This window comes from Roseofilum sp., assembly GCF_982964205.1.
On record NZ_CEZBFX010000006.1, the window covers coordinates 1 to 56,606 of the forward strand.

Annotated in this window: 58 protein-coding genes and 3 pseudogenes; 24 read left to right on the top strand and 37 right to left on the bottom strand. The window is 45.6% G+C overall.

Annotated elements, in window-relative coordinates; all coding sequences use genetic code 11:
- Positions 1-125: 125 nt before the first annotated feature.
- Complete coding sequence (locus AC3A14_RS02880) at positions 126-1,154, bottom strand: cysteine hydrolase family protein (RefSeq protein ID WP_318700288.1); 1,029 nt, start codon at positions 1,152-1,154, stop codon at positions 126-128.
- Between the two features lie 111 nt (positions 1,155-1,265).
- Between AC3A14_RS02880 and AC3A14_RS02885 the strand changes: the two genes are divergently transcribed.
- The 3 genes from AC3A14_RS02885 (at position 1,266) to AC3A14_RS02895 (ending at position 3,685) form a co-directional block, all read left to right on the top strand.
- Positions 1,266-2,210, top strand: a complete 945-nt coding sequence (locus AC3A14_RS02885) for a hypothetical protein (protein ID WP_318736257.1) — start codon at positions 1,266-1,268, stop codon at positions 2,208-2,210.
- Positions 2,211-2,384: 174 nt separating this feature from the next.
- Positions 2,385-2,963 (top strand): Uma2 family endonuclease, encoded by a 579-nt coding sequence (locus tag AC3A14_RS02890; RefSeq protein ID WP_318736259.1) that lies wholly within the window; start codon positions 2,385-2,387, stop codon positions 2,961-2,963.
- 95 nt (positions 2,964-3,058) lie between these two features.
- Positions 3,059-3,685, top strand: a complete 627-nt coding sequence (locus AC3A14_RS02895; protein ID WP_318700285.1) for a hypothetical protein — start codon at positions 3,059-3,061, stop codon at positions 3,683-3,685.
- Between the two features lie 419 nt (positions 3,686-4,104).
- Here the strand turns inward: AC3A14_RS02895 and AC3A14_RS02900 are convergent, their stop codons facing one another.
- Both AC3A14_RS02900 and ntcA read right to left on the bottom strand, forming a co-directional pair.
- Positions 4,105-5,634, bottom strand: coding sequence for a DUF3084 domain-containing protein (locus AC3A14_RS02900; RefSeq protein WP_318731539.1), 1,530 nt, complete (start codon positions 5,632-5,634; stop codon positions 4,105-4,107).
- 94 nt (positions 5,635-5,728) lie between these two features.
- Positions 5,729-6,400 (bottom strand): global nitrogen regulator NtcA, encoded by a 672-nt coding sequence (ntcA, locus tag AC3A14_RS02905; RefSeq protein ID WP_271938669.1) that lies wholly within the window; start codon positions 6,398-6,400, stop codon positions 5,729-5,731.
- 339 nt (positions 6,401-6,739) lie between these two features.
- Here ntcA and fabI point away from each other — a divergent pair, with 339 nt between their 5' ends.
- The 5 genes from fabI to petG all read left to right on the top strand — a co-directional run bounded on the left by fabI (position 6,740) and on the right by petG (position 10,092).
- Positions 6,740-7,516 (top strand): enoyl-ACP reductase FabI, encoded by a 777-nt coding sequence (gene fabI / locus AC3A14_RS02910; protein WP_318700283.1) that lies wholly within the window; start codon positions 6,740-6,742, stop codon positions 7,514-7,516.
- A gap of 263 nt (positions 7,517-7,779) precedes the next feature.
- Entirely contained in the window at positions 7,780-8,391 is a 612-nt protein-coding gene (gene hisB, locus AC3A14_RS02915) for an imidazoleglycerol-phosphate dehydratase HisB (protein WP_318700282.1), read from the top strand.
- A 102-nt stretch (positions 8,392-8,493) separates the two neighbouring features.
- Positions 8,494-8,757: a hypothetical protein gene (locus tag AC3A14_RS02920; RefSeq protein WP_271938660.1), complete on the top strand. Its 264-nt coding sequence runs from the start codon at positions 8,494-8,496 to the stop codon at positions 8,755-8,757.
- An 8-nt stretch (positions 8,758-8,765) separates the two neighbouring features.
- Positions 8,766-9,929 carry a murein transglycosylase A gene (gene mltA / locus AC3A14_RS02925; RefSeq protein ID WP_487778906.1) on the top strand — a complete coding sequence of 388 codons (1,164 nt, stop codon included), beginning with the start codon at positions 8,766-8,768 and terminating at the stop codon, positions 9,927-9,929.
- Positions 9,930-9,981: 52 nt separating this feature from the next.
- On the top strand, positions 9,982-10,092 hold the full coding sequence (petG, locus tag AC3A14_RS02930) for a cytochrome b6-f complex subunit V (RefSeq protein WP_271938657.1): 111 nt from the start codon (positions 9,982-9,984) through the stop codon (positions 10,090-10,092).
- Positions 10,093-10,199: 107 nt separating this feature from the next.
- Here the strand turns inward: petG and AC3A14_RS02935 are convergent, their stop codons facing one another.
- The 3 genes from AC3A14_RS02935 to AC3A14_RS02945 all read right to left on the bottom strand — a co-directional run bounded on the left by AC3A14_RS02935 (position 10,200) and on the right by AC3A14_RS02945 (position 13,192).
- Positions 10,200-10,562, bottom strand: coding sequence for a SpoIIAA family protein (locus AC3A14_RS02935; RefSeq protein ID WP_318701998.1), 363 nt, complete (start codon positions 10,560-10,562; stop codon positions 10,200-10,202).
- 235 nt (positions 10,563-10,797) lie between these two features.
- On the bottom strand, positions 10,798-12,348 hold the full coding sequence (locus AC3A14_RS02940) for an NAD(P)H-quinone oxidoreductase subunit N (RefSeq protein WP_318731541.1): 1,551 nt from the start codon (positions 12,346-12,348) through the stop codon (positions 10,798-10,800).
- Between the two features lie 388 nt (positions 12,349-12,736).
- Complete coding sequence (locus AC3A14_RS02945) at positions 12,737-13,192, bottom strand: regulatory protein RecX (RefSeq protein WP_318701992.1); 456 nt, start codon at positions 13,190-13,192, stop codon at positions 12,737-12,739.
- Between the two features lie 122 nt (positions 13,193-13,314).
- Here AC3A14_RS02945 and AC3A14_RS02950 point away from each other — a divergent pair, with 122 nt between their 5' ends.
- Positions 13,315-13,935 (top strand): hypothetical protein, encoded by a 621-nt coding sequence (locus tag AC3A14_RS02950; protein ID WP_318731542.1) that lies wholly within the window; start codon positions 13,315-13,317, stop codon positions 13,933-13,935.
- A gap of 102 nt (positions 13,936-14,037) precedes the next feature.
- Positions 14,038-14,376, top strand: a complete 339-nt coding sequence (locus AC3A14_RS02955; RefSeq protein WP_318701994.1) for a P-II family nitrogen regulator — start codon at positions 14,038-14,040, stop codon at positions 14,374-14,376.
- Between the two features lie 217 nt (positions 14,377-14,593).
- Here the strand turns inward: AC3A14_RS02955 and rdgB are convergent, their stop codons facing one another.
- From rdgB to AC3A14_RS03050, 19 genes and pseudogenes are all read right to left on the bottom strand, one after another.
- On the bottom strand, positions 14,594-15,169 hold the full coding sequence (gene rdgB, locus AC3A14_RS02960) for an RdgB/HAM1 family non-canonical purine NTP pyrophosphatase (protein ID WP_318701995.1): 576 nt from the start codon (positions 15,167-15,169) through the stop codon (positions 14,594-14,596).
- Between the two features lie 66 nt (positions 15,170-15,235).
- Positions 15,236-15,997 (bottom strand): Uma2 family endonuclease, encoded by a 762-nt coding sequence (locus AC3A14_RS02965; protein WP_318731543.1) that lies wholly within the window; start codon positions 15,995-15,997, stop codon positions 15,236-15,238.
- 123 nt (positions 15,998-16,120) lie between these two features.
- On the bottom strand, positions 16,121-17,572 hold the full coding sequence (locus AC3A14_RS02970; RefSeq protein ID WP_318701997.1) for a phosphoglucomutase/phosphomannomutase family protein: 1,452 nt from the start codon (positions 17,570-17,572) through the stop codon (positions 16,121-16,123).
- A gap of 246 nt (positions 17,573-17,818) precedes the next feature.
- Complete coding sequence (locus AC3A14_RS02975; RefSeq protein ID WP_318731544.1) at positions 17,819-18,280, bottom strand: hypothetical protein; 462 nt, start codon at positions 18,278-18,280, stop codon at positions 17,819-17,821.
- 260 nt (positions 18,281-18,540) lie between these two features.
- Positions 18,541-18,747: pseudogene (locus AC3A14_RS02980) on the bottom strand (hypothetical protein); the annotation flags it as partial.
- Between the two features lie 821 nt (positions 18,748-19,568).
- Positions 19,569-22,178 (bottom strand): CHASE2 domain-containing protein, encoded by a 2,610-nt coding sequence (locus AC3A14_RS02985; protein WP_318731546.1) that lies wholly within the window; start codon positions 22,176-22,178, stop codon positions 19,569-19,571.
- Between the two features lie 117 nt (positions 22,179-22,295).
- Complete coding sequence (locus AC3A14_RS02990) at positions 22,296-23,357, bottom strand: ABC transporter ATP-binding protein (RefSeq protein ID WP_318731547.1); 1,062 nt, start codon at positions 23,355-23,357, stop codon at positions 22,296-22,298.
- A 308-nt stretch (positions 23,358-23,665) separates the two neighbouring features.
- Positions 23,666-24,931 (bottom strand): RNA polymerase sigma factor SigC, encoded by a 1,266-nt coding sequence (gene sigC, locus AC3A14_RS02995; RefSeq protein WP_318698306.1) that lies wholly within the window; start codon positions 24,929-24,931, stop codon positions 23,666-23,668.
- Positions 24,932-25,524: 593 nt separating this feature from the next.
- The gene (locus tag AC3A14_RS03000) at positions 25,525-26,475 is read right to left on the bottom strand and encodes an NAD(P)H-dependent glycerol-3-phosphate dehydrogenase (protein ID WP_318731548.1); all 951 of its coding nucleotides are present in this window, start codon (positions 26,473-26,475) and stop codon (positions 25,525-25,527) included.
- 87 nt (positions 26,476-26,562) lie between these two features.
- Positions 26,563-26,679, bottom strand: a pseudogene (locus tag AC3A14_RS03005) (Uma2 family endonuclease); the annotation flags it as partial.
- Positions 26,680-26,767: 88 nt separating this feature from the next.
- Entirely contained in the window at positions 26,768-27,526 is a 759-nt protein-coding gene (locus tag AC3A14_RS03010) for a class I SAM-dependent methyltransferase (protein WP_318731549.1), read from the bottom strand.
- A complete protein-coding gene (gene grrM, locus AC3A14_RS03015; RefSeq protein ID WP_318731550.1) occupies positions 27,519-28,673 on the bottom strand; it encodes a cyclophane-forming radical SAM/SPASM peptide maturase GrrM/OscB in 1,155 nt (384 codons plus the stop codon). The genes AC3A14_RS03010 and grrM overlap by 8 nt, the downstream gene beginning before the upstream one ends.
- A gap of 86 nt (positions 28,674-28,759) precedes the next feature.
- Positions 28,760-29,151, bottom strand: a pseudogene (locus AC3A14_RS03020) (PIN domain-containing protein).
- Positions 29,148-29,411: a hypothetical protein gene (locus AC3A14_RS03025; protein WP_318731552.1), complete on the bottom strand. Its 264-nt coding sequence runs from the start codon at positions 29,409-29,411 to the stop codon at positions 29,148-29,150. The pseudogene AC3A14_RS03020 and the gene AC3A14_RS03025 overlap by 4 nt, the downstream one beginning before the upstream one ends.
- A 312-nt stretch (positions 29,412-29,723) precedes the next feature.
- Entirely contained in the window at positions 29,724-30,146 is a 423-nt protein-coding gene (gene grrA / locus AC3A14_RS03030) for a GrrA/OscA1 family cyclophane-containing rSAM-modified RiPP (RefSeq protein ID WP_318731553.1), read from the bottom strand.
- 60 nt (positions 30,147-30,206) lie between these two features.
- The gene (locus tag AC3A14_RS03035; protein ID WP_318731554.1) at positions 30,207-30,962 is read right to left on the bottom strand and encodes a DUF554 domain-containing protein; all 756 of its coding nucleotides are present in this window, start codon (positions 30,960-30,962) and stop codon (positions 30,207-30,209) included.
- Positions 30,963-31,042: 80 nt separating this feature from the next.
- Positions 31,043-32,677 carry a trypsin-like peptidase domain-containing protein gene (locus AC3A14_RS03040; protein ID WP_318731555.1) on the bottom strand — a complete coding sequence of 545 codons (1,635 nt, stop codon included), beginning with the start codon at positions 32,675-32,677 and terminating at the stop codon, positions 31,043-31,045.
- A gap of 98 nt (positions 32,678-32,775) precedes the next feature.
- Positions 32,776-33,240 (bottom strand): hypothetical protein, encoded by a 465-nt coding sequence (locus AC3A14_RS03045; RefSeq protein ID WP_318731556.1) that lies wholly within the window; start codon positions 33,238-33,240, stop codon positions 32,776-32,778.
- Between the two features lie 123 nt (positions 33,241-33,363).
- On the bottom strand, positions 33,364-34,107 hold the full coding sequence (locus tag AC3A14_RS03050) for a hypothetical protein (RefSeq protein ID WP_318731557.1): 744 nt from the start codon (positions 34,105-34,107) through the stop codon (positions 33,364-33,366).
- Positions 34,108-34,365: 258 nt separating this feature from the next.
- Here AC3A14_RS03050 and AC3A14_RS03055 point away from each other — a divergent pair, with 258 nt between their 5' ends.
- The gene (locus AC3A14_RS03055) at positions 34,366-34,536 is read left to right on the top strand and encodes a hypothetical protein (RefSeq protein ID WP_318731558.1); all 171 of its coding nucleotides are present in this window, start codon (positions 34,366-34,368) and stop codon (positions 34,534-34,536) included.
- Here AC3A14_RS03055 and AC3A14_RS03060 read toward each other — a convergent pair.
- Entirely contained in the window at positions 34,524-35,519 is a 996-nt protein-coding gene (locus AC3A14_RS03060) for a carbohydrate kinase family protein (protein WP_318731559.1), read from the bottom strand. The two genes, AC3A14_RS03055 and AC3A14_RS03060, sit on opposite strands and share 13 nt — an antisense overlap.
- Before the next feature lie 268 nt (positions 35,520-35,787).
- On the opposite strand from AC3A14_RS03060, the gene pedR reads away from it, so the two are divergent.
- The 8 genes from pedR (at position 35,788) to AC3A14_RS03100 (ending at position 41,538) form a co-directional block, all read left to right on the top strand.
- Entirely contained in the window at positions 35,788-36,066 is a 279-nt protein-coding gene (gene pedR / locus AC3A14_RS03065) for a photosynthetic electron transport-dependent transcriptional regulator PedR (RefSeq protein WP_271940846.1), read from the top strand.
- A 15-nt stretch (positions 36,067-36,081) separates the two neighbouring features.
- Positions 36,082-36,387, top strand: a complete 306-nt coding sequence (locus AC3A14_RS03070; protein ID WP_318731560.1) for a hypothetical protein — start codon at positions 36,082-36,084, stop codon at positions 36,385-36,387.
- Positions 36,387-37,661, top strand: coding sequence for a histidine--tRNA ligase (hisS, locus tag AC3A14_RS03075; protein ID WP_318731561.1), 1,275 nt, complete (start codon positions 36,387-36,389; stop codon positions 37,659-37,661). The genes AC3A14_RS03070 and hisS overlap by 1 nt, the downstream gene beginning before the upstream one ends.
- Positions 37,662-37,790: 129 nt before the next feature.
- Complete coding sequence (locus AC3A14_RS03080) at positions 37,791-37,982, top strand: hypothetical protein (RefSeq protein ID WP_318719609.1); 192 nt, start codon at positions 37,791-37,793, stop codon at positions 37,980-37,982.
- A 104-nt stretch (positions 37,983-38,086) separates the two neighbouring features.
- On the top strand, positions 38,087-38,302 hold the full coding sequence (locus AC3A14_RS03085) for a hypothetical protein (protein WP_318719608.1): 216 nt from the start codon (positions 38,087-38,089) through the stop codon (positions 38,300-38,302).
- Between the two features lie 53 nt (positions 38,303-38,355).
- Positions 38,356-39,765, top strand: coding sequence for a hypothetical protein (locus AC3A14_RS03090; RefSeq protein WP_318731562.1), 1,410 nt, complete (start codon positions 38,356-38,358; stop codon positions 39,763-39,765).
- Positions 39,766-39,789: 24 nt separating this feature from the next.
- Complete coding sequence (locus AC3A14_RS03095) at positions 39,790-40,596, top strand: hypothetical protein (protein ID WP_318731563.1); 807 nt, start codon at positions 39,790-39,792, stop codon at positions 40,594-40,596.
- Positions 40,597-40,749: 153 nt separating this feature from the next.
- Positions 40,750-41,538 (top strand): radical SAM protein, encoded by a 789-nt coding sequence (locus tag AC3A14_RS03100; RefSeq protein ID WP_318731564.1) that lies wholly within the window; start codon positions 40,750-40,752, stop codon positions 41,536-41,538.
- A 169-nt stretch (positions 41,539-41,707) separates the two neighbouring features.
- Here the strand turns inward: AC3A14_RS03100 and AC3A14_RS03105 are convergent, their stop codons facing one another.
- The 3 genes from AC3A14_RS03105 to AC3A14_RS03115 are packed head-to-tail and all read right to left on the bottom strand — an operon-like array spanning position 41,708 to position 42,826.
- Positions 41,708-42,163, bottom strand: a complete 456-nt coding sequence (locus tag AC3A14_RS03105) for a lasso peptide biosynthesis B2 protein (RefSeq protein ID WP_318731565.1) — start codon at positions 42,161-42,163, stop codon at positions 41,708-41,710.
- 23 nt (positions 42,164-42,186) lie between these two features.
- On the bottom strand, positions 42,187-42,543 hold the full coding sequence (locus AC3A14_RS03110; RefSeq protein WP_318731566.1) for a HepT-like ribonuclease domain-containing protein: 357 nt from the start codon (positions 42,541-42,543) through the stop codon (positions 42,187-42,189).
- Positions 42,533-42,826 carry a nucleotidyltransferase family protein gene (locus tag AC3A14_RS03115; protein WP_318731567.1) on the bottom strand — a complete coding sequence of 98 codons (294 nt, stop codon included), beginning with the start codon at positions 42,824-42,826 and terminating at the stop codon, positions 42,533-42,535. The genes AC3A14_RS03110 and AC3A14_RS03115 overlap by 11 nt, the downstream gene beginning before the upstream one ends.
- A 150-nt stretch (positions 42,827-42,976) precedes the next feature.
- Here AC3A14_RS03115 and AC3A14_RS03120 point away from each other — a divergent pair, with 150 nt between their 5' ends.
- The 3 genes from AC3A14_RS03120 to AC3A14_RS03130 are packed head-to-tail and all read left to right on the top strand — an operon-like array spanning position 42,977 to position 46,861.
- Positions 42,977-46,186, top strand: coding sequence for an efflux RND transporter permease subunit (locus AC3A14_RS03120; protein ID WP_318731568.1), 3,210 nt, complete (start codon positions 42,977-42,979; stop codon positions 46,184-46,186).
- Positions 46,187-46,237: 51 nt separating this feature from the next.
- Complete coding sequence (locus AC3A14_RS03125) at positions 46,238-46,489, top strand: DUF433 domain-containing protein (protein ID WP_318731569.1); 252 nt, start codon at positions 46,238-46,240, stop codon at positions 46,487-46,489.
- A 3-nt stretch (positions 46,490-46,492) separates the two neighbouring features.
- Positions 46,493-46,861 (top strand): DUF5615 family PIN-like protein, encoded by a 369-nt coding sequence (locus tag AC3A14_RS03130; protein WP_318731570.1) that lies wholly within the window; start codon positions 46,493-46,495, stop codon positions 46,859-46,861.
- A 50-nt stretch (positions 46,862-46,911) separates the two neighbouring features.
- Here the strand turns inward: AC3A14_RS03130 and ureE are convergent, their stop codons facing one another.
- The 3 genes from ureE to AC3A14_RS03145 all read right to left on the bottom strand — a co-directional run bounded on the left by ureE (position 46,912) and on the right by AC3A14_RS03145 (position 49,082).
- On the bottom strand, positions 46,912-47,355 hold the full coding sequence (gene ureE / locus AC3A14_RS03135) for an urease accessory protein UreE (protein WP_318731571.1): 444 nt from the start codon (positions 47,353-47,355) through the stop codon (positions 46,912-46,914).
- A 30-nt stretch (positions 47,356-47,385) separates the two neighbouring features.
- Entirely contained in the window at positions 47,386-48,471 is a 1,086-nt protein-coding gene (locus AC3A14_RS03140) for a glycosyl transferase (RefSeq protein WP_318731572.1), read from the bottom strand.
- A 122-nt stretch (positions 48,472-48,593) separates the two neighbouring features.
- Positions 48,594-49,082 carry a universal stress protein gene (locus AC3A14_RS03145; protein ID WP_318731573.1) on the bottom strand — a complete coding sequence of 163 codons (489 nt, stop codon included), beginning with the start codon at positions 49,080-49,082 and terminating at the stop codon, positions 48,594-48,596.
- 139 nt (positions 49,083-49,221) lie between these two features.
- Here AC3A14_RS03145 and AC3A14_RS03150 point away from each other — a divergent pair, with 139 nt between their 5' ends.
- Positions 49,222-50,220: a GUN4 domain-containing protein gene (locus tag AC3A14_RS03150; protein ID WP_318731574.1), complete on the top strand. Its 999-nt coding sequence runs from the start codon at positions 49,222-49,224 to the stop codon at positions 50,218-50,220.
- 10 nt (positions 50,221-50,230) lie between these two features.
- Positions 50,231-50,884, top strand: coding sequence for a Uma2 family endonuclease (locus AC3A14_RS03155; RefSeq protein WP_413039093.1), 654 nt, complete (start codon positions 50,231-50,233; stop codon positions 50,882-50,884).
- Between the two features lie 85 nt (positions 50,885-50,969).
- Here AC3A14_RS03155 and rsgA read toward each other — a convergent pair whose 3' ends face one another.
- The 5 genes from rsgA to grpE form a co-directional block, all read right to left on the bottom strand.
- The gene (gene rsgA, locus AC3A14_RS03160) at positions 50,970-51,995 is read right to left on the bottom strand and encodes a small ribosomal subunit biogenesis GTPase RsgA (RefSeq protein WP_318731576.1); all 1,026 of its coding nucleotides are present in this window, start codon (positions 51,993-51,995) and stop codon (positions 50,970-50,972) included.
- Positions 51,992-52,279: a sulfurtransferase TusA family protein gene (locus tag AC3A14_RS03165; protein WP_318723131.1), complete on the bottom strand. Its 288-nt coding sequence runs from the start codon at positions 52,277-52,279 to the stop codon at positions 51,992-51,994. The genes rsgA and AC3A14_RS03165 overlap by 4 nt, the downstream gene beginning before the upstream one ends.
- A complete protein-coding gene (dnaJ, locus tag AC3A14_RS03170) occupies positions 52,276-53,406 on the bottom strand; it encodes a molecular chaperone DnaJ (RefSeq protein WP_318723133.1) in 1,131 nt (376 codons plus the stop codon). The genes AC3A14_RS03165 and dnaJ overlap by 4 nt, the downstream gene beginning before the upstream one ends.
- A gap of 127 nt (positions 53,407-53,533) precedes the next feature.
- Positions 53,534-55,495, bottom strand: a complete 1,962-nt coding sequence (dnaK, locus tag AC3A14_RS03175; RefSeq protein ID WP_318731577.1) for a molecular chaperone DnaK — start codon at positions 55,493-55,495, stop codon at positions 53,534-53,536.
- Positions 55,496-55,630: 135 nt separating this feature from the next.
- Positions 55,631-56,440: a nucleotide exchange factor GrpE gene (gene grpE, locus AC3A14_RS03180; RefSeq protein ID WP_318731578.1), complete on the bottom strand. Its 810-nt coding sequence runs from the start codon at positions 56,438-56,440 to the stop codon at positions 55,631-55,633.
- Positions 56,441-56,606: the final 166 nt, after the last annotated feature.

Below are 56,606 nucleotides of genomic sequence, written 5' to 3' on the forward strand. Positions count from 1 at the left end.
TCATTGGTGGCCAGTGTGACTTTCTCTTTCCCATACTATCCGGATTTGGTATCATTGGTAATCTGTAAACTATTCTTTGCTTAAAAGTCCCTATGCCCCCATTCCCTGATTCTCCCATGTCCTGCTCACCACTGAGGCCAACTTTCCACCGGTTGAGTAGACATCACCCGATGCATTCCCGCAGCCGCAAATCGTGCAAATGTAGCATTAGCTTGTTCTGTAAAATCGACGGCTCCAGGGACAACCACGGGGGAGGTACAATCTTCCAAAAGATAGACGTTTTGCGCCCATTGGGGATCGTGAGCTAGGATTTCCGTCAGTAAGTCAGAAACTGTCCAAGCGACACAATGACTTTTCGCTTGACCGGCAATAATCAGGCGATCGAAACTGAAGAGGGTATTGAGAAAGGACTCATTTTTAGAAGAGATCGCCTCCCCATTTACTCCTGTTAACACCTCCGCACGCAACACTGAATAATTCTCGGTTAAGGGATGATTGCCCTTTAAATCGAACAAGGTTTGGCTATGGCGCACCAAATTATGGAAAAAAATCGCCTCTTCCACTGAAGAAACCAAGGCATGACCAATGCCTCCTAACATGGAATGATAGGGCCAAACCGTCAGTGGATATTTGCCCTCATCGCTGAGAGTTTGCACATAATGCAAGGCATAGGCTTGTAGAGCTTCTCGATCGCCGCCCATAATAGACTGAGCTACAGCCGGATTCGCTTTCCAATGCCCTTCCCGAACTGCTTCTAAGGTAATGTTAGTTACCGCAGGGGTAGGATGCTCTCCAGCTTCATCGATCCAAAAGAGAGGATGGAAGATTTGCATCGCCGTGTGAGTATCGAGAGTAGGAGCGATCGCCGTCAGAGTTCCCAAGTTGCGATAAATAAACTCACACAAACGTTGGTTATCTTCCACCGCACCCTTTCCTGATGCACCACCAACAAATAACTCAAACTCTGGTAAACAAAAGGTATTTTGCACATCGATCGCCAAGAGACAAACCCGCAGGCGATCGTCAGACGCTGGCAAAATACCCTGCTCTTGCGCCCAATGTCTCGCCCGATCTGCCCGTTCCTGATAAGGGACTCGCCAAACTTCAGAGACTTTATCAGGGTTAAAAAAAGTAGGAATAGGATATTCAACCACGCTCAAAACTCCCAGAACTTAACACCAACTTGATTAAAATTTGGCACTGATCCCCAAATCCTCTTAAAATTCAGCTACACCCTCAAGAGATCTCTAGACCAGAATCCTCATATGACTGATTTCAGTTTAACCGGACTGCTCAGACTTGAACATTTCCCAAACCCGATCGCTTTTATTCCCTTACAACTGGGTATGATTAGCCTGGTGACTAGTTTGGGATTTGCGCTTTCTGCACTGATGTACTTTAAAGCCTATCGCATCGGTCGAGTACCGGTACTGATTAAACCTCAAGGTCGTTCCCAAAAACCGATTGATTTTTTCTGGTATCCGTATAAAGGCACGCCGAAATACAGTCAAGCCTATCAACAAGTGTATTGGGGATCGTTTTGTTTAGTTTCTTCCTTAATGTTACTGGTAGCAGCCGTTTCTCCTACAGCCTATGTGGGAGTGGCGATCCTGGTAATGATTGGGTGTATCGCTACTTTTATTAGCTTTGTACTGTTAAGTTCCGATTTAGCAGAAGTCGTGCTTTGGTCTACTGCCTTAGTCGCTCTACCCTTAGTCTTTATCCTCGTACAGTCTATAACCGGGCCCTCCGGTTTAGCCACATTAGCAGCTTTTATTTCCGGTGGATTAATCAGTATTCCTTTTTCCACCGCAGTCATGAAACGAGTGCGATCGCATCCTCGATTTTGGTGCAGCAGTTGCAAACGACCTTTGCAAACCCTGCACCCTCAAGATTTATTTGCCTATTTAACCGGATCGGAAAAACTAGCTCAAAAACAGGATCGGGTGATGTTTGAAGGTCTGGAATGCCCCTGCTGTAGCGATCCCACGGTTTATTCTGGCATTCATATTCGCGCCTATATCAAACCCCATCAACCCTCTTTACCGCTGCTTCCTCCAGCTCCCTCTACCGATCCGGGATGGAAAGTTTTGCTCAATCGGCTTCAGTACCAAGTGCAAGCTTGGGTGCGATCGCAACTCCCTCCCCCTACTTCTGCTCCCGTCAAGGGGAGAGCGATCGCACCCTCCTCTCGGAAGATAAATTCCTAACGTCAGTTGGGCTAAAGCTATCGCCTCAAAAGACTATAGCGCTTCGCGCTAAATAGGCAATAGGGAATAGCTTGTATTGCTTAGGGTCTAAGGCTTCAAGCTATACTTCATAGAAGAGAGAATCACTATAATAATAAATTACAGTAACTTGACGATACGAAGCATTGATATGACATGATTACCGCAAAACCCATTACCTTAAACCTAAAAACCGTTCATTTAAGTGATGAACAATTCTATCAACTCTGCCAAACCAACGAACAATATCAACTCGAACAAACAGCCCAAGGAGAACTTCTGATTATGTCTCCCGTTGGTAGCATCAATGGCAACCGAGAATCTGACTTAAACGGCCATGTTTGGTTATGGAATCGTCAAACTCAACTAGGGAAAGTCTTTAGCTCCTCCACCGTTTTTATCTTGCCCAATGGTGGCAAACGCTCCCCCGATGTCGCTTGGATAGCCAACGATCTCTGGGAAACCCTAACCTTAGAAGAACAAGAACAATTCGCTCCAATCTGTCCTGATTTTGTCATAGAATTGCGCTCTCGCACTGATTCCTTGACTCAACTGCAAGAGAAAATGCAGGAATACTTAGATGCTGGCTTAAAACTGGGTTGGCTTATCGACCCTCAAAACCAACAAGTCCAAATCTATCGCCCCAATCAACCCATAGAAACCGTGGGGTTACCCAGTATACTATCAGGAGAAACGATTCTACCTGAATTCACCCTAGAACTAGCCCGATTCTAAACCCTAAGTTCTGAGCTTTTCGTTACCCAGCATGGTCACTCTCAAAAAAAAGTGGCGATCGCACCGTACTATTCATTATTTTATGATCTCATGTCATGTCTTATCGTGAATTCACCTTAGCAAAAGTAAAACAAGACTTTGGCTTAATTACATTCGAGCAAAGCGATATTTTTGCTGAATCTCCAGAATTGACAGCGAGCGATCTACTGATCGATATTTTAAATTATAATCAGCCGATTGCCTTGGGCAGCAATAGCGAAAAAGCCCGTTCTGAATTAATTATTTCACCAATATTAGTAGATCTACGCCGGCAGCTAAAGGAGAAAATCAATCTGTTTTCTGGAGTTGATTTTACGGTGGATGATGCGCGAGGTCTCAATGGTATTTGCGACTTTATTATTACCCAATCTCCAGAGCTTCTAATTGTTACAACACCAGTTATTATTGTGGTGGAAGCGAAGAAAGAAAATATTAATGCAGGTTTAGGTCAATGTGCAGCAGCAATGGTAGCTGCTCAAATGTTTAATGCAACCCATGAATTAAGTCTAGAAGATTCGGCTGACTATATTAATACGATTTACGGTGCAGTAACGACGGGTAGTATTTGGCAATTCTTGAAATTAGATGAAAAACAACTGAGTATTGATTTAAGTGAGTATTATCTTAAAGATGTGAATAAAATTTTAGGTATTTTAGCAAGTGGTATTGCAGATGGGAATTGAATTATAGTTGATTCAATTAACACTGAGACACTCTAAGAGTGTCTACAATGACGGTATATGTAGGGGCGAAAAATTTTTCGCCCCTACAAAAATGTCTCACTGTTATTTGAATTGACTATATCTTAACTTACAGCGCTTTGCGCTGTAACGGAGTACAGTATCATTGAGATCAGTCATTGCGAATGGAACGAAGTGGAATGAAGCAATCGCAAAATCCCCAAATCTTGGCGATTGCTTCCCTGCGGTCGCAATGACAACTCGAATCTATGATCAACAATGTACCTCATAGCAGCGCTTCGCGCTGTATACAGCATTTTTCGATGTTATGTGGTACACTTTTATCCCCCTAACGCCCCTTTCCAAAGGGGATTTTTCTTACTGTCCCTCTCCAGTTTCTTCTATAGAGGGATCGGCAGGCCCTACGGAGCAGACAGAGAGGATGTACGAAATACTTCTTCATTGCCAGCAAAAGCAACTAAATCAATCTGTAGCGGGCCTGCAGTATAGGTAGTTTCCAAGGCGATCGCTTGAATCGAGATTTGTGTCGGGTTTTCTTGAATTTTCTGCACAAAATCTATCAATGTCTCTGGTGAGCCATCTCCCACTTGTAAGCGGCTTTCTAAAATCCCGCCTCGACGGGCCCGAAAGCGACAAGACTCAATTAAAATTCCGATTTGTTCGAGTAATTCTTCTTCATTCATCGTTGCGCCATTTGCTCTTCCTGTGGCAATCACTTCTCCAGCCTCAAAAACCACTTGGTTTAATGCCACATCTGCAAAAAATTCCACATTCGATTCTCCGCGAATATAGTTGCCTGCGGATAACAGCCTGACTACATATTCTTGACCATCGGAAATTTGTTCTTGTAACTGTTCAACTTGTTCTGGAGTAACTTGAATGACCTGCTCATTTAGCTCTCCTGTTCCCGGTTTCACCTGTTCTCTAGCAAATTGATTGGCAATTTCCAATAACCGATTGACCGCTTGCACGGAACCTCGATCCTCAAGCACTTCTACCACCGCAGAAGCCAGAATTTGTCCTCGAAGTAAGGCTAAATTCCCTTGTCGTAAATCTTGGTAATCTTGGTAATATTGCTCAAAAATTCTCACTTGTCGCTCTAAGTATTTTTGTTGTTTTTCCAGTTCCTTTAATCGCCCCTCCCGCTCTTCAATCACTTGATTGCGATCCTCAATTTCCTTATTTTGATTCTCAATTTCCCGATCGCGCTCGGCAATTAGCTCATTGCGCTCGGCAATTTCTGCATCCCGTTGAGCAATTTGAGACCGAACCTCATCGCGCTGACGAATAAGTTCTTGCCGCTCTTCTCTTAATTGATCCAATTCCGATCGTAGAGTTTCAGTTTGAACCGTGACTTTTTGCAGTCGATCTTGGGCGAGTTGAAATTTACCCATGATTTCCTGCAACTGGCCTTGGGTTTGCTCAAAATTATCTTGAATGTCTCGTAACTGGCCTTGGGTTTGCTCAAAGTTATTTTGAACTTCTTTTAACTGAGCTTGGGTTTTTTTCAGATTATCTTCCGTTGCCAACTTCTGAGTAATAATGGTCTGCAAACTAGCATTGAGATTATCTAAATTCTGCTCTACTAATTCCCGTTCTGCTCGTGCCTGAGCTAAGTCAATTTCAATTTGTGCCTTTTGAGCTTCAGTAGACTGGAGGTCTCGACGGGCTTGACGGAGTTTACGCTGGGTTTCATCATACTCAAAAATGCCTCGGCGCAAGGGCTGACTCATGGCGAACAGAATCCCTAGGGTGGATCCAGAAATCAAGGTTCCCGTAACAATCGTGACTAAAATGGCAGTTTGTCGGGGGCGAAGTTTAAACAAACTTAACCTGGCTTTACCCACTTTTGTACCTAGGCGATCGCCTAGGGTAGCGAGTAAACCCCCTAAAAATAAAATCGAGACAATCAGAATAATGCCAATAGTCATGGGTAGCTAGAAACGATCCAAGATTCAGATATAGCCTAGCCCATTGTTGTCAAAGCGATCGCCCAAAATACTAGAATTCATCCCTGAGTTCAATTTAAGCAAACTGTTGACTCAAAACTACCGGATTATGTACCGTAATCTTCTTCTTATGGATAGAAATCATTTTTTCGGCCCGTAAATCACCAAGCAAACGGGTTACTGTTACTCGCGTAGAACCGATCGCCTCGGCGATCGCTTGGTGAGACAGTTTCAGATCGATGGTAATCCCATCCTCCGCAGGAATGCCAAAATCTCGGCACAAAATTAACAAAAAACTCACCAGTCGCGATCCCATATCCCGGTGGGCCAAAGTCTCAATCATCATCTCCGTTTGTAAGATCCGAGAAGAAAGACCTTGTAGCATCACCATCGACAGATCTGGATTTTGTCGAATCGTCTTCTCTACCCGATCGATAGGCAGGGAAAGCAATTCCACTGGAGTAAACGCCACAGCATGGTAAAACCGATCTGAGCGATGGCCCGTAATCAAGGACAACACCCCAAAGACACTATTTTCCCGGAGCAGAGCCACGGTAATTTCTTCTCCAGCTTCATAAACCCTAGAGAGTTTAACCGCCCCTTTGAGCAGAAAATAAACCCGCTCGGCTGGATCGCCCGGAAAAAAGATCGTTTTACCACGCTCAAAGCTTTCCACCACTGGGGGAAAACCACCGCCACTGATTTGGCGAAACATAGCCGCTAGGGGTTTGTCATCACTGAGTATCATATTGCCTTACTTCTAATGTGTGACTGTGCGATCGCGATAGCATTGCGGAGCAATCTCGCTCTCCAACCAAGTGATCTGGTGAGCAGTCTATCACCTTCCACTATTGGCCTTAAAAGAAATTTAACGGAGTTTTTAACTAAAGCCGCTCTCTTCGTCAGGGATAGATAGGTATGAGTTTAACGAATCTGCGCCGGTTCGTGGAAAATTCGATGCAAAAAAATCTCTTCAACCCAGATCGGGCCGTCAGTCTGTATGAGATGATGCCAATAGACCCGACAAAGGAGCATTCTGCACCAAGGTGGGGTATCTCAGCTAGATTTTATCGACGATCAAACCATCATGCTCAACTTAACTGGAAAAAACGCGCTGATTTTGGGAGTTGCCAATAACCGCTCCATCGCTTGGGGAATTACGCAACAACTGCATCAAGCTGGAGCTAACTTAGGAATTACCTATTTGCCTGACGAAAAAGACCGCTACCGTAAAAAAGTTGAAGATTTAGTTTCGCCCCTCAATCCGAGTCTATTTCTGCCCTGTGATGTACAGAATGACGCTCAGGTGGCCGAGATGTTCGAGACGGTGAAAAAGGAATGGGGACATCTGGATATTCTGATTCATTCTTTAGCATTTGCGGGTAAAGACGAACTCAGTGGAGAGTTTAGCGACACGACACGGTCTGGTTTTCTCAAAGCGCTGGAAATTAGTACCTATTCTTTAACTCAGTTATGCGCTCAGGCTAAGTCCTGTATGGCTGAAGGCGGTTCTATTGTCACCCTGAGTTATTTGGGAGGAGTGAAGGTGATCCCCAATTACAATGTTATGGGTATCGCCAAATCCGGTTTAGAAATGAGTGTGCGCTATTTGGCTGCTGAGTTAGGGCCCCAAAATATTCGCGTCAATGCCATTTCTTCTGGCCCCATTCGCACCTTAGCTTCTTCAGCCGTTGGCGGCATTTTGGACATGATTAAGCATGTGGAAGCAATTGCTCCTCTCCGACGCACGGTGACGCAAACGGAAGTCGGAAATACAGCCGCTTTTCTCTGTAGCGATCTGGCAAGTGGAATTACAGGACAGGTTATTTATGTCGATGCCGGATATGAAATCATGGGCATGTGATGAGAGTTAATAGTTCATAGTTAGTAGATGTGTGTAGGTTGAGTTCGCTACGCTCCAGGCTAATGAACCCAACTTACACATGACAGAACTAGCATTATTTGGCTCGGTCTTGCGAGAAGATTTCGATCGCGATCGCAGCAGGAACATGGTTTACGGATAAAGATCAATCCTAGCTTGGTTTCCTAATTTGCCAGCACGTTTCCTGTCCGCGATCGCCCAAAGAACTGTATCATTGACTCATGTAGACGGAAATTCAGAGAACGATGGAAATCAGTGATAATGCGACCCATCGCACAGCTTCGGTTCATCGAATAACTGGGGAAACGGATGTTACAGTATGGTTGGATTTGGATGGTCAGGGCAAATGTAGTGCCAAAACGGGAATACCGTTTCTCGACCATATGCTGCATCAAATCTCATCCCATGGACTGATTGACCTAGAAGTAGAAGCTCAGGGAGATTGGGAGATTGACGATCATCATACCAATGAAGATGTGGGCATTACCCTCGGTCAAGCCTTGGCGAAAGCATTAGGAGATCGCAAGGGGATCGTCCGCTTTGGTCATTTTATTGCCCCTCTCGATGAAGCCCTCGTTCAAGTTTCCCTCGACTTTTCGGGACGACCCCATCTGAGTTACGGTTTATCTCTTCCCACAGAACGAGTGGGAACCTATGATACCCAACTGGTGCGCGAGTTCTTTGTTGCGGTGGTCAACCATTCCCAAATGACCCTCCATATCCGTCAACTCGATGGCATCAACTCCCATCATATTATTGAAGCTACCTTTAAGGCTTTTGCCCGTTCCATGAGAAAGGCTCTGGAAATCGATCCTCGGCGAGCGAGTACAATTCCCAGCTCTAAGGGCGTATTGTAGTCGAAAGGGATAATTATTCATTCACCGAATCGCCAAATCGTGATTTTAGTGCGATCGCGTCTCATAATAGTGTCTGGTGAGTTATTTTGAAATCCTACAATCATGCCTAGAACTCCAGATGAATATGCCGTCCATTTACTCATGAGTGGAGGCCACCGAGAAGTTGTACGCTTTCCGACCATTAAAGACTTTCAGAAGTGGTACGCTGCCGAAGTAGTGCAGAAAAGAGACAGTGATGAGTTTGTCAGTGTACCCATGAAAACGACAGAAGGGGAATACATGGTCATTCGACCTAATAGCATCCTAGCAATCCGGGTAGAACCGGTGTATACCAGCAGTATAGATCGAACTCCTATGGATGATTAACAGTCTCTATGAAACCCCTCGTCACCTCCCTAATTTTAGCGGCTGGACTCAGTTGGATGCCTCCACTTTGGGGGCAGACTCCCTTACCCTCCCCTGCCGGTGATGTACTAGAAGTCACCCAGAGCGTAGAGAGTAATCTAGGTTGGGACGATCGCCTGTTTGGCCCTTCTGGAGATAAGCGATCGCTCTTGAGGGCCATTGATTATAGTTTGCAGTATTTGCAAACCCCTAAGGCGATCGAAGACTATACCCAATTAAACCATCCAGAAATTACCCGCGATCGCGTCCGTCGGTCTTTGATTCGCTTTCGCCAGCTTCTGGTGGCTTCCCGCAGCGAGGCAGAACTCCAGAGAGCAGTAAAGCGCGAGTTTACCTGGTATCAGTCCGTGGGCAATGATGGCAAAGGAACCGTCGGGTTTACCGGCTATTTTGAACCCACCTACGCCGGAAGTCTCACCCGAACCGCCGAATATCGGTATCCCCTTTATGCTCGTCCCAGCGACTTTGAAGACTGGAGTAAACCCCATCCTACTCGTGGCGAACTCGAAGGAGAAAATGGCCTAGGGTGGCAAAGTCCCCTGAGAGGAACAGAAATTGTTTGGCTTGGCGATCGCCTGGAAGCCTTTTTAGTCCATGTTCAGGGTTCTGCTCAGATCCAACTCCCCAATGGCCAGGTCATGACCGTCGGGTATGCTGGGAAAACCGATCATCCCTATACCAGTATTGGCAAAGAATTGGTGAATGCCGGCCTATTTTCCCTAGAGTCGTTGACGCTACCGAAACTCATCGACTATTTCCACCAGTTCCCCGAACAGATGAACGAGTATTTACCCCGCAATCAAAGTTTTATCTTTTTTAAGGAAACCCAGGGACAAGCGGCGACCGGAAATTTAAGCGTTCCGGTAACAGCTTGGCGATCTATTGCCACCGATAAATCAATTATGCCTCCAGGCGCTCTAGCTCTCATTCATGCTCCCCTTCCCGAACCCAATGCACTCGGACATCTAGAACCCACTCTAGTGAGTCGGTTTGTCCTCGATCAAGATACCGGAAGTGCCATTAAAGGAGCTGGACGGGTGGATGTATTTATGGGGACAGGACGCGAAGCCGGCGATCGGGCTGGGTTAACCAACTCCAACGGAGAGCTTTATTACCTGCTCCTGAAGCGATAGGATAGAAAACACACCATTATCATCACACTCTTAACAAGGAGAACATAAACCCATGGTAGAACCCCTAATTTCCGGTATCGTGCTGGGCTTAATTCCCATTACTCTCGCTGGCTTGTTTGTAGCTGCCTATCTCCAATACAAACGAGGTAATCAACTCGGTTAGATCCAGATAAGCGTCATAGACATCTCCTAAAACCCCGGTAGGGTTACAGCCTAATTTTAGGAGATGTCTAATAAATAGGGCATTGTAGCGACCTTTGAGCTGCCTTGTCACTCCTTGAGAATCCACTGACGCGCTTGTTCTTGTTCGGACAAACCAAAACAGGTCACTTCTAAGGAAGGAAACAAGCGGCGAGCTAAAGGCAGTAAAGACTGAATCCACTTAGCATCACAAACCACAGCTTTTTTATCAAAATCCTTGAAGTGATTAAAGCCAATTTTCAAATCTTCTAGCAAGGCATCAGGGGTAATCCATCCCAATTGCTTGACTTCCACATAGGCTTGCAAACGGGGAGAGTGTTGCAGTTTCTCTTCAATCGCTTGACTGATTTTTTCGATGTCCTCGCGCTCAATTTTACCTTCAATACTCACCGCAACGACTGAAGGACGATCCAAAGCAATTAACGTAAGCATCACCAGGTTCCTCCCATGCTGGGTCTCTTCCCTAAGTATAGCAACTTTGACTCGGCAATGAAAAACCGCCTCCTCCTAAGGGGAAGCGGCTAGTTCTAGGATAAGGTTATCATACAGCAGTTTGGACAGGTATGTGGTAGATGGCGATCCCCCCCAACCCCTATTCTCGACTCTGAAATGGATGAACACGGGGATGCATAAAGGGGGTATCATGACCGCACCAAGTGCTGTAATCCTAATCTGTAATATCTAACTGGGCAATGGATTCAACCGCAGGGGTGGAAGCTTGCAACAGGGGAGTATTGATGACCGCATCATTCGCTAGAGTAAATAATGGATTGGAGAAAATACCACCTAGGGAAGTTACTAATAGGGAAACAATTAAACCGACTTGCAATGGACGTAATCCGGGGATATTCCATTGAATTTCGGGATAATTTTCTACAGATTCCGACATTTCATGGGGTTCTTTAACCACCATCATTTTGACAACGCGGATATAGTAGTAAATGGAAACAACACTGGTGATTAATCCGAGTAAGACAAGGGTATACAAACCGGCTTGCCAACCTGCCCAGAAGAGATAAATTTTGCCGAAGAAACCAACTAGAGGAGGAATACCACCGAGAGATAATAGGCACAGGCTTAATCCGAGGGTGACTAGGGGATCTTTTTGGTATAAACCGGCATATTCACTAATTTGATCGGTTCCGGTTCGCAGAGAGAATAGGATCACGCAAGTAAAGCCGCCCAGGTTCATGAAGAGGTAAACCAGGAGATAGAAAATCATGCTGGCATATCCGGCTTCAGTTCCGGCGAGGAACCCAATCATCACAAAACCCGCTTGAGCGATGGAGGAGTAGGCTAACAGCCGTTTCATGCTGGTTTGGGCGAGGGCGACAACGTTTCCTAAGACGAGGCTGAAGATGGCAAGGGCGGTAAAGACAAAGTGCCATTGCTCGGAGACGGAGGGGAAAGCGGTGACGAGGAGGCGAATGGCGAGGGCAAAGCCAGCCGCTTTTGAGCCAACGGAGAGAAAGGCAACGACGGGGGTGGGGGAGCCTTCATAAACATCGGGAGTCCATTGGTGGAAGGGGACGGCGGAGATTTTGAAGGCGATACCGGCGATAATGAAGACGAGGGCAATGACAAGACCGATCGCCGGACTGTTGGGATTTTGCGCAAAGCTTTTGGCAATTTCCCCTAATTGGGTTTCTCCACCGGATAAGCCATAGAGTAAGGAACTCCCATAAAGAAATACGGCAGAACTTGAGGCTCCAATTAACAGATATTTTAAGGCCGCTTCATTGGAGCGGGGGTCACGTTTCATATATCCCGTCAGCAAATAGGACGCAATACTGAGGGTTTCTAGGGAGACGAAGATCGTGACTAATTCATCTGCTCCAGAGAGGAACATCCCCCCAATGGTAGCGGTGAGCAGAATCATCAGAAATTCGCCTAAAGCGGTTCCTGTTTCTTGGACGTAGGTGATGGACATGAGGATGGTGAGCGCCGCAGAGAGGGCAATCGTGCCCCGAAAGACCATACTTAGGGCATCACTGTTAAATCCGCCAAAGAAGGCGACTGGGTTGGTGAGGTCCCATTGGAGAACGAGAGCGCCAATGGAGGCTAACAATCCGGCGATCGCGATATAGGGAGTCCAGTTTGAGGCGTTGCGCCCACCGATTAGGTCTGTAATCACTACGACCAATAAGGTTAGAATAACAATTCCCTCTGGTAATATGGCTCCAGCATTAAGCTGGGCAGCAAGGTTGGTAACATCCATAGGTTGTTTTGAGTTGAGCTATGCATCTGGCGACGTAACATTTCCGCATTATACAGCGCTTCGTGCTAGGGAAAAGGCAAAGGGAAAGCCTTAGAAATCAATTGTTCTGGATATATCGGTGTGGGTTTGGCTGCCTATTGCTCGCAGTATGGATGGGAAAAATGCCAGTAGTTTTGCAATTGCTCTAGATTGGGCGATCTAAATTTTGGGTCTAGAACTCGGACAAAGGGCGATCTCTCTACATCGGTGACCACTCTTGAAGCCTTGAAGAAAAAAAAAGTCCTAAGGATCGTTACCCCCAGGACTCTCAAACCTTTATTCTGGGATCTAGTATAACAGGTCTGTCAATCAATTGGATTTTGACTTGACCCATGTTACTCTTTACTCTTTAATGGATTCTTTCTCGCCAATAAGCCAAGACTTCAGTTGCATTAAATCCACGATATTGCAAATAGCGGTAGACTTTGGCTTGGGTTTGAGGATCGAGGTTAGCCCAATCAGTAATTTTATATTTGCGTTCTACCTTAGTTTGTAAGTCTTGGGTTTCGGCTAAAGTGTCTGGGGGTTCGGGTTGTTCATCCCAAGCCTGTTCAAAGGTTTCTGAGGAAATACCTTTGCTTAAGCATTTGCGACGAAGGGCAGCTTTACCATATTTTCCTTTGCCGCTTTGAATCAGGGTACTGGCTAATCGACGATCGGATTGATACCCTAAACTCTGTAAGTGGGCGATTGTCTCCGCAATTTCCTCAAGGGAAAAGCCCTTTTCCTGAGCCTTCTTTTCCAGTTCTTTAACGCTATAATCGCGGCGCGAAAGGAGAAGATTGAAGTAAGTCTGACAAGTCATAGTGGCACAAAAGTAGAGAAAGAAAGGGTTGAAAATTAATCGATCCAGGGTATAAGGCTCAGTTCTTGACGAATCCGACCGATTATTGCTCTAATAACAAGTACGATCCTCGGTAAAAGCTTATGACTTCTTTACCTTATACACCTCCTCCCCGAAAGCCGGCAAAGCCTTCTGAATCCACGCAGAGCCAAACCGCCAGCCCAATGGCTTCTCAGAAGTATTCGCCATCTGTACCGATTTCAGTGTATCGGGATTTAGCCAGTGAGGTGAAAGAAAAGCAAGTAATGCTGGAGAGTCTAAAACAACAGAATCAACAACTGATTCAACAAAATCAACAGTTACGGGGAGAAATTGAGCAGTTGGTTAGATCGGTGGTACGTCTGCAACAGATTGCCCATGCCTATGAGCCAAGTATACCGGTTGCGCCCCCTCCCCCAGCTCCTCAAGAAGCCTTTATCCCGGAACCGAAGTTTACGCCAGAGCCGAAAGTGGATTCAACTCTTCCACCCCCACCAGAACCCGAAGATCGTGATTCTCCTGTTGATTTACCTCCGCCTCCAGAGGATTTACCGTTGTTTAGTGAGGAGCAGCAACGCCCCTATCCCCATCCTAGCGCTCCAGAACGCTCATCGGATCTCAATGGTGTGGGTTTGGCGATCGCCATCTTTGCTATTGCGGGTATGGCTGCAACAGCAAGCTTTCTGATTGTGCGTCCCTTGATTCACCAAGGCAATCCGAAGTAAATTTCGTAAAATAGGTAACAAAATTCTATTGCCAACGGGTGATAGTAAAATGCAGTCCTAGTCCAGTCTATTTGATTAACGAACCCTTAAGGAGTTAAAACGTTGAAAAAAATTCAAGCAATTATCCGTCCATTCAAACTGGATGAAGTTAAAATTGCCTTAGTCAATGCTGGTATCGTGGGGATGACGGTTTCTGAAGTTCGGGGTTTCGGACGGCAGAAGGGTCAAACCGAGCGCTATCGGGGTTCTGAATACACGGTTGAGTTTCTGCAAAAACTCTCGTTAGAAGTGGTGGTTGAGGATGCTCAAGTGGATATTGTCGTTGATAAGATCATCAGCGCTGCTCGTACAGGTGAAATCGGAGACGGAAAAATCTTTATTTCTCCTGTGGAAAGGGTGGTTCGGATCAGAACGGGAGAGTCTAATTTAGAGGCAATCTAAGCTCTAATCTCAGAGAGTAACCGCAGTTGGCTAGTTGGTGAGGATTTTCATGGATCTAGTTACATAATAGGTGATACTAGCCTTATCCTCACCTAGAGGTCTACCGCTCAATGGCTTCTAGATAACATCTTACGAAACTTCTCACCACTAACACTCAGGCATCGCGCTCAGGGAAAATTGCTCTGGGCGCTTAGTGTTTAGTTTTCGGGTTAATGGTTTACTGCCATAGCTGTTGAAATGGGGGTAAAAAGAGTTTAAAGGCTTCCCCTCGATGGGAAAGGTGATGTTTCATCTCTGGGGTAAATTCGGCAAAGGTACGTTGATGTTGGGGGAGATAGAAAATTGGATCGTAGCCAAAGCCAGCATTTCCTCTGGGAGCATGGAGAATTTCGCCGGGACAAATGCCTTCACTACTGAGGATGATGTTTCCAGAGGGATCGGCAAGGGCGATCGCACAAACAAAGTGAGCGCGGCGATTCTCTTCATTGGCTAATTCCTTGAGAACTCGTTCAATCCGTTCGGTATCCGTATTGCCATAACGAGCGGAATAAATGCCCGGAGCGCCGTTCAGAGCATCAATGGCGAGTCCAGAGTCATCGGCGATCGCCCATTCTCCGGTTGCTTTAGCCACTTCTGAAGCCTTTAAGCAAGCATTTTCTACAAAGGTATCCCCCGTTTCTTCAACGTCTAATTCTGGGGGTTTGGGCAGAAAGTGGATATCTAACCCCACAAAATAGGCTTTGATTTCTTCTAATTTACCGGGGTTGCCTGTGGCGACGACCAAAGATTTCATGGAACAGTTATAGATAGGGAACCAGAAACACTTGCAAGTGTGGCACTGGCGAGTGTTTCTACTCCATTATTCTAATTCATCGGGATCGATGCCCAGTTCCCGTAAGCGATCGGCTAATTTTTCTGCCCGTTGGCGCTCGCTCAGAGCTTCTTGCTCTAGGGTTTTGAGTTTCTCTTGCTCGGCTTTAATCAAGCCTTCTACTAGGGGAGGATTGAGCAGTTCTTGCACAGATAAAACGAGGTCTTGAAACTGAGGAGATACCACTGTGTCCGTTTCTTTAAAGTCAGTATACTCATATCCTTCTTCATTGGTCGGATTGGTAAACACGCGCACCTGTTTCTTTTTGGGGTCAATAATCCAATATTCCGCAATTTCTGCTAGTTCGTATTCATTGCGTTTAACCACATAATCATCCCGACGATTGGTGCTAACCACTTCCACCACCAAGATTGGTTTTTCCGCAAAGTCTAATACTCCTGCCCCTTGGCGATCAGCCACTTGCTCCCAAATCTCTTGGCTACAAACAACAACATCTGGAATTCGAGAAGAGTTTTTTTCTGTTCGCACACCCGTTCCTAGGGGATTAGCAACTAGATCTAAGTTAGCCTCGGCAAAAAAACGTTGCAGGTAGTAGACTAGAAACTTACAGATCTGGGTGTGTAAATGGGTAGATGCGGACATAGGGATTAGTATTCCTCGGTGTAATTCATAGCAAACATCCGGTTCTCCTTCATATTCTAGATACTCCTCAAAGGTGAATAGATGCTCTTGAGTTTCTTGGGGCTGGGGAGCGATCGCTTGGGTTTCTGGAATCGTTGCTTGAGTCATCAGGTGAGACCTCGATCGTGCGTTATCAGTAAATTCTAGCCAAAATGCAGTTAACGCTACTCTAAAAGGAGACAAGGAGCTTCAAGCCCCTTGTCTGAGTCAAGCGTTATCAAGACGGGGAATTTAAGTGAAGGTATTCGCCCAATCTTTAATCCAATTTAAAGTGTCATGGACGTTTTCTAGGGTGGCGGCTTCACAATAAAGACGTAAAACAGGTTCGGTTCCGCTAAAACGAACGAGGAGCCAACTGCCATCGGCTAATCGGAATTTGTAACCATCAATGGTATTGCAGTCGGTAACAGCTTTACCCGCAATTTTGGTGAGGGGATTGGTTTCTAATTCTTGTACAAGACGCGATCTCACTTCCATGCTGGCTAAGGGGAGATCGATGCGATCGTACATGGAGGAAAATCCGGTTTTTTCTTGCAGTTGACTATATAGATAGCCAAGATTTTGCCCCGATTGCACCACGGCTTCGAGAACATAGAGGGCGGAAAGCAGGGCATCCCGTTCGGGAATATGGGTGTTATAGCCAACACCACCGGATTCTTCCCCGCCAATGAGGACGGAATTCTCTAACATGCGATCGGCAATATATTTATACCCGATCGCCGTTTCATGGACGGATAAGTTATACAGTTGTGCCACTTTGGGCATTAAATCTGAGCCACTGATGGTTTTAACAACTTCTCCTGTGAACCCCCGTCGGGTAGCTAAATGTTCGATCAGAACAGGAATCAGAATTTGGGTACTCATGTATGTGCCATCTTTATCTATGGCAGCGATGCGATCGCTATCGCCATCAAAGACTAAACCGGTGACTAAGTCTGAACTTTTTCCAGAGGTGGAAAAGTTCTTCATATCCTCTAATAATTGAGGTAAATATTTGGGCAGAGGTTCGGGCGCACCGCCATCAAACAGGGGGTCGCGATCGCTATTTAACTCTCGAATATCGACCCCTAAAATTTGCGCCAATCCTCCTCCGGCTGCTCCATGCATGACATCGGCAAACACGGTTAATTTACCTTGGATAATGGCGGATTGAATGGCTCCAATATCCACTTTAGAACGTAAAATCTCACAATAGGAAGGCCAAGGATCAAACGACTCTAGGGTTCCCGGTTTTAGAGCAGGGGGGAGGGTTTGGCCGAGTTTCGCTTCTATTTTTTGGGTGACTTCTGGGGAGACAGAACCGCCAAAGGCTCCTTTCACTTTTAAGCCGAGATATTTACCGGGGTTATGGGAAGCTGTCATGACAATTGCACCGAGGGCACCTTTTTCTTTCGCTGCCCAACTGAAGGCGGGGGTTGGGGCGTAAGTATTCGCGAGCAGCACATTAAAACCTGCATTTTGAATGGCTTCAGCAGCAACTTGGGCAAATTCTTCCGCTAAAAACCGGCGATCGTGGCCCACAATTACGGTACGATTGCTGCGATCTCCATAAACTTCTTCTAAAATCTGGGCGGCGATCGGGGCAACTTCAGCCACCCGTTCCATGGTGAAATCTGCCGCAATGACCCCTCGCCAACCATCTGTACCAAATTTAATGGGGTTTTTAAAAGACGTTACTGCCATAAGTGCTGCCTCTTTCCATAAATACTCACTTCTTGAGTTTACCCCCAATTTTCAGCCGGTCTACTGTCTATAAAAATATCGATATAGCGCTTCATGCTAGGCAATAGCTTGTATGGCTTAGAGTCTAAGGCTTCAAGCCGTACCTCATACAAGAGAGAAACACTATGTTGTCTCCATTTCTAATTTCCTGAAGAATAAGATCAGGGTATCTTTTCATGTTAACTCTAATATCAAGTCATTCAATAATCAAGGATTAATTTTGATTTCTAACGGGTTGTATTCGATTTCTACTCTAGAGCCATATCTGATTTCCGAGATCAACGGTGCAAGGATTTCCAGAATAGATGGATTATGAAAGTGGCGGATCTTGGTTTCAGGATGGGGATAATAGATCAAACTGTCATATTTTTGATCTTGAAATGACACGCGGCAGCGTGAAAAGGAAAAATCTTCAGGTAGAGTATGCTCTGTCCAATTTACAGATCTAAAGGTAAATTCAGGTTCGACTAACTCGAAAGTTTTAGGACTAATGGCAATATTTAATGTTCCTGGGAAGAATGGGGTTAAATCTAGACCTAATGCTTTGAAGAAGGGAGTCTGCATTTCTATTGTACCCCTAGGATAAGGGCTATCTAATGCAGTGCCAGAAGCCACCTGATGTCCCAGTTGTATAATCCCATCTACTTTTTGCCAAGAGCGATCGATCATCTAGATTATGTCATTATTACTTATTCGATTATAGCATTTTAAACTTTTTTATAACAAACTTCAAATTCAGAACGCCCACGAAAAAAACAGACATCAAATTCAAAAAAGAAATTAGCCTGTCCCAAAATTAAAGGCACATCAGGTGCTTGTGTCTAAGCGAATGCTAGATCAACCCTTGGAAATGAACTAACTTGAGCATTGACAATTATTGCATGAGCTTCATGGCGAGCCAAATTTCCTGTTAATCTAACTGAAAGTGTTTCTTGTTTCTTGGTCTCTAGAAGATTCATTAAAACATTGGCAGCCTCAGAGCAATTGTACGGAGACCATACTGGATATTCTTGGTTAGCTACAAAGACATCAGACTTTTCTTCTTTGACCAATTCTGTGGCTATAAACTGCATCAATAGAAGCTTATCACATTTGGATAAATCTTGAATTTGTAACATAAGTTCAGTCAATGGCATTTGACACTCTCCTTCTTTACAATCATTCCATTATATAGCAAACCTAAATGAGTTGTGCAAATACATTGTATTTTTCCAATCTCGGGGGATTGAACAGTTTCATATCAAAAAAATTGGAACAAATGTTTAACTATTTTGAGGTTTTTGCAGAAGGAATAAAAGCGTCTAATAAAATTATTCACCTGTAGCCAAATTCCTTCTACTCGATTCTCTTCTGGAGCATACGGGACAAAACGTTCGCAGGTGATTAACCATTCCTTCTATGACAATCCTTGATTATACTTTCTTAAAAGTTTTTTTCATCTCTTCGCTTCTATGATCTGTTAAAATGGTCGCTAATTATTTGTTCCTTTTCTCAATGAATTCCGGATTTTTTTGCCGGTTTTCTTGGTTCGCTTTCTGCTAGGTTAATTTGGCTTTACGCAAGATTTTATAATAACCTTTAGAAATAAACTCTTCTAATTCCTGTATTTTTTCAGACTTTGGAGGGAATGTATCAAGTTTTGACATTTAATTTACTTCAGAGAAAATTTGATTTTTATCTATGATAGCAGTTACAGCACTTTGCGCTGTAACGGAGGACAGTATCATTAGAGATCAGTCATTGCGAATGGAACGAAGTGGAATGAAGCAATCGCAAAATCACCCAATCTTGGCGATTGCTTCCCTCCGGTCGCAATGACAATTCTAACCCATAGATTAAATACTGTACCTCAATACAGCGCTTTGCGCTGTAAGGATCAGTTGCACAACTCATTTAGACTAGCTATAATTGAGTAAAATGCTTCAATTCATGTAAAGTATTTAATTTTACTTCCAGGTCAACGTTTAACTTCTGTATTTAAGCCGGATTGAATCAAAGTGCGAATTTCTTTCACTTGAAAATTATCGGCGAACTGTTGGAGCTTCAGGGCAAATGGGACATAGATGGAATTCTTGTCTTGCAGAGCAATCGCCGTTTTCCGCAGACTATGAATATTACCTCTAAGGGCTAAATCCAGTAATTTTTCTAATATCTCCTGTTCTGGAAAAATTATCTGTTCTTCATGCCCATTATTCTCTGAGGAATGAGAGATCATCTTCTGTACTTTTACTTCCAAATAAACCGATTCTTTATTTTCATGAATCCATTCTAAATGCAAGTATTGTCGCAAATAAACAAACAACAAATCAACTTGTACCGGCTTCGGTAAAAATGCATTTCCACCGACTTTCAAGCTTTCTTCTTGATCGGTAGAAAATACCTTAGCTTTAGCATTCATGCCAATACCAGTATCTTCTATTTCAAAGTGAATGCTGACGTTTTGATTATTGAAGATTTGATTGGGACGATCTCCCTCTCCCAAAGACATATTTTTGACCTTGAAAATCACTTGTCCTCGATCGGTGAATTTGATTGCATTTTCCAGCAAGTTAATGAGGACTTGTCGAAGACGTTTTTCATCTGCATAAATACCGACGGGAAGCCAAGGATCGGATTGATATAGAAATTCAATATTTTTTTGTTTTGCTCGTAAGCGAAACATCTCGACAATCCCCATCAGAAATGAGGGAAAATGAAAGTATTTGTTTTCTAGTTCGAGCTTTCTCGCTTCAATTTTCGATAAATCTAAAATATCCTTAATTAAGGTCAGTAAGTGTGACCCACATTGATGAATAATATCGATCCCATCCAGTTGAGAATTGAGGAGATTATCTGACCTTTGAAGAATTTGTGTATAGCCTAAAATGCCATTTAGGGGAGTACGAAGTTCATGGCTCATATTGGCTAAAAATTCGCTTTTGGCTTGATTAGCACTATCGGCTGCAATTTTAGCTTGTTCCAATTCTTGAGTGCGATCGCGCACTTTTTCCTCTAAAGTCTGGGAATAGTCTTGTAATTGCACATTAGCCTGTTGTAATTGTCTTTGATAGCGGCTATTCGTGCCTAGAATGGCGGCAACCGTCAAAGCAAAGAGGGGAATAATCACCGGAATCCACCATCCAATCAAAAACGCACCATAGCCACACAAAACTATTCCCCCTCCACTAGTACTGACCGCTATAATCGTGAGACCGGGAAAACTGTAGGTGGCTGAAAGTTTAATTTGAGGCAGTGTATAACTCAACAGCACTCCGATCGCAGACCAAAATAATACCCACAGGCCTTTCAAAGGTAGAGAGAATACTGAAGTTAAAGGCCGGCCATCTAGGGCAGCACTTAACATCAGGCTAGCAATATTGGCATGAATAAACACCCCAGGCATCGGCTCAGAGGTCTCCTGATTGCGATTGCTGTAGGGAGTATGAAAAAAATCATTCGTGCTGTGAGCCACTGAGCCAATGAGAATGAGGCGATCGCGGATTAATTCGGGATCGAAGTCCCCTTGCAGTAATTTCATCATACTCAGAGACTCAAATTGATCTGGAGTTCCCCGATAATTGAGCACAATTTGATAGCCCCCTAAATCTGCTTTGCGATAACTGCCATTTTTGGAGGTTAAGGGACGAAATTCTGCTTTTCCTAACCCGTAAAACCGACGGTCTGAATCAATAGTTTTTAATTCAATCTCTTCCCCATGCAAATAATCTAAACTGGTTCGTACTCCTAAAGTTGGCAATAATTGTCCCTTTTCATCCAAAGAGACAATCAGCGCTCGTCGGACTTTAGAATCAGCATCTACCACTAAATCTGCTAGGGCAACTTGCTGGTTTTCTTCTAGGGCAGAAGGGGGGGCAACTCCTTCTCCTACTGCTTTTTTAATCCCGATTAAATGGGGCGTTTGATCGATGACCTCCATCCATTCTTCGGTTCCTGGAGCAACCGGTAGATCGCGATATAAATCTAAACCAATCACCCTCGGATGATGTTGATTGAGGATAGAAATAATTTGCGCTAATGTACCATCACTGAGCGGCCAAGTTCCCAGTTCCTGAATATCGCGATCGTCAATGGTGATGGTGGTAATCCGTTGTTCTGGCTTTTCTAGGGGACGATGGCGAAAAAACTGGTCTAGAGTTGCCCATTCAAATCGATAATTGACGTTTTCTTTTAAGGGGAGTACATCTTCTGGCAGTTGCACGCCAATAATTCCAGAGGTTTCTGGTAACTTCATTTGGTGCTCAAAATGCTGTTCTCCGGTCTCGGTTTGTAGACTAAAAAATACCTGTTGAGCTGAAATTTGGGGAACATAGATATAAATCGTTGGCCTTTCAGCAACCGTAAAACCGATCTGGGTCTTTGGAAGTAGGGGAGTGATGGGTGATGAACCTTCTTGGACTGAAACGCACTGCTGGGGATCGCGCGCTCCTCCCCCTAATGTGGAGTCGGGAGCTTGATCTTCTGGGGGTTCAAAGATCACAGCTTCCGCTGAAGTTGCCATTAAACTTAGAGTAACGGCTGCAATTAAACCCGGCAGTCTGGATCGAGAAACTGGAAAGGGTTTACTCATAGCGATAGGGTTGATGAGGGTTTACAGGGATCTTGATTCTATTGTGCTTGCTTTTCCGGCAAAATCCAACAAGTTTTAAAAAATGACAACGGTAGGTGACCGGGTCTCCGCTTCCCCCTATCTCCCTATCGTGGGGAAGATTTGCCAGGTTTTAGCTCTCACTTGAAGGTTGACTTTTGTACCGATGGGTAGGGGGTTAATGGTGTTACTTCTGGCTTTGAGTTCTAGTCCGGAGGAGGTGTGCAAAGTATAACGATGTTCGCGACCGAGAAATTGGCGATCGCCGATTTTGGCGATCGCGTTTTCATCTGGTTTTAGCTGAATGTCCTCTTCGCGAATCATTAAATCTCCTTGCTCTAAGTCTTCTGAGTCAGGGACAAAAAATGAACCGATTTCCGTATCCCATTGGGAACCGTTGCGACGAGCAGGGATAAAATTGGCTTGAGTGACAAATTCTGCGACAAACCGAGTTTGAGGATGACGGTAAATGATTTCTGGCGGCCCAATTTGTTCGAGTTGTCCGTTGTGCATCACGCCCACCCCATCACAAATAGACAGCGCTTCTTCTTGATCGTGTGTGACAAAAATAGCAGATATGCCACTCGCTTTGAGAATGCGGCGAATCTCGGATCTCAGGCGCACTCGCACTTGAATATCTAGGTTGCTCAGGGGTTCATCCAAAAGGACGATGGTGGGTTCTGGTGCTAGAGCGCGAGCCAGGGCAACTCGTTGTTGTTGTCCCCCAGAGAGTTGGTGAGGATAGCGGTTTTGGAGTCCTTCTAAGCTCACCAGGGACAGGGCTTCTAAGAGCCGTTTTTCAACCGTTCCTGTCCCCGAGCCTCGACGATGCTTCAAGCCAAAGATAATATTTTCTGCCACGGTTAGATGGGGGAATAAGGCATAATCCTGAAACACAATGCCCACATCTCGCTTTTCAGGAGGCACAGAAAAACGAGCCGTTCCCACCTCTTGTCGCCGTAATTCAATCTTGCCCCCAACCGGTTGCTCAAATCCAGCAATCAACCGGAGTAAGGTCGTTTTTCCACATCCTGAAGGCCCTACCAAGCCTAAAATATCCCCTTCCTTTAAGGCGAAACTAACCTGATTGACCACAAATCCTCTCTTTGGGTCAAATTGTTTGCTCACCTCTTCTAGGTTCAACACCACCGTCTCTGACATGCTTTGCCCTGTAACTGTTTAATCGATTAAAACTGCTATTACAGTAGCATAGTTTTTAGGCATCTTTTGAGAAGAGTTCTTAGTCTAGTGGGGGACAACTCTGGGCCATCTCCATTCAAAAGAACAGATGACAGAGAAGAAGATTCCTTCCTCTTCTCTGTCGAATCTTTACTCGGAGAACACCAAGAGTTACTATAACTTTGTTGAAAATAATTGTCAATACATTAGAGCAAAAAAAGTCGGGAAAGGTCTTTCCCGACTGATTTAGGATCGAATGAGTGATGACCGAGTAAAAAACGCGGAGGCAGTTAACTGAGAGATTCGAGATAATCCCGAACTCGGTTACGGCGTTTAGGTTGGCGGAGCTTTTGTAAGGCTTTGGCCTCAATTTGCCGGACGCGCTCGCGAGAGAGTTCTAGGGCGCGGCCAATTTCAGCTAAGGAATAGGGATGACCATCACCAAGGCCAAAACGCATTTGAATGACATCTCGTTCCCGACTGGTTAAGTCTGCCATCAGGTGGCGCAGGTCTTGTTGTAAGGATTCGCGCATTAAGGATTCTTCAGGGGAGATACTATCTGTTTCTAGAAGTTCTCCCAGTTCTGTATCTTTATCCTTACCCACCTTGGTTTCCAGGGATACTGAGCGAGGAACCCGCAACAGCACTTCTCGAATTTGGCCTGGGGTCATGTCTAGTTCTGCCCCTAAATCTTCGATAGTAGGGGTGCGCCCTTTATCTTGGGCAAGTTTCCGTTGGGCTTTTTTGATCTTATTGAGTTTTTCGGTAATGTGGACCGGTAGGCGGATCGTTCGGCTTTGGGTGGCGATCGCCCGCGTAATCCCTTGGCGAATCCACCAGTAGGCATAGGTGCTAAAGCGATACCCTTTGGTGGGGTCAAATTTTTCTACTGCTCGTTCTAGTCCCAAGGTTCCTTCTTGAACCAAATCCAGCAACTCTAAACCCCGATTTTGGTATTTTTTGGCCACTGAGACCACCAGACGCAAGTTCGCCTTAATCATGTGGTCTTTCGATTTCAGGCCAGCCGATTGCATTTCATCTAACTGTGCCACCGTTAATCCAGCTAACTGTGCCCAATGGCGTTTCCCTTCGACCAAAGCTACTTTAAGGGCTGCCACATCGGTTTGAGCAACTTCTGCCCAGCGCTCCCAACTGGGCCGATGTCCAAGCTGGGACGTGAGGCGATCGCGAATTTCCATTAACCGCACATACTCTTGAATCGGCCCAGTTTCCGATTGTCCAGCTTGATTGCGTAATTCGATCAGTTGAATATAGCGCTGGACTTGTTGAGCTTCTGCAACTTCCTCATCGCGACCGAGCAAGTGGACTCTGCCAATTTCTTGGAGATACAACCGGACTAAATCCGTTGTGCGACGGTTGACTGAGGTTGGCCGGTTACGGGATTCCGTAGACTCCATTTCCAGTTCAGCCATTGTCTCTGAGGAGGTCAAGTCTTCTTGGGAAGTGAAATCCTCCGACGCTTCTAACTCATAGCTAGAGGTAGAGGATTCATTGTATTCAGGGTTCGGGCCAAAAGCAGTTACTGGCGTAGTCATCGTCTCAGTTGCTCCAAGTCATGAAAGGGAAGCATTTACAGGGTTCCCATCCGATTAGGGTTCCCTAATAGGGGGATGAATGACAGAATCTTTAGATTTTTTTAATAAATCTATCGGTCTGTGACTTCATCAACTCGATCGGGTTTTCTGAGTTTTGAGGGAGTGAACTTGAGTCTCAACTGCCTAAGCCAGAATAGGCCTTGACCAGAGAGATTCGGGTTCTCTAAGAACTCAGGAGTAAGGTTGCCAACTTTTGCTTACTGTTGTTTACGGTTAAGCCGGTTTTATGGCGTTTTAGCCTTAAGTTAACCAGTTCTCATATTTTTTTATTAGGAGAATCAATTCAGATGGACTATGAAATCCTGCACCCTGATTGATTGAGCTTTCGACTGCGTATCCTAATGTTTTTTGCAAGTCTACTCTACTATAGATAGAGGTTACCTTAAGGGAAGTGACTTGGGTCAAAGGTTGAATTAATCTGTATCACTAAGTTTTGTGAGCTCAAAAGATCTTCACAAGTGTGAAACCCATGCCCACATTGGGGTAGCCTGGATTAGACTCCCCTTATCTTTCTTCTTATTCACGCTCTCAAATCAGGATTCAGGTTTAATATCTCTTAACATCAGGGCATGAAGCGCCTGATGGGGGCTGATTTTCCCTTGCAGTAGTAAATCAACTTGAGTGCAGATCGGGATAGGAATGTGATGAATTTGCGCCAATTGAACTAAAACTTGTGTCGTATTAATGCCTTCTGCGGTTCCCTCCAGATGGTCGAGAATTTCCCATAGGGGTTTTTCTTTGGCGAGTTGATAGCCGACTTGATAGTTGCGGCTGAGGGGGCTATTACAGGTAGCTAATAGGTCACCTAAACCGGAGAGTCCGTAGAAGGTTTCGGGTTTGGCTCCCCAATGAGTGCCAATGCGGATCATTTCAGTTAAGCCCCGTGTGAGTAAGGCGGCTTTGGCGTTGGTTCCCAGGTGTAGACCATCACAGACTCCAGCGGCGATCGCCAAAACGTTTTTTAAGGTTCCTCCCAGCTCTACCCCTAGGGGGTCGTCATTAGTGTAGACGCGAAACCGGGTGGAGGAAAAGACTTGTTGCACCCATTGGGCTGCTTGAGGGTCTCGACTGGCAACAGTGGTGGCAGCAGGGAGACCTTGATTAATTTCTTTGGAGAGGTTCGGCCCAGCTAAAACAACGACGCTATTCTCAGGAAAAGCATTTTGCCAGAGCTGGGAGGGCGTGATGCGATCGCTCGGATCGAGGCCTTTAGTAACCGTGACGATCGCAGTAGAAGGGTTCAGACCACAAGTTTGAACTTGCTCAATGACAGGTTTTACCCCTTTCATCGAAACAGCACTCAGAACCAGGGAAGCACCAGCAAGAGCTTCACAGAGGGGGAGAGCGCCGCGACGAGACCAAATTGTGACGTGATGGCGGCGATCTCGAGCGAGTTGAGCGAGGGTTTGCCCCCACACCCCACCCCCAATAACGGCAATCGAGAGTGCTGGATGTGAAGAAAAAGAGGAGGATTGTTTAGTCATGGATGTTTTCAACTTGGGTTTTCTATTGATCTATTACCCTTGCAGTTCTGGTGACCCATGAAAAGAGGTTTTCTGGCTGGAAAGGCCCTATTCAATACTATCGGGGTCGATGTTGAGTTCCCGCAATTTAGCTGCTAGGCGATCGGCGCGTTGAGTTTCGCAATCGGCAATTTCTTCTGATGTCAAAACCAACTCACCTTCGGCTCTGACAAGGTGTAATTGGCGATCGCGCCTTCCCAACTATAATCCTATAGCAGCAGTTTCGTTACCACTCGATAGAGTTTAGCCAATTTTACCTATGGCTAGGGCGTTGCCCTATATAAAAAACATAGCCGTAATACTGACTGTAATGGCGATAGAGATCGATTTCTTGTTGTTCGCTCTCTAAAACTTGTAAGGCTTCTGGGTCATTTTGATACTGTATTTTAAGCCGATTGATTTTGTTCTCTATGGGGGTGTAATAGTCTGTCCACCAGGCAATTTCTGGTAATACCAATGTATCAACGATCGAGTAACCCGCCCGTTCCATGGCGGCCCGGTTCTCCTCTAAGGTTCTCATGGATGGATAACCTTCTTGCCAAAACTGCTTGACAGGTTCGGGAGGATTGGGTTGTAACCAACTGATTTCGGTAACTGCGATGTATCCTCCCGGTTTGAGGAGCGATCTCCACTGGTTTAATCCGCGATCGAACCCCATAATATAAATCGCGCCTTCCGACCAAATCAGATCGAAAGACTGCTCTGCAAAGGGTAAATCTGCCATATCTGCACAAATCACTTCTAAGCGATTTCCCAATCCCTGACTCTCAAATCGTTGTTTCAGCTCCTCCAGATAGGGTTGATGGAAATCAACCGCAGTAATAGTGCCATTGCTCAGAGTTGCCAGATCCAGGGTTTGTTGTCCCGGGCCGCAACCAACATCTAAAATTTGGGGAGAGTCGGGTAACGCACTCAAATGAGAAAAGGCCTGTTGAGTCGAGGCAAAATTGCCCGGACCTTCTCTCGGAAGATTACTGTGAATTTGCCAAAATACGGGATAAAAATCAGACATGGGTGAGTCCTAAAGATTCTTCTAAACGTTCAACCACTAAATCGGTAACCATTTGTTCATAATACTGGCAAGCCATGGTTTGTGAAGAACGAAATGTTTTATTTTCCCAATATTTGTTACTGGCAGAACCTCCGCCACAAATGCCATAGTATTGACAAGTTTGTTGGCACAGTTCAACGCCAGCCGTAATATCGGCATAGATGCGTTGAAATTTTTCGCTCTGGCACACGGATTCTAAACTATCGGTGAGGATATTACCGAGGATAAAATCGCCATATTCTGCTGTTTTAATCGCTAACAGTTCGGGGTCAAATGTGGAAAAGTTGCCCTGATGATCGACATTGAGAATCACAAAGGGAGTGGTTAAGCCACTTCTGGGGATGCGATCGCCACTATAAATCAAATTACAAATCCGCTCAAATTCCCGTAGCTTCAATTCTCCGCCGCTTTGGGCCGTCAAAGCCCAAAATCGGCGAATAAACGCCTTGTAGCGCCGTCTAGCGTCCCCATTGGCGAGGGATGAAGACTGGTGTACCCCCTCTAATTCTTCAATATTAAAGCCCACATCGGTGAGACCATTATCCATGAAAAATGCAAACAGTTCATCGGCATGGTCGAGGGAATCTTCCGTAATCACAGTGATAATATTAAACGGCACATCCTGTTCTTGCAGGTGGCGAATGCCGCGCATGGTGCTGTGATGGGTTCCGAGTCCCGTGCGGGTTTTCCGATGGGCATCATGGATAAAATCAGGGCCGTCAAGGCTTACCCCCACTTGCACGTTATAGCGTTTAAATAAATCACACCACTCCGGTGTAATTAAGGTGGCATTGGTTTGTACCGATTGTGCAATTTCGCACTCGGTTTTATTTAAGGTTTTATCCAGTTCTGCAATCTGAGAGAGGGCAGTTTCATAGAACGAAATGGGAACAGCGAGCGGTTCCCCCGCGTGCCAACAAACCGTAAAGCGATCTCCCACAAACGGACTCTCGAAAATGCGCCGAAACACGGGTTCAATCCGATCTAGGGAAAACTGGTGTTTGAGATGGCGATCGGGTAAATAACAATAGTCGCAATCGAGATTACAAAAGGATGTCGTTTGCAGAATCACTAAATCTAAGGGGCCAAAGTTAGATAAATCCAACATATTCAGGGTTAAGGGTTTATGGATAGACGTTACTAATGACCTACATTCTACAGAATCATCCTATTCCCTAGCGCGCAGCGCTATATCTAAGCATCCCAATCTTCGTAATTCAACCTATCAATTCGGGCAAACTCCCTGGTATTATGGGTTACTAGAGTTAAGTTATGGGAAATCGCGATTGCAAATCATACGCACCAATCGGCGTTCCTTTTCGCTCTAAATCAGCTCGAATACTTCCATAGACTTCTGCTGAACGATCGTCAAATGGAAGCGAGATGAAACGGCTAAAGAATTTACGTTGTTTAGCCAAGTTTTCTTCTCGTTTGACGCTTTTCATTGCGCCATAAAACAACTCAGATTTTACCACTCAACAAACCGCAATATCAGTAGGTTCTAGACTATCCAAACGATATCTTACACTAGAATCTGCATATTTCAGGTAAACAATACAAGCATTACTATCGAGTAAATAAATCATTCTAACGCCTCTCTAATCGAGTCGTCTGGTTGAGGATGCCTAAAAAATGTCTCATCGTTAATAGACCCTGCTGTTTCTTCAATAAATTCATGCCATTCTGATTGATTCCTATTTTCGGTGAGATTATGCTCATCATCTTTAACTAACTCTTGGGTTAAAATAACCTTGATTTCTTCGGCCAAGGTTCGACCGTGAGCAACTGCCTGGTCTTTGAGCTTTGCTAATAGATCTGGCTCAAGATCATCAAGAATAATCGTCATGTAAAAACCTCTGTCTGCATAGAACGTGAACATTGCTCTGATTCTAACCAACGCTCCTCAATAGAGGGGTACAGCGATCGCGATCTCCGAACGTGACAGAAGAGGGATAACTTCTTACTTATTACTCAACTCATTCTTCCCCTACTAAGGCTGCCATAATTAAAGCAAGAGGCTCCATATTGTCTCTCCCATCAGGTTAATTATCTACAATTCGCGGCTTCCATCATTATGCTCATTCTGCCCTCTAAACGTCCCCATCTTCTGCATCACGTATAGCTGTAGGGTGCATGAATAACGCACCCCTCGAACAGATTACCGCTTACGGAAATGAACAAAACCGCCGCCATCACGCCATCCATTGCGCCATCCACCATTGCGGAAACTACCCCCATTGCGCCATCCACCATTGCGGAAACTACCCCCATTGCGCCATCCACCATTGCGGAAACTGCCCCCATTGCGCCATCCATTGCGCCATCCACCATTGCGGAAAACATTACGAAATTGTGCCAGATCTTGGCTCCGTTGTGTCTCAGATGACAGGGGATTCCTTTCTAAATCCAGTTGGTGTTCTCTATTTTGCAAAGTTTCGGTTAATCGGTTTAATCGCTGTTCGAGATCAACGTTAGTGCTAGGGAATTCAGATAAATTACCGGTAGCGTTGGCTGGTGAAGCACTTAACGTGGATAGGGTTAATAAAAACCCAACTAATCCCGTGGTTGTGCTAATTTTCATGAATAACTCCTTTGCATAGAATGCTTTGAAACGATAGCATTGGCTAGATTAGGGGGTAAACTAAGACGCGATAAGGCTCTGCATTGCTTGCGCGATCGCATAAATCAACGGTGCTAACGCTAATGCGGGCAAAAATGATGCAATTCGCAGTTTACCAATATTGAGCAAATTCAAGCCTAAGCCTAACATGATAATTCCACCGACTCCAGTCACTAGGAAAATTCGGGGGTCGTTGCCTGGATCGGGTAAGATTTGAGTCAGGCTACCCGCTAGTAAGGAAATGCCCCCTTGAAAGATGAGGATGGTAATGATGGAAAACCCCACTCCAATCCCATAACTTCCGGTGAGCGCAATGGAGACTAACCCATCCATCGTTGCTTTCAGTGCCAGTAAACTATCATCACCTGTGAGTCCATTATTGATCGAGCCAATCAACGTTAAAGGGCCGACACAAAAGAGTAAACTAGCCGTAACAAACCCTTCCGTAAACCGTCCTCCTCCGCGAAACCAAATCTTGAGTTGAGAACCAATGGCATTGAGTCGCTCTTCCAGTTGCCACCATTCTCCCAATAAGCCACCCAAAGTTAAACTAAGCACCGCTAACACCACCCCATCAACCTGTCCCGCTTGCGCTTGAGTTAAACTTCCAGCCATACTCATCCCCAGATACAGGGTAATCAATCCCATCCCTTGAGTAATGGTGGATTGAATGCGTTGGGGCAGTTGATTTTTCAGCAGTAACCCTAACCCAGTTCCCACTAATACAGTTGCCACATTCATCCAGGTTCCACTGGTTTTTAGCCAAAAATCAAACATCAGATTCAACTCACTCACTGACTGTCCAATAAGATATCATTACTTGTAGCAATTACCTATTATCTTGCGCAAAACGGTAATTAGTTTGACTGACGTTGCCAAATCAATATCTCGTTATTTAAACCTCCAGAAATGAGTCTTTGATCGTTGGCACTCAAACCCAGAGAAATGACATAATCTGAATGTTTCTTGACTGTAGATTGTAACTGACCGGTCTGTACATTCCAAAACCGAATTGTCTTATCCCAACTACCACTAATGAGGGTTTGGTTATCTTCCCTCAGCGCTAAAGACCAAACCCCATCGGTGTGACCTTTGAGGGTTCGTTGTAATTCCCCTGTGGCTAAATTCCAGATGGTAATGTCTCCTTCTCCCCCTGCACTAGCGAGGGTTTGACTATTGGCACTAATGGCTAGAGCGAGAACCGATAAACGATGATTTTCAAGAATATTGACTAACTTAAATGTGGGCAACTCCCATACACGAATGGTGGTATCTTGGGAGCCACTAATCAACCATTTTCCATTGGGAGAAATAGCTAAGGAACTAATTAATCCTTGATGACCGGGAAGAGTTTCTATGGTTTCATAGGTGTTCAAATTCCAAATGAGAATCTGTTGATCCCATCCTCCAGAAACGAGGGTTTGACCATCGGGCGTTATGGCTAAAGCAGAGACTGCATCTCGATGACCGGTGAGGTTTTTTTGTAGCTCTCCAGATTCGAGATTCCAGAGCTTAATGGTGCGGTCTTCACTGCCACTGATGAGGGTTTTTCCATCAGGGGCGATCGCCAAAGCATTGATGGCTTTTTGATGACCTGTTAAGGTGTTAATTGGCTCTCCAGTGGTTAAATTCCAGAGAACGATCGCCCCATCACTATGGCCACTGACCAGTCGTGCATCCCCTAACGAGGCGATCGCCACTGCACCTAAAAATCCCCCCTCCCGTTGTAGCGTTTGGCTTAACTGATACCCTCCTGCAACAATGGCTTCAGTCGCTGGAGCTGGGATTTCACTCAGCACTGCCCTAGAATCAGATGCTGTTGGAGTCGGTTTTTCCGCGCTCTCCCACCAGCTTAAAACTCGATCGAGTTTAATCCCTGTGGCAACCACTTGATCCGTATTTTCGACTAATTGAACCAACCGATTAATACCAATTACTTCACCTCGTTGATTTAAGACCGGGCCGCCACTCATGCCCACCCGCACCACATTGGTATAATTTAACGGTAATTGTGTTTGATCCACCCCTTGCAGCAATTGCACAAATTCCCCTTCTGTATTCACAAAAATCCGTTGACGAACCGATCCCCCAGACCGTGGCCAACCGGCTACATAAGCTAGATTTCCTGCTTCTACTGCTTGCGGGTTACCGATGTTTGCGGTGCGATAGGTCATTTCACTATAGAAGGCCAGCACGGCAATATCTTCTCCAGGCATTCGCAACCGATGGGACGACCTCACCTGATAGCGATCGCCATCGGGAGTAATAATGGTATAGTCTTCCGGTCGATCCACCACATGGGCATTAGTGACCACATAATAAACCTGATTTTCAGTAGCGAAAATTACACCGCTTCCTCCCTGGGGGCCTTCGATGCGAACCGTAATTTCTGAGGCAATGCGGTCAATTACTGGGTTGGCAAGACTGGGAAGGCTAAGAGCTAGGCTAGGGGCGAGACTCAGAAGAGCAGCAGAGAGAAAACGAGTATACATTTCAATTAAAAATTTTTGTAGTTCAGGTGGGAAATTATCGTAGGTGGGTAGGAGAATAAGCGATAGAATTCAACGTATATAACCCAATTCTGCCCACCCTACCTGGTATTTAGACGCTGTTGGAAACGGATAATTACAGCTTGAAAAAATGGCCATTGATAATATTCAAACATGAGCCAAGCCACCAGGAATAGATGGGTAAAGAAGGTTAGCCCAGTCCAAAACAAGGGAAACCATGCGCCGCTACTTTCGGGATCGGGCGGAAAGATATAAGAGCCTAATCCAATTAGAATGGGAGGTAAGAGGATTAGGGGAACACTTAACAGCCAGAGAATTTGCGATTGATCGCCCGATCGCATCATAGCAACGTTAATCCAATTTTTACCCGTCCAGTACCAGGAAAAGGGGCGATCGCCATCTGCCAACTGAAGAGTTTGCTGTTGCAGATTTGCACTAAAGATATGACGGCAAAAGTTACAGGCAAATGCATCCATCAACGTCAGTGCAGAAATCCTTCCATGGCGACACAGAGGACAGGTGTAGGTGTCATGGGTATTGAGCATGGCAATTAAGTTTTTGGCTTTTTCTGGTTCACTAGGGGGTCAGTTTTTGTTGTGACAATCTTCTAAAGATTTGATATCAGTAATGGGTAATTCTAGATATTTATGGGGTTTGAGTCTGGGTGATTACGGGCGATCGCTGACGGTTTTGATAAATTCCTTACCATTTTCTTCTAAGACCACAATTGGATTACCACTAGAGGCAATTTCAATTCGTTTCACTCGTATTCTGCCATTTGATAAGGATTCTCCAGCCACCACATAGCGAGAGGTTGGTTCATCAGGAGCCTTAAGAATTGCCCGCATTCCGTCTGGCAGCTCTGCCACTCCTGTTACTTTTACGGCTTCTGCTCCCGATGGTGTTACAGGACTCGGAGTGAGGATAGGCTGCACTTGAGCGACTTCAATCGTTTGGGGAATTGCTTGGACGCTGGGATTGGGTTGTACCGTCGGCAATTGGGGGGATGGAGTTGGGATCGGAGCCGGTAAAGGGATAACGGGTAAGGGTTGAACCGGGGAGGGGGCTGGGTTGGGTTTGACTGTCACTTCTGGGGTTGGAGTTGGTGGGGTTTGTGTTACCTTAATCTGGCCCGGAGTCACAATAGGATGGGTGTCTAAAGGACTGAAGGGGTCTCGCTGCCCTTCTTTGAGTTGCGCTAACCGTTCTTCAGCCGAAGTTGAAGGGGTTAATTGGGGAATTTGGGCTAAGATTTGGCTCTTCTGTTTGGGAGTAACTTGGGGAGAAGGAGGAGGAGTAATGGCCACTTCTGACTCGATTACAGCCTCCTCTTGGGATACCTTGGGACCACTACAGCCCAGTGTCCAGAGTAAAGAAATGCTGATGGTACTCATCCACAGGAAGCGATTCATTGTTAGATCTCCCAATCTTGCTCTTCATCATTCAGAATACCGCCTCTTGCCTGAATTGCAACGTAGTGGAGAGCATAGGGGAAGATGGAAACACGGGAAGGTTCCGTATTGCCCTTTCCTATAAGTTTTGTAACAATTTCCCCAATTTTGCATAAAATAACCGTCTTTTTTCTGAGATCCCTATAGAGACCCTTGTTAATGCTCTGAAATCCCATCCTCCTCGGATGGGATTTTTTCTACTCAAGAGGAGAGAGTTCCATGTTCTGGCCGATCGCCCTTTTTGCTATTATCGTCTTTCTCTGGACACAAGAAACCTTAGTTGAAAAACCGAAGAAGAAGAAAACCCCAGAAGAAAAACTGGGAGAGGCGATCGGCGAATATCTCAAGTCAGGGATTAGAATTCGTACAGAAGAATCTCAAGATAAATAGTCCGTGGTAATCCCCTGTTCTTGGAGAAAGGTTTGTACCTGTTCAGCCGTCGGCTCAGGGGCGATCGCTCCAGGTTCAACAGTGGTTAGAGCGCCAACGGCTGCTGCATAGGTAACAATTTCCTTAACCTTCTGGGGATCTTGCAAGCTGGAAATCTGGTATCGATTCAGTTGATGAATCAAACCCGCTACAAATCCATCTCCTGCTCCTGTTGTATCCTTTACCGATACGGCAAAAGCCGGTACACTTCCTTCTCCTTCTCCGATCGCATAATGGATCGGTTTTTCTCCCCCGGTAACCACCACACCCTCTAAATCAGGAAATCGGTCTCGGATAGCCAATGGATCGGTCATATCCAATAAAAACTCGGCTTCTCGATCGCTAACTTTTACAAAATCTACTTGAGCTAATAAATCATAAATTAAGGGTTTGGCTTGCTCGGAATCGCGCCAAAAAACGGGTCGCCAATTCACATCGACGACCAGTTTCAGGTGATATTGATTAGCAATCTCTAACGCTTTATGGATCGCTTCCTGGGTTTGGGGATAAGCCAGCTCTAGGGTTCCCAGGACTAGATATTGAGCATCTCTAAATAAATCTATAGGGAGCAGGGAAGAATCAAGATAGGCATCCGCGAAGGCGGTTGTATCTGTCTCTCCAAAACCTGCGAAATAGCGATCGCCATTATAGGAATGAATCACATAAACCTGTCGGGTGGGGGCACTAGCATGTCGTTGAACGCCTTGGATATCAACCTGCTGTTCTTGGAGAAAATTCACCAAGCGATCTCCCGCCTCATCCGATCCAACACTCCCAATAAACGCTGATGGCGTACCCAACTTGACTAACCTACACGCTACATTAGCAGGAGCGCCGCCTGGATATGGAGTCCAGGATTTAACTTGATCGTAGGGCAGTCCAGCTTTGTCAGCCAGACAATCGAATAAAAGTTCACCTAAGCACAGAACCTGAGCTGTATTCATAGAAAATTTTGCCGTAAGCCTAGAACCCTCAGTGTACTACTATTCCCGGTTATTATCACCAGGAGGATTTTTGCTCTAGCGGGGATCGTAAGCTAGTTCTAGCGATCGGACTGATGGAGATTTTTCTGTTGCTAGGCAAACGATCGAAAATGGCTTGGCTTAATCACCAATCAAGACCACAATAAATGGCAAAGATAGAATTAAGTTATAGTTTAAGTAGATATACTAAAGCCAATATGCTTTCCCTTAGTAGAGATCCATAATCACTATGACTGTTAGCGAACCAATGAAGTCCATATCCCTCTCCGACCGTGAAATTCAGGTAGTAGAACTGGTGGCAATGGGATTAGCCAACCAGGATATTGCCGAAAAACTCGAAATCAGCAAGCGCACGGTAGATAATCATATTAGCAATATCCTCAAAAAGACCAAGACCGATAATCGGGTGGAATTAGTTCGATGGGCAATGAAATGGGGTAAAGTATGCATAGATGAGGTCAATTGTTGCATTTTACCCGCCGATCCGACACAATCCGAAGATGTATAAATATCATCTTTACCTATGAAATCCCAATCTGCATCTATCCTGGATTCGGCTATAAATCAGAAACGCAGAATCCTGAGTTGGCCTAAGTTGCCCCTAGCGGTATACCGTGAAATTGCAGCCCATTTACGTCAAATTGATGGTGTGAATACGGGGCTGTATTCCCAATCTAGCTCGGAGTTTAATTATTATTTAAGCCAGGTTGGGAGTATGTGGCTCGAATACCCGGAAGATCTGGTGGCTGAGGATTTGGCTCGTATAGATCGAATTTTGGCGTACTATAGCGATCGCTATGGTGTCTGGAAATCAATTGACGAAAACTAATGGCACAACTGCAAGGTATACGAGGAACCCGCGATATTCTGCCGGATGAGGTAGCCAGATGGCAGTGGGTGGAAGCAATCGCCCGGAAAGTTCTGGCTCAGGCTAGATACCAGGAGATTCGCACGCCCATTTTTGAGCAAACAGAATTGTTTGCCAGGGGAATTGGGGAAGCGACGGACGTGGTGGGAAAGGAGATGTATACCTTTACGGATCGCGGCGATCGCTCAATTACCCTGAGACCCGAAAATACGGCAGGAGTGGTGAGATCCTATATTGAGCATACTCTCAGCTCGAAAGGCCTTCAGCGTCTTTGGTATATCGGACCCATGTTCCGGTATGAACGGCCACAGGCTGGACGACAAAGGCAGTTTCATCAATTGGGTTTGGAGGCAATAGGCAGTGCCGATCCGAGGGCAGATGCTGAGGTAATTGCCCTTGCCACCCAAATCCTTAAATCTTTGGGTCTAAAGTCCCTGAAATTAGACCTGAACTCTGTCGGTAACCGGGAAGACCGCTTACAATATCGTCAAGCCCTTGTTGACTATCTTACTCCCTATAAAGAAGAGCTGGATGCCGATTCCCAAGATCGCTTAACCCGCAACCCTCTGCGGGTTTTAGATAGTAAGGACAAGCGCACCCAAGAAATTGTCGAAAATGCGCCCAGTTTATTGGAGTATTTAGGGGACTTTTCCCGCACCCATTTTGAACAGGTGCAAACCTTACTGGCTGATTTGGGCATTGACTATGAAATTAATCCTCGTCTCGTCCGAGGACTTGATTACTATACCCATACCGCCTTTGAGATTCAATCCGACGATTTAGGTGCCCAAGCCACCGTTTGTGGGGGCGGACGCTATGACGGATTAGTCGCAGAATTAGGCGGCAAAGAGACCCCAGCAGTCGGTTGGGCGATGGGATTAGAGCGATTAATGATCTTGGTGGAAAAACTGGCTCAGGTTCCAGACTCTACTCTAGATTTTTACCTGATTTCCAAGGGAGAATTAGCCCAGCGCCAATCCTTGAAGCTGGCTCAGGGGTTGCGCGAAGCTGGATTTTCTGTGGAACTAGACCTGAGTGGCGCAGCGTTGAAAAAACAAATGGCTCGTGGCGATAAAAGTGGCGCGATCGCCTGTCTGATTTTAGGCGATCGAGAAGCCGAACAACAAGAAGTGCAACTCAAGTGGATGTCCGCCAAAGAACAACAAACCCTGGAACAAAGCGATCTGTTAAGCAATACGCCTTATTTACGTCAACAACTCGATAAGCATTGTTAGGGGCGATCGGAACCCGATTAAACCCGTTGTCGTCGTTTTTTTTGAGGATCTCAGGATTAAACTCACTAATCCTGAGAATACTTTTATATACTGTAAGCATCGCCTGTTCAGTCAACTGAAAGAGGTACAATGGAGAATCTAAATTCAATAGCAAAAGAAGAACAGCACATCAGCAATGTAAGCTCAGGTTCTGAATGGAATCGAGAAGAGAAAATAATCAAAAATCAAAAAGCGATGGAGATCCTCAAAACTATGATAGCTTGGAATCGTCGCAAGGAAACAACTGAGAAAGATTTAGAATTTTGGCGATTTGTTTATTAAACCATCAATAATCATCGTCCTGTTGGACAAAAGCTATTTTCTGAGAATAATGGAAATTAGATGATAGTTTTTATAAATAGTTCTATCTTAGGTATGCTTTAGATGTGTTATACAGAGCAGTAAAAATTGGGTCAGAGGCTCAGTCTCAAAGAGGGCCGACAGCGCCTCGTGAAGCCCTAGATATCGATCGAATTATTGCCGCTCACTACAAAATATTAAAAGAAGAATATCCTAGGCATTATATGGTAATTGCCACTAAAAATATCAAATATTTGAGTCGTTTTTCTGAAGCAAGAGATTGGAGAGCAATAAAATCATAATACATGGTTTGATTGCCATTTGAAACAACTATATTTTTGAATTATTGATTACTATGTCTGTGATTCCTCCGTACCTGATCGTCTTTACCATTGCCTTAGTGATCCTTCCTTCTCTGGGTGCAATTCTCTTAAGGATGGCACTCCATCTCCATCTTACCGTTCTTTCCCAAAAAGTTCGGCGACTGATTCACTGGCAACCTCTCAACCGTAAACCGGAAATTATTGAATATGTAGAACAACGGTATGCAGAATCGATTACTCGGTTAGAACAAGTCAACACTGGAGCGCTGATTGACCAAGTCTATAGTCAAGAGCAAGTTCTGTTTTTATCCTGCGATCAAATTGAATATTTAGGGCGAATTTTACCCAACTTGTTATTATCTGTTGGGTTACTAGGAACATTTATTGGTATTACCTTAAATCTGACCGCTTTAAGTGAAACCATCAGTAATACCACAGCCATTGATATTAACAGCTTACTGGAAGCTCTGCAACAACCCTTACAAGGCATGGGAATTGCCTTTTTTACTAGCCTAGTCTCCATTTTGTTTAGCGCCGTCTTAACCGTCGTCAATGGACTGTTTAATACCGCGATCGCCAAAACCAAATTTGTTGATTCCCTTGAAGACTATCTCGATAATGTTTATCTGCAAACCTTAGAAAATAATACCCGATTTGACCGCATTATTCAAGGAATGAATCACTCTTTTGAAGGATTTCTCAACCGATTTGGTCAAATGGTGAGTGCTTCTGTAGAATTAGCCCTCAAAGAAAAAATGGAAGAGTTAGCGATTGAAAATCATCGTGCCACAGAACTGGCAGAAAAAGTTTATAGTCGCTTAACGGAATCCACGTTAACCATTAGTCAAAGTACCGAAGAATTTAAGCAATCGGCCGATCGCTTCTTAATCGTCGCTCAACGATTAGAAAACAGTCCGTTTCCTCAAAGTCTCACTGCAGCTACGAACACGTTAGGAGCGCTTCAGCACAGTTTTGATCAATCCATTAACAGTTTAACGACTTCTGTACAAACCATTGAAATTGCTGCTTTAGAATTACAAAGTTATAGCAAACGATTAGCAAAATTTGGCGATCAAATGAGCCAAAGCTATTCTACGTCCCTAAAAGTACTGGAAAGCCAACAACACAGTCAGCAATCTATTCAGAATATGATGGCTCGATTGCAAACCGGAACTCAGGGATTTGAAATGGCGGTAAAAGCAGTGGATCAACTGCAACGACGCACAATTGCGAAAGCGGAAGATTTGGATGAGTTGCAAGCGGAACTTAAACAAGTGGTCATCGCTTTAAATCAAGTGACTCGCGTTATTCAACAAGGATTGGAAAATTTTGGCACTCAGGTGACGACTTCAGCACAAATTCAAGATAATATTCAACAAATGAAAGAAACGCAGACCGAGCTGCTGAGACTGCGCCGCGCTTTAGAAAGTAAATCGAATTAAAATTACCCATTACCCGTTACTAGTATGAGTCGTCGTAAATCTCGTTCTCTAACCAATCAAGAAGATCTGAAAATTTGGACAGCATTTACAGATTTGATGTCCAATGCGTTTATGATCTTAACGTTATTTTTGCTCTTAGCGTTAATTAAATCCTTCTTTCTGAAGTCGGTTTCTGATGCCAATGTTACCCGCTCCCAAGAATTAGAGTCCCAATTAGCCAATTTGCAATTAGAGTTAGATAGCCGCACCAGTGCGGTACAAGGGTTAGAAGGTCAAGTTGCGAACCTGCAAGATCAATTGCAACGACGGGAAAATGTGGTGCAAAAACTGCAAGGGGAAATTGAACGGTTAAAATCGCCTCCGGTGATTGTTTTACGAGAGTCGCAATCGAGGAGTTTTCCGTCTGGTAGTGCGGAACTTGCACCAGATTTCCAACAGTACATTTTAGAGGATTTGGTGACACAAATTGAAAGTTTTGCCCAAAATTATCAGGGCTATGTGGTGGAGGTGATTGGTCATACGGATGGTCAAGAAAATAGTGGCAGTTCGAGTAATTTAGACCGAGTTTTAGAGGATGTGGTGGAAGGAAGTGCGTCGGTTTCTCGGTTGAATCCGGGATCGAATGCTGATTTAGGGTTGATGCGTGCGCTTGCGGTGGTGAAGGTGTTGGAAAGTAATCCCCGTTTGCAGTCGATGGGGTTACAGTTTAAGGCGTATTCTGCGGCTCAATTATATGGAGTTTCGGGCAATTTTTCGCCGACGAATGGTGGGGATAATCCCAGTCGCAGACGGATTGAGATTCGGTTTACTCCTCCTGCGGTGGAGCGATGATGGGGGGGGATAGGGATGCTCCCTTCTCCCTTCGACTCCGCTCAGGGAGCGGGAAGGAGCGAGGAAGTTTTCATCCTCCACTGGGCTTTTTTCAGGTTTCCGTCACAATAGAGGGGGAAGCATGTTTGTTGAGAACAGATGGAGATCGAGGAAATGGTAACGACAACGACGGAATTTAAGAGTGTGTATGGACCGGTGGTTTCTTGGCGTTATGGGCGATCGCTAGGCATAGACCCGATTGGTCAAACTTCGGTTTGTTCATTTAATTGCGTCTATTGTCAGTTGGGAGAGATTGAGGTTGTGACGCAAAAGCGAGATATTTATGTGCCTACAGAAATGATTCTGGGGGATTTACAGGGGTTTGCACCTTGGGATGTGGATGTTGTGACGCTCAGTGGCAGTGGTGAACCGACATTAGCGTTAAATTTAGGGGAAATTTTGCAAGGGATTCAGGAAATGACCCAAAGACCGACGCTGGTGTTAACTAATGGTACGCTGTTGGACGATCGCCAGGTACAAGCAGATTTACGATATTGCGATCGCCTTTCCCTTAAACTAGATGCTGTTACTGCTAAACCCCTCAACCGCGTCAATCGTCCCGTAGACAGCTTGAATTTAGAGCAAATGTGGCAAGGAATGCTCGACTTTCGCCAACAGTATAGCGGAGAAATTGGCGTACAAACCATGATTTTGACTCCTTGGGATGCAGAAACTCGCCATCAGTATATCGAGATGATGAAAGCCTTATCCCCAGTAGAAATTCAACTCAATACTCCGTCTCGTCCAAAACCCGTCAAACGGCAATTAGATGGCCGTGGAAATCATTATGATGAGAGGTCTTATGAGGTGAAACGGTTCAAATGTGTGGAGCCGGAAGTCTTGCAAGCGTTTGCGAACGAAATCGAGCAAGAGACGAACATTCCCGTCCGCTATCGAGGGTAATCTCATGTCTGTTTAAGAGCTTGCTATCAATAACGTCAGTTTTGGTGAAGGGCATTTTGCAGCTGATTTGACGAAGGAATGCAAATTACAGCCAACGATAGTCTAAGAGTGTCAGCTTATCCAAAACTGACGTTAATCAATAAAGTCTGGCAAAGCCCGATCGCCTACCCTAGGGAAGAACCATGACTCCATAGCGATCGCGCACATCTTGAGTATCATTGATTGCCCAACCTTGCCATTCCACCCAAGCATGGGCGGCGAATTCTCCCTGTTGCTGCTGTACTCCAATGCGTAATTGGCTCTCAATTCCCTGGTGACGTAATAAACTCCAGAGGACGAGGGACTGTTGTAAGCATTTTGCCCAAGGTTGGTAATACTTAGCGGCTAATCGTATAGCCTGATTCACTTGTCGCACGCGATCGACTAGATTATCCTCAATTTCCACATTCTCTGTTAATGGGAAGAATTGGGATAAACGAGCTTGAGTAGACTTAAACCCCCACCATTTCAGGGAAAGGGTAACCACAGGTAACCAAAACAGAGCCTGCAATAAGAGCGATTTTACCACGCCATCTAGACTCCAAAAACTGGACAATTTACGCATCCCTAGCTTCAATCGGTTCATCTTTCTAGCACCTAATCTCAAATCTATTCTTCTCCCATCTCTTGCTGCAATAGCGTCTCTAGCATGGCAACTACAGCAGGTAAATCTTCATAGATAGTTCTCCACATCCGGTCAAGATTAACTTGAAAGTATTCGTGAACCATCACATTTCTCATATCACGCATCGAACGCCAAGGGATTTGCGGATAGCGAGATTGAATGGAGTCTGGCACATTAACAGCAGCCTCGCCAACAATCATAAAGTTATAAAGAATCCCGTGCAAAACCAAATCCTCCATCTGTTCAAACTGCTCATAACTTATCCCCGCAGTCGCTTGTTGAATGCGAGCGATCGCATCTAGAATATCTTGTATCCTTAATCGCCATGGTCTAGAAGGCACGAATCATCCCCTTCAGAACCGGTTCTCGTAAATGTTCTCGCAAGGAATCTGCTGTTCCCAAGTCTATATCACAACCAAATAGATCTTCTAGATAGTGTTGTACTTGAAATAATTGAAATAATCCCCCTGGCTTCGTAAACTCTACGAGAAAATCAATATCGCTATCAGGTCGTGCTTCGTCTCTAGCGACTGAGCCAAATAAATCCAGAGACTTGACTCCCAATGCCTCTAGTTCTTGCCGATGACTGGTTAAGGTTGTCAGTACCTGTTCTTTTGATGTCATAGTGCTGTAACGCTCTCAGCTAAATATGTATACTTTTTTATAATCTATCACCGAGCAACGGCGATCGCCTCTAAATCTCTGACGATTCCCCCATTATAAGCAAAACCGATACAATCAAGAGAAACTCATTACTCCATCACTCGCCTTGTTATGAGCCAAACTCCCAGCAGTTTAAGCGCGATCGCCATTCGTCGGCATATCGGAACCCTGATGTTAACCATTGCGGTTATCGTCGTCGGTTTTTTTGCCCTCAGTCAGCTCCCCGTTGACCTCCTCCCCGCCATTACCTATCCCCGCATTGGGGTACGCGTTGATACTCCTGGTCTGGCTCCTCAAGTGGCAGTAGACGAAGTAACCCGCCCCCTAGAAGAAGGATTAGCTGCCACTGAAGGGGTCGTGCAAGTGTTTTCAGAAACTCGTGAAGGTCGGGTTTCCCTCAATCTCTACTTTAATCCTGGTAGTGATATTGACCAAGCTCTCAATGATGCTACGGCGACTCTGAATCGCACGATTAACCAACTGCCAGACGACTTGGAGCCACCGCGAATTTTTAAGTTTGACCCGTCCCAACTACCAGTGTATGAATTTGCGCTGACTTCTGAGCGATTACAAGGGGTGGATTTACGGGTATTTGGCGATCGGGAATTGGCGCGGGAACTGACCGTAGTCCCTGGAGTTGCTGGGGTAGATGTCTCTGGAGGACTGCAAGAGGAAGTGCAGGTGAATCTGGACTTGAAACGGATGACGAGTTTGGGCATAACCATTAATGATGTGTTGGATAATTTGCGCGATCGTAACTTAGACAGTTCTGGAGGACGACTACGAAATATCCCCACCGAGAGCCTCACCCGTACCATCGGTCGTTTTGCAAACGCCCAAGATATCCTCAATCTCTCCTTTGAACTGAACGATTCTCCCTCATCTCGCCAAGTCTATTTACGGGACTTTGCCCAAGTCATCGATGGCACAGAACGACAGCAAGTATTGGTTTCCCTGAATGGGATTCCAGCCGTTAAAGTGAGCGTACAAAAACAGCCAGAAGCCAATACGGTACAAGTCGTTGACGCAGTGAAAGCCAGGATTGAGGAACTGCGCTCTGGGGGCATTATTCCCGATGATATGATTTTGACCTCGACGTTGGATGAATCCCGATTTATTCGCCAATCGATTCGCAATGTCGTTATCGCCGGATTAACCGGATCGGGTCTAGCGGCGATCGCCGTTCTCCTATTCCTAGGTTCCCTACGGCAAACCCTGATCGTCATCCTTGCCATTCCCTTGGCAACCCTCACTGCCATTATCCTCATGTTCGCCTTTGGTCTCTCCCTCAACGTCTTCAGTTTGGGAGGACTCGCTTTAGGGGTGGGTATTGTCGTGGATAACTCCATCGTGATGCTAGAAAACATGGTCAGCCAACATCAGGCTCTTCGACTGCGCTCAGAGCGTCCCCTGAGCGCAGTCGAAGGAGACACCTTAGAGATCCCCCCCTCTCCCTATCTGGAAGCGCAAAAAGCTGCCTCACAACTCGAATCTGCGCTCTTAGCCTCCACTTCAACTAACCTGGTTGCCGTCTTACCCTTTGTACTCATTGGGGGATTCTTCTCATTGCTCTTCAATGAACTGATCCTCACCATTAGCTTTTCCGTTGCCGCGTCCCTGATTGTGTCCTTAACTGTTGTTCCCATGCTCACATCCCGGTTATTGCGCGTGCGACGCTCCAGTGGCTTAGACAAAAGGGGCCCCTTACGCTGGTTTAACCAGCAGTTCCTGTTGATTACAGGGGGCTATGGACGGATATTAAGAGGGGTGATTCGAGTGCGAATTCTGGCGATCGCGTTAGCGGTATTGATTCTCGGTTATGGTAGCGTTCGCCTCGCTGCCGACATTCCCCAAGAAATTCTGCCCAGAATCAACACCGGACAAGCGCGTTTATTTGCCCAATTTCCCCCTGGAAGCAACCTAGAAACCAACCAGAAAGTGATGGAAGCAGTCGATCGCATTCTAGTCGAACAACCGGAAACCGAATATGCCTTTACCACCACTGGCGGATTTCTGTTTGCCAATCTCACCATTGAAAATTTACTGCGATCGAGTAGTACCATTACCCTCAAACCGGGCAGTAATGTCCAGGCGTTTGTCGAAAACGTTCAACGCGAACTCAATCAACTGAATCTCGTCAATATTCGCCTGCGCTTATTTCCAGATGCAGTGCGGGGGTTAATTTTAAATAATTCCCCCGTTCGCGGCGATATTGATGTGGCGATCGCGACATCTCTTGGTCCTGATGGGATTGAAGACCCAGATATTCTCGCTCAAGCCGGTCGCCAAGTCTTGAAAGCCTTAGACGAAAACGTGACCTTAGCCCGATTTCGACCCGATGCTGATCCCTCGCAACTAGAAGTCCAAATTCGTCCCGACTGGGAAAGAATGGCCGATTTTGGGGTCACTGCACAAGAGTTAGGGACAACGTTGGAAACGGCTATCTCAGGAACCGTTCCCACTCGGCTACAACGGGGTAATCGTTTGGTGGATATCCGCGTACAGCTCAACCGAGATGCATTACAGGGAATTGATGAACTCCGGCAAATGCCCCTGTTTTCACAAAACAATAGTCCCATTCGTCTACAAGATATAGCGAGTCTGGATAAGGGAACAGCACCGGCAGAAATTCAGCGCGTGAATGGGCGATCTGTCTTTTTTCTAGTAGGAAACTTGAATCAGGGTGCGAGTTTAAGTGACGCTCTAGGGGAAGTTGACGCAGCTTTAGAGAATCTAGAACTCCCTCCAGGAGCGCGAGTGTTGCCGTCGGTTGCCGCCGAATCGAATCAACAACTGCAAGAGGCAATCGCTATTTTGGGCAGTTTAGCGGCGTTCCTGGTGTTTGTGGTGATGGCAGTTCAGTATAATTCTTTGATCGATCCATTGGTGATTATGCTCGCGGTTCCCCTGGCTCTAGCAGGGGGAATTTTAGGATTGTACCTGACGGAAACGGCGATCGGGGCTACCGTATTAGTCGGTGGCGTTTTATTGGTTGGAATTGTGGTCAATAATGCCATTATTATGGTGGAACTGGCCAATCAAATTCGCGCCGAATCCGGATTAGATTATCGCAGCGCCATTTTAAGAGCCGCTCCCCAACGATTACGGCCGATTTTAATGACGACCATTACCACAGTTTTAGGTTTATTTCCCTTGGCTGTAGGTTCAGGAGAAGGAGGCGAATTTTTACAGCCATTAGGCGTAGTCGTCTTTTCCGGCTTATCTTTGGCAACCCTGTTAACCTTATTTATGATTCCCTGTTTCTATGTGCTGTTGCACGAAGATATTGGCGAGAAATTGCTCAGATTGCCGAAAAAGTAGATTATTATGAACCATAGTTCAGTCCCTTGATAGATAAGGAGGTAAGAGCCAATGCCCGATATGAATGATTCTCTGCTCTCAAGAATTACATTTGATCGCCACATTTTTGGCGGTAAGCCCATTATTCGAGGAATGAGAATTTCCGTGGCTATGATTTTAGAATTGTTGGCCAAAGGGGCATCAATACCAGAGATTTTAGAGGATTATCCTGACCTAGAAATGGCTGATATTTATGCTGCCCTGTTCTATGCCTATCGTCTCATCAATAGCGAAGAAATAGTGGAGCGATCGGTGGCATCATAAATCATGAAATTTTTGCTCGATGTCAATGCAAATGCTTCTTTATCCGATTTTTTGAGAGATTTGGGATATGATGTTGCTTGTGTTCGGGATGTCGATCGCAGTATGAGTGATGGTGACATTTTGGATTGGGCTGTAAGAGAACAGCGTATTATCATCACCACAGATTCTGATTTTGAACAACTGATATGGCTACAAGATCAACGTCATTGTGGAGTTTTACGGTTAGAAAATCTCCCACGTTCCAAAAGACTCTCTCTACTGCAAGATGTTTTAGCTGATTACGATCAAGAGTTAGAAGCGAGATCAATTGTTATTGCTAGTGAACACAAAATTCGGATTCGCAAGAAATTAAGCTTCAAGGAGGAATCCTGAATAATATAGAGTCCGAATAATCGGTTATGATATCAAGTCCGAACTATTCCCTAATGCGCAGCACTGTATGCTCCGGGTTCGGGTTGAAAAGGAGCAATTTTTTCCCTTACATTTACTCCTAATTGCTCTAACATCATTCGGAGTACCGGATCAACTTCTAAACGTAAGTAGTCTGGAGTAATTTCTACAGGAATATGACGATTTCCGAGATGATAGGCTGCTCGCAGGAGATCGATCGCCGTTTCCGAGGTCACTTCTAATACGGGTTCCGGTTTAGCAATCACTTGCACCAGGGTATCAGCGATCGCCGTTTGCAAAAGGTCACCATCTTGGAGAACTGTTCCCCTCGGTAATCGTAACTCAACCGTCACCCCGTCAGGAGTTTCTGTCTGATAGCGACTGCGCGTACGCTCCCAAGCAGTTAAGGGAAGGATCGAGGTGATTTGGGAATTGTCCAATTGCAAACAGCGCTGGGTCAGGGTAATTGAGGTCATGGAATGGGGGAAGTGGGGGACGCGGGAATGTTAATGATTGATTCCAAAATAGTCGATCGCGGCTTCGGCGATCGCCTCGCTGCCGGTTTTATCCAAAACTACATCCGTTCTGGGAGGCGTAGGCACTTGGTGTAAAAAGCTCCAATCTCCGCTAAAGAAAGCTTCTGGATCGATAATCTGATGTCTGCCGTAATCTTGCAATCCTGCCATTAAAACCGGGGTTTCGGCAAAGCCTTCTCGGGTTAAAGAAGCAATGGGAGTTCCTAAGCGCAAGGCCTCCGCAAATGTACTATATCCCGGTTTAGAGATCAGGCGATCGCAAAGGGGCATAAAATCGACTGGCCGATATTCATATCCCCTCGCTTTAATCAAATTGGGTAGATCGGGAGCTTGGGCATCGAAGGTGATAAACTGCCAGTCAGGAAACTCCTTGAGGGTATCATAGGGAATCGCTTGCAGGCTTAACCCGCCAAACGTTAATAATACGGTGCGTTCTTTGGGAGCAGAAATTTGGAACTGTTGGCGCAATTGCTCCACAGTCGATCGAGGAATCCCCCCGGTTAACCCTACATCGACCACTTCCGGAAATGCACTCATAGGTTCATGAATCGGTAGCCGAAACAGGCGATCGCACTGGCGATAACTATTGCTAATCCAATCGGCGATCTCAAGAAATTCACCTCCCCAAGGGCGATAAATAAAATCCCAACCAAAATTACCCATCATCCAACAAGGAATTCCGGCACTATGGGCAATATCTACGGCTAAATGGGGCAAATCAGCTAATACTAAATCAACCCGATTTTGGCGAATAAAATTCACTTCTCCGGCAATAATTGAGCGTTCATTTTGGTGAATCTGTTTCAGTTTTTCTAGAGTTGGTTCTTTATCCATGGTCAGGCTATCGGACTGAATTACCCCCACATCAAATCCCCTGGGACGGTGAATAAAGTCAACCGAAATATAGGATTCGAGCAACCATCGGGGAACGGTAGTCACTAAAATGAGGAGAATTTCAGGATTGCGTTGGGCGATCGCGGCGGCAACTGAGGCCATCCTCACGGCATGACCAAAACCATGATTGGTGATTGCCAGATATAAAGTAGGTCGAGACATAGAATCAATGAACAATGAAATAATTAACAATGATTGCTTGTTCTATCCTAAGATTCTCAGGGCAAGTTTAGAGGGTTTTGAGTTAACTTACCCTGAGCGAGTGTGACTCAAAAATAGGGGGTTCAGGTTGGCTCGGATAGCAGGGGTTTGTCTTGGACAATGAACACGGAACAGGAAGCACGATGAACGACATAATTACTGACACTACCGAGTAGTACCTCAGCAACTTCATGTCTTCCCCTACGTCCCACGACAATTAAATCTGCACCCCAGCTTTTGGCTAGATCGCAGATCCAACGTCCGGTATCACCCATTTTCCATTCCCATTCACAGGAAACACCTGCTTCTTGAGCGCGATCGCAATAGCAACTGAGCCATTGACGAGTCTGTTCCGTTTCCTCTGCCATCTGTTCTTGCACTGCTTGGGAAAAGTTAGTTAAGGTATGGCCATAGGGACCAACATAGGTAAACAGACTACTTTCTTCCAAGCCTAGACGGTGAAAGAGCATCATTTGAGAAGAAAACTGTTGCGCTAGAGCTAACCCTTTCTCAAAAACGGTTTCTGCTTGAAGGGAGCGATCGAGGGCAACTAAAATCTTTTGATAAACCATTTTTCAATAAGCAGTTTAAAACCTTCATTTAGATCATGGCACTGTTTCAGGTACAATACCAAACGTAAGCTACAAGAATTAACAGCTCACCTCTAGAAGCAGTGGAAAGGAAGCAAGCAAAGAATTGAAGGAATTACCCATGGCTAACTCGCAACTCCGTCTGATGATCCTGGCCTTTCCCCTGACGAGTTATCTTCTGATAGGACGGATCTTATTAACGCTGATCGATCTGAGTTCTCACCTGGGTGCGAAATTGTGGAATTGGGCGATCGCCGATCGGCAACAGTACCCCTACTCTCTCAAAGATGACCGAGGATTGATTTTAGGGTTTCCCCTGGTATTTCCCTTACTCTCTCTTCTAGCGCTCAGTTCCCTGTTATGGTGTACAGTTTTGATGCTGTTGAAGGTGGGTAAGCGCGATCGTCTCTTGGAGCAGGTGCAAAAGTTGCTTGGGGATGAATCTCTGTTTGTAATTGCACTTCCGGCTGAGTGTTATTACTGGCTTGAAGGATTGGTGACGGGAGTGTTTGAGGCGATCGAGGAGTTTAGGACTCCGGGAATATCAGCCAAGTTCTCGGAAGTGATGCCTGTGGAAAGTGTTGCCTCTGAACCTGCTGCTGTGGAAGCCGTTGAAGAGCAAACACCAGAACCCCAAGCTCCTGTCTTATCTCCTGCTGCTCCCGTTTATCCAACTAACCCGAATGTTCCCTTACGTTCAGAAAGTGGTATAGATTATACTCGACTTCAAGATTTACTCTCGGATCGTAAATGGAAAGAAAGTAATCAAGAAACCCTGGATCTGATTTTGCGGGCAACTCGACGAGAAAGTGATGGTTGGTTAGATGCCCTGAATTTAGATGAGCTGCCTTGTACAGAATTAGACACGATAAATGAACTTTGGATTGCCTATAGTAAAGGCAAATTTGGCTTAAGTGTGCAATCTCGGCTCTATGAACAGGTAGGAGGAGATTATGGTCAGTTTTGCGATCGCATTGGTTGGCGTAAAGAGAGTCAATGGACAAAGCTGACTGAGTTAAACTATACGGATAATGCGCCTCCAGGTCATTTACCTTATCTGGGATCGGCGATCGGTTATTCCCTACTCAGTCATAAACTCAAAACCTGTGGTATTCAATAAATTCAGCGATATGGTTATTGCAGCCCCAGAACCTCAAGCAACAGTCCAACCCAAAGGCGAACAACGGGTCGTTTTTCACGGCATTACCTGGGAGAACTATGTACACATCCTCGATCAACTGCCTCAATCCAGAGGTTCTCGTCTAATCTATGATGATGGAGTTCTAGAGATCACTATGCCCTTAGAAGACCATGAATTTGCCCGGTGTTTAATTGAGCGATTTATTGTGGTTTTGGTTGAGTTGTTGGGTCTTTCCATTAAGACCATGGGATCGACAACCATGAATTATCCCCTGTTAAGAAAAGGAGCAGAACCGGATAGTGCCTATTATTTTCAAAATCAGCCGTTGGTGAAAGGACGCAATGTGAATTTTGCCCAAGATCCGCCCCCAGATTTGGTGGTTGAGGTGGATATTACCCACACGGATATTGCTAAGAATGAATTTTATTCCCGTTTGGGTGTGCCGGAGTTTTGGCGTTTTGATGGGCAGGTGTGGCGGATTTATACTCTGAAGTCTGGGGTATATGTGGAAGTGGAGCAAAGTCCCACGTTTCCCGAAGTACCGAAGGAGTGGTTATATCAGTTTTTAGCCACAGCAAAAGAAGATGAGATCGGGGCAATGCGAGAGTTGAGGGGACGCTGGCAGGAAGCAACCAACTCCTAGAGAACACGATATAGCAGAGAAAGGGAGAGTTTAGGCTATTTTCTATTCCCTATTCCCCATTCCCCATTCCCTATTCCCTATTCCCTTATATTTCAGCATCCCTGTACCATTCTTCCAATTGTTGTTGTTGGGTACGGCGTGAGGGACGGCGATATTTTTTGGTATTTAGTTTAGGTTCGTAAGTATTGTGACCTTTGCGCTTCAGGGTAGATTCAGGATCGGCTTGGCGATCGCGGTGTTCTTGACAGGCGATCGCCTCTTGCAAAAACATGAGATAATGTTCGTAGCGCTCCCAGTCTCCTCGAATTGCACAATCCGGTTCTTCCCGATGCAAACAGTCACTAAATTGGCAACGATCTACCCTCATGAGCGCCCGCACTTCTGGAAAATAGTCTCCTAACGCTTCTGGAGGATAGTCTACATCCGGCTGATTAAATCCGGGGGTATCCGCCAAAAGTCCGCCACTAGGTAACTTAAATAACTCCACATGACGAGTGGTGTGTCGTCCCTTTTGGAGCTTTCCAGACACTTTCCCTACCCGCAAATGGGCATCGGGAATCAAAGTATTAATTAAACTTGATTTTCCCACCCCAGAAGGCCCTGCAACAATCGTGACTCGTTGAGCTAACTGTTGCTCGAGTTCGGCTAATCCATGCCCACTCACCACACTAATGAACAGAGGCACATAACCCCATTGTTCTAAGCGGTGACACCACTTTTCTTTCCACTCAGTAGAAACTAAGTCACTTTTGTTTAAACAGAGACATAAACTCAAGGGCGTTGATTCACTTTTGACGAGAAACCGGCTGAGTTGATAGGGGTCGAGATTGGGTTGATCGACGGAAAAAACCAATAATAGTTGATCCGCATTGGCTACAGGAGGCCGGGATAATTCGGTAGTTCGAGGATAGACTTGGGCGATCGCCCCCCGCAAACCCGACCAATCTGGATCTTCTACCCCCACGCGATCGCCCACCATCACCCGTTGACCAATCTTTTTCAGGCGCGATCGGCGAGTACACAACAAAGGAGTCCCTTCTTGCTCATCAAGCTGAACTTGATAAAAATTGGCTTGAACTGCCAACACCGTACCCACCCAAACCTGATTCATTGTGGAGGCAGATTTTCCGGATCTGAGCGCCGAACTTGCAGCCGAAAAAACGGCTCCTCTTCATCCTGGGTAGACTCTTGTAGTCCTTCAATCGGATAACCCGCCATTTTCAGGCTATCCGGAACCTGCTCAATGGGTTCACCTGCATCTAACCACACTTCCAATAGGGAACCAGGAGCCATTTTTTCCAGTTGTAGCTTCGTGCGGACAAAGTTGAGGGGACAAGGTATCCCCCGTAAATCCAGTTGAACATCCGGAGGACCTAAATCAGTCTGGGGACTCATTTATTAAAAATCCCTCCAAACAACCCACCTCCCTTATCTTGGCGATCGCCTCTTAGGCGTTCCAACTCCTTCAAATGCTCCTTCTCATCTGCACTCAACTGTTTAGGATTAGGAATATCCACCACCACCGTAATCAAATGATCTCCACGGCTTACTGGATTTCCCAACCGAGGAACTCCTCGATTTTCCAGCGTCAACACCGTATTCGGTTGTGTTCCTGCCGGAATAGTCAATTCTTCCGTACCATCAACCGTTGTCACCTGCACGCGAGAACCCAGAATCGCCTGTAAATAACTCACCTTCATTTCCGAAAGCACATTAATACCATCCCGTCGGAAATCCGCATCCTCATTCACAAACAAATAAACATACAAATCACCAGGAGGACCCCCCTGTTGTCCGGAATCTCCCTCATTAGACACCCGCAGTCGAGTCCCATTATCCACCCCAGCAGGAACATTAATCTTCAACTTCTTCGTAACCTGCTTATTCCCGCTACCACCACAGTCATTACACTTATCCTGAATCACCTGTCCTTGACCATTACAAGCCGGACAAACGGATACCTGAGTAAAGCTACCGAAAGGCGTGCGAGTCGCTCGGCGGATTTGACCCGAACCTCCGCAGGTTTGGCAAGTTACCGGTTTAGTCCCCGGTTTAGCTCCCGAACCATTACAGGTTTTACAGGTTTCTAAATGATTAATCCGAATCTCTTTCTCACCACCAAAAATGGCTTCTTTGAAGTCTAACTTCAAATCCAATCGTAAATCATCACCTCGGACTGGGCCTCGTCGTCTTGCCCCTTGGGTTCCCACTCCACCACCAGCAAAGCCACTGAAGAAGCTCTCAAAGATATCTGCAAAACCACCCATATCACCAAAGTCCCCAAAACCAGGGCCTCCAGCTCCACCACTCACTCCTGGTTCACCAAAGCGGTCATATCGAGCTTTCATCTCTGGCTCAGAGAGGACTTCATACGCTCGGTTAATTTCTTTGAACTTGTCTTCAGCTCCGGCTTCTTTGTTAACATCCGGGTGATATTTTCGCGCCAACCTGCGGTAGGCTCGCTTGATCTCTTCTTTGTCTGCTTCGCGGGAAACACCGAGAATTTCATAATAGTCGGCCATAGGGCGCTCTGTCTTTCGGGGATCTCTCAACAAGTGGGCATACTGCACACTATTATAGCGGTCTCTTGGAGTGGAGACAGCTTAGTTTTCTCTGAATTTTAAGGAGGAGGCTGAAAAATTTCAGGCTTTACTCAATTTCTTCATAATCGGCCGAAACGGTTTCGTCTTCCTCATCAAAGCTAAAATCGTCTTCTTCTTGCTCCGATTCTACCGGACTTTCCATGGTTTCTGCTGCCGAATCAATCACTGTTTCCCCTTGGGTGAAGTCCTCAACAGCACCTGAACCTGCATATACGGATGAGCCAATAGTAAACAGGATTTGTTGTAGGGCATTCATTTGCTCTTTAACTGCTTCCACTGAGCTATCTGGAGCTTCTAAACTCGCCCGCAGTTGCTCAATCCGGCCTTGAGCTTCCACTTGCAGATCTTCAGGAATTACGTCTCTATTTTGTTCTAAGGTGGAATAGTAACTCTGGAATAAACCCTCAGCTTGGTTTTTGAGTTCGGCTAATTGGCGGCGCACCCGGTCAGATTCGGAATAGACTTCCGCTTCCATGCGCATTTTTTCTATTTCGGTCTGACTTAAACCACCCGTATTAGTAATTTCGATACTTTGTTCCCGTCCAGTTCCTTTGTCTCTTGCTGATACTTTGAGGATACCATTGGCATCAATTTCAAAGGAGACTTCAATTTGAGGTACACCTCGCGGTGCGGGAGGAATACCTGTCAGTTGGAATTTCCCCAGGCTTTTATTATCAGTGACCATTGCTCGTTCCCCTTGTAGCACATGGATTTCTACTGAGGTTTGGCCATCGGTGGCGGTAGAGAAAATTTGGGTTTTACTGGTGGGAATGGTGGTATTGCGTTCAATAATTTTGGTGAATACTTCACCCAGGGTTTCAATGCCTAGAGATAGGGGCGTAACATCTAGGAGCAGGAGGTCTTTAATTTCTCCTCCCATGACTCCGCCTTGGATGGCAGCACCCAGAGCTACGGCTTCATCGGGGTTAACGGAGCGGTCTGGTTTTTTGCCACCAAAGTATTGGCAAAGGGCTTCTTGAACGGCAGGGATGCGAGTGGAACCGCCGACTAAGATGATGCGATCGATATCTTCTTTGGTTTTATCGCCATCTTTAAGGGCTTGCTCTACTGGTTCTAAGGTTCCCCGAATCATGTCTTGGGCTAACTCTTCAAATTTAGAGCGGGTTAACTCCATTTCTAGATGTTTGGGGCCAGTTTCATCAGCAGTGATAAAAGGCAAGTTGATGGAGGTTGCCGTCATATTTGAGAGTTCGATTTTGGCTTTTTCAGCGGCTTCTCGCAACCGTTGGAGGGCCATTTTATCTACCGATAGATCGATCCCTTCTTGGTCTTTGAATTCTTCGATCATCCAGGTGACGATGCAGTTATCGAAGTCGTCGCCGCCTAAATGGTTATTTCCAGAGGTGGCGACGACTTCAAAGATTCCATCACCGAGTTGGAGAATGGAGACATCGAAGGTTCCGCCACCGAGATCAAAGACAAGGATAAGTTGTTCTTGGTCTTGTTTGTCAAGACCGTAGGAGAGGGCAGCAGCGGTGGGTTCATTGATAATGCGTTGGACTTCTAAACCCGCGATGTTCCCTGCGTCTTTGGTGGCTTGCCGTTGCGCATCGGTAAAGTAGGCTGGAACGGTAATTACGGCTTCGGTAACGGGTTCTCCCAGGTAGTTTTCCGCGTCCTGTTTGAGTTTTTGTAGGATCATGGCGGAAATTTCTTGGGGGGTGTAGTTACGCCCTCGCACTTGCACATCGACCGTGCTATCCCGACCTTGGATACATTTGTAGGGGACACGGGAGCGTTCCATTTCGGTGTCGTCCCAGCGCCTACCGATAAACCGTTTGATGCTATAGATACTGTTTTCGGCGTTGGTGACAGCTTGGCGTTTGGCCAGTTGACCGATCAGGCGATCGCCAGCTTTGCCAAAGCCGACCATACTGGGGGTAGTTCTGCCCCCTTCTGCATTGGAGATCACAACAGGTTGACCTCCCTCTAATACCGATACACAACTATTGGTTGTGCCTAAATCAATCCCAATAACTTTTCCCATGTTCAGCTGCCTTGAAATTAAGAATGGAAATAATTGGTGATTGGTTAGGGATCGCGCAATCAAGTTTGATTTTGACTTGAAGTCGATCTGATTTCCCCTTCCTTTACCAATTACTGTTAATTTTAGATTGCCCTTTTAGCTCTCACTCTCTTCAGCTTCCGGTTCGTTCGTTGGTTCGGTTGCTTCCTCGACGGGGGGTTCGGGTTCATCTTCTGGCGCAGCCGCTACCTTAACCATGGCATGGCGTAATACTCGGTCATTGAGGAGATAGCCTCGCATCAATTCTTCAGTCACTGTGCCTTCAGCATATTCTGAGGTTGCCTCTCTCATCACTGCTTCATGGAGATTGGGGTCAAATTCTTTACCTTCTGCTCGCATGGGAGAAACGCCGATGCGTTTGAGACAGTCTACTAATTGTTTGTAGACACTTTGATAACTTTTGTGGATCGTCATTTCCCCATCATTTTGGGGTTTAATTTGCGATCGCGCCCGCTCAAAGTTGTCCACTACTGGTAGCAATTCTTGTAGGGTCTTACACTTGGTCTGATCTTCTAATTCCCCCTTTTCTTTTTGTGTCCGTTTGCGGAAGTTATCAAAGTCAGCTCCTAAACGTTGGTATTGAGCTTTAACTTCCTCGTAACTCTGTTTTATACTGTCTAATTCCAATTCCTTACTGGCTAGGACTTCGGCTAGCAAGGCTGCTTGTGCAACATCCGCTTGATGGGCTGCTGGATCGGTTGTCTCTGAGGAGGTTTCTGAAGATGGATCTATTCCTTCAGAAGCACTATCTTCCTGAACTTGAGCCGGTTCTGCTCCATTGTCCACTTCCGGACTAGGGGTTTCTGGCTCTTGTGCAGAAACACTAGCTGGATTTTCTGCCTGATTCAAGAGGTCTTCGGGGTTGGGATTCTGAGAAGTTTCTACTGGCTTGGACTCATCGATCATTGGGGTTAACCTAATCTGACTCGCTACATCATGCAATCATCACTCCGGGAAAGATGCTGAATCTTCATCAATCGCCGTAGCTCTAGTTTTTTAGCTTATCCTGTCTTTTGACGGTTTGACGGGACGATGGAAGAAATATTTGGCTTAAGTTTTGTTCCAGAAGCGG

Coding starts and splice junctions, on each gene's coding strand:
- AC3A14_RS02885 (WP_318736257.1), top strand. CDS start 1,266: ATGACTGATTTCAGTTTAACCGGACTGCTCAGACTTGAACATTTCCCA.
- AC3A14_RS02890 (WP_318736259.1), top strand. CDS start 2,385: ATGATTACCGCAAAACCCATTACCTTAAACCTAAAAACCGTTCATTTA.
- AC3A14_RS02895 (WP_318700285.1), top strand. CDS start 3,059: ATGTCTTATCGTGAATTCACCTTAGCAAAAGTAAAACAAGACTTTGGC.
- AC3A14_RS02900 (WP_318731539.1), bottom strand. CDS start 5,634: ATGACTATTGGCATTATTCTGATTGTCTCGATTTTATTTTTAGGGGGT.
- ntcA (WP_271938669.1), bottom strand. CDS start 6,400: ATGATACTCAGTGATGACAAACCCCTAGCGGCTATGTTTCGCCAAATC.
- fabI (WP_318700283.1), top strand. CDS start 6,740: ATGCTCAACTTAACTGGAAAAAACGCGCTGATTTTGGGAGTTGCCAAT.
- hisB (WP_318700282.1), top strand. CDS start 7,780: ATGGAAATCAGTGATAATGCGACCCATCGCACAGCTTCGGTTCATCGA.
- AC3A14_RS02920 (WP_271938660.1), top strand. CDS start 8,494: ATGCCTAGAACTCCAGATGAATATGCCGTCCATTTACTCATGAGTGGA.
- mltA (WP_487778906.1), top strand. CDS start 8,766: ATGAAACCCCTCGTCACCTCCCTAATTTTAGCGGCTGGACTCAGTTGG.
- petG (WP_271938657.1), top strand. CDS start 9,982: ATGGTAGAACCCCTAATTTCCGGTATCGTGCTGGGCTTAATTCCCATT.
- AC3A14_RS02935 (WP_318701998.1), bottom strand. CDS start 10,562: ATGCTTACGTTAATTGCTTTGGATCGTCCTTCAGTCGTTGCGGTGAGT.
- AC3A14_RS02940 (WP_318731541.1), bottom strand. CDS start 12,348: ATGGATGTTACCAACCTTGCTGCCCAGCTTAATGCTGGAGCCATATTA.
- AC3A14_RS02945 (WP_318701992.1), bottom strand. CDS start 13,192: ATGACTTGTCAGACTTACTTCAATCTTCTCCTTTCGCGCCGCGATTAT.
- AC3A14_RS02950 (WP_318731542.1), top strand. CDS start 13,315: ATGACTTCTTTACCTTATACACCTCCTCCCCGAAAGCCGGCAAAGCCT.
- rdgB (WP_318701995.1), bottom strand. CDS start 15,169: ATGAAATCTTTGGTCGTCGCCACAGGCAACCCCGGTAAATTAGAAGAA.
- AC3A14_RS02965 (WP_318731543.1), bottom strand. CDS start 15,997: ATGACTCAAGCAACGATTCCAGAAACCCAAGCGATCGCTCCCCAGCCC.
- AC3A14_RS02970 (WP_318701997.1), bottom strand. CDS start 17,572: ATGGCAGTAACGTCTTTTAAAAACCCCATTAAATTTGGTACAGATGGT.
- AC3A14_RS02975 (WP_318731544.1), bottom strand. CDS start 18,280: ATGATCGATCGCTCTTGGCAAAAAGTAGATGGGATTATACAACTGGGA.
- AC3A14_RS02985 (WP_318731546.1), bottom strand. CDS start 22,178: ATGAGTAAACCCTTTCCAGTTTCTCGATCCAGACTGCCGGGTTTAATT.
- AC3A14_RS02990 (WP_318731547.1), bottom strand. CDS start 23,357: ATGTCAGAGACGGTGGTGTTGAACCTAGAAGAGGTGAGCAAACAATTT.
- sigC (WP_318698306.1), bottom strand. CDS start 24,931: ATGACTACGCCAGTAACTGCTTTTGGCCCGAACCCTGAATACAATGAA.
- AC3A14_RS03000 (WP_318731548.1), bottom strand. CDS start 26,475: ATGACTAAACAATCCTCCTCTTTTTCTTCACATCCAGCACTCTCGATT.
- AC3A14_RS03010 (WP_318731549.1), bottom strand. CDS start 27,526: ATGTCTGATTTTTATCCCGTATTTTGGCAAATTCACAGTAATCTTCCG.
- grrM (WP_318731550.1), bottom strand. CDS start 28,673: ATGTTGGATTTATCTAACTTTGGCCCCTTAGATTTAGTGATTCTGCAA.
- AC3A14_RS03025 (WP_318731552.1), bottom strand. CDS start 29,411: ATGACGATTATTCTTGATGATCTTGAGCCAGATCTATTAGCAAAGCTC.
- grrA (WP_318731553.1), bottom strand. CDS start 30,146: ATGAAAATTAGCACAACCACGGGATTAGTTGGGTTTTTATTAACCCTA.
- AC3A14_RS03035 (WP_318731554.1), bottom strand. CDS start 30,962: ATGTTTGATTTTTGGCTAAAAACCAGTGGAACCTGGATGAATGTGGCA.
- AC3A14_RS03040 (WP_318731555.1), bottom strand. CDS start 32,677: ATGTATACTCGTTTTCTCTCTGCTGCTCTTCTGAGTCTCGCCCCTAGC.
- AC3A14_RS03045 (WP_318731556.1), bottom strand. CDS start 33,240: ATGCTCAATACCCATGACACCTACACCTGTCCTCTGTGTCGCCATGGA.
- AC3A14_RS03050 (WP_318731557.1), bottom strand. CDS start 34,107: ATGAATCGCTTCCTGTGGATGAGTACCATCAGCATTTCTTTACTCTGG.
- AC3A14_RS03055 (WP_318731558.1), top strand. CDS start 34,366: ATGTTCTGGCCGATCGCCCTTTTTGCTATTATCGTCTTTCTCTGGACA.
- AC3A14_RS03060 (WP_318731559.1), bottom strand. CDS start 35,519: ATGAATACAGCTCAGGTTCTGTGCTTAGGTGAACTTTTATTCGATTGT.
- pedR (WP_271940846.1), top strand. CDS start 35,788: ATGACTGTTAGCGAACCAATGAAGTCCATATCCCTCTCCGACCGTGAA.
- AC3A14_RS03070 (WP_318731560.1), top strand. CDS start 36,082: ATGAAATCCCAATCTGCATCTATCCTGGATTCGGCTATAAATCAGAAA.
- hisS (WP_318731561.1), top strand. CDS start 36,387: ATGGCACAACTGCAAGGTATACGAGGAACCCGCGATATTCTGCCGGAT.
- AC3A14_RS03080 (WP_318719609.1), top strand. CDS start 37,791: ATGGAGAATCTAAATTCAATAGCAAAAGAAGAACAGCACATCAGCAAT.
- AC3A14_RS03090 (WP_318731562.1), top strand. CDS start 38,356: ATGTCTGTGATTCCTCCGTACCTGATCGTCTTTACCATTGCCTTAGTG.
- AC3A14_RS03095 (WP_318731563.1), top strand. CDS start 39,790: ATGAGTCGTCGTAAATCTCGTTCTCTAACCAATCAAGAAGATCTGAAA.
- AC3A14_RS03100 (WP_318731564.1), top strand. CDS start 40,750: ATGGTAACGACAACGACGGAATTTAAGAGTGTGTATGGACCGGTGGTT.
- AC3A14_RS03105 (WP_318731565.1), bottom strand. CDS start 42,163: ATGAACCGATTGAAGCTAGGGATGCGTAAATTGTCCAGTTTTTGGAGT.
- AC3A14_RS03115 (WP_318731567.1), bottom strand. CDS start 42,826: ATGACATCAAAAGAACAGGTACTGACAACCTTAACCAGTCATCGGCAA.
- AC3A14_RS03120 (WP_318731568.1), top strand. CDS start 42,977: ATGAGCCAAACTCCCAGCAGTTTAAGCGCGATCGCCATTCGTCGGCAT.
- AC3A14_RS03125 (WP_318731569.1), top strand. CDS start 46,238: ATGCCCGATATGAATGATTCTCTGCTCTCAAGAATTACATTTGATCGC.
- AC3A14_RS03130 (WP_318731570.1), top strand. CDS start 46,493: ATGAAATTTTTGCTCGATGTCAATGCAAATGCTTCTTTATCCGATTTT.
- ureE (WP_318731571.1), bottom strand. CDS start 47,355: ATGACCTCAATTACCCTGACCCAGCGCTGTTTGCAATTGGACAATTCC.
- AC3A14_RS03140 (WP_318731572.1), bottom strand. CDS start 48,471: ATGTCTCGACCTACTTTATATCTGGCAATCACCAATCATGGTTTTGGT.
- AC3A14_RS03145 (WP_318731573.1), bottom strand. CDS start 49,082: ATGGTTTATCAAAAGATTTTAGTTGCCCTCGATCGCTCCCTTCAAGCA.
- AC3A14_RS03150 (WP_318731574.1), top strand. CDS start 49,222: ATGGCTAACTCGCAACTCCGTCTGATGATCCTGGCCTTTCCCCTGACG.
- AC3A14_RS03155 (WP_413039093.1), top strand. CDS start 50,231: ATGGTTATTGCAGCCCCAGAACCTCAAGCAACAGTCCAACCCAAAGGC.
- rsgA (WP_318731576.1), bottom strand. CDS start 51,995: ATGAATCAGGTTTGGGTGGGTACGGTGTTGGCAGTTCAAGCCAATTTT.
- AC3A14_RS03165 (WP_318723131.1), bottom strand. CDS start 52,279: ATGAGTCCCCAGACTGATTTAGGTCCTCCGGATGTTCAACTGGATTTA.
- dnaJ (WP_318723133.1), bottom strand. CDS start 53,406: ATGGCCGACTATTATGAAATTCTCGGTGTTTCCCGCGAAGCAGACAAA.
- dnaK (WP_318731577.1), bottom strand. CDS start 55,495: ATGGGAAAAGTTATTGGGATTGATTTAGGCACAACCAATAGTTGTGTA.
- grpE (WP_318731578.1), bottom strand. CDS start 56,440: ATGATCGATGAGTCCAAGCCAGTAGAAACTTCTCAGAATCCCAACCCC.